This is a genomic window from Acidimicrobiia bacterium (assembly GCA_036271555.1).
Classification (GTDB): domain Bacteria; phylum Actinomycetota; class Acidimicrobiia; order IMCC26256; family PALSA-610; genus DATBAK01.
This window is the reverse complement of sequence record DATBAK010000001.1, coordinates 1-57,671: the sequence shown is the minus strand read 5'-3', so window position 1 is coordinate 57,671 and position 57,671 is coordinate 1. Positions and strand designations below refer to the sequence as shown.

General features: G+C 69.5%; 53 protein-coding genes, 3 tRNA genes and 2 pseudogenes (1 of these 58 running past the window's edge). 45 read left to right on the top strand and 13 right to left on the bottom strand.

Annotated features, from left to right (window positions below; translation table 11 throughout):
- Both VH914_00290 and VH914_00285 read left to right on the top strand, forming a co-directional pair.
- A protein-coding gene (locus tag VH914_00290) for an SAM-dependent chlorinase/fluorinase (GenBank protein ID HEX4489620.1) crosses the window boundary here: on the top strand, positions 1-844 show its 3' portion. The gene continues 20 nt to the left of window position 1, outside the view; 844 of the gene's 864 nt are visible here — the last part of the coding sequence; its start codon lies beyond the left edge, outside the window; the stop codon is at positions 842-844.
- A gap of 472 nt (positions 845-1,316) precedes the next feature.
- Positions 1,317-2,846 carry an AMP-binding protein gene (locus tag VH914_00285; GenBank protein ID HEX4489619.1) on the top strand — a complete coding sequence of 510 codons (1,530 nt, stop codon included), beginning with the start codon at positions 1,317-1,319 and terminating at the stop codon, positions 2,844-2,846.
- Here the strand turns inward: VH914_00285 and VH914_00280 are convergent.
- Entirely contained in the window at positions 2,759-3,484 is a 726-nt protein-coding gene (locus tag VH914_00280) for a hypothetical protein (GenBank protein ID HEX4489618.1), read from the bottom strand. The genes VH914_00285 and VH914_00280 overlap by 88 nt on opposite strands.
- A gap of 91 nt (positions 3,485-3,575) precedes the next feature.
- Between VH914_00280 and VH914_00275 the strand changes: the two are divergent.
- The 7 genes and pseudogenes from VH914_00275 to hemL all read left to right on the top strand — a co-directional run bounded on the left by VH914_00275 (position 3,576) and on the right by hemL (position 10,976).
- Positions 3,576-4,287: pseudogene (locus VH914_00275) on the top strand (redox-sensing transcriptional repressor Rex).
- Positions 4,268-4,912 carry a bifunctional precorrin-2 dehydrogenase/sirohydrochlorin ferrochelatase gene (locus tag VH914_00270; protein HEX4489617.1) on the top strand — a complete coding sequence of 215 codons (645 nt, stop codon included), beginning with the start codon at positions 4,268-4,270 and terminating at the stop codon, positions 4,910-4,912. Before VH914_00275 ends, VH914_00270 begins: the two are co-directional and overlap by 20 nt.
- On the top strand, positions 4,903-6,168 hold the full coding sequence (locus tag VH914_00265; GenBank protein ID HEX4489616.1) for a glutamyl-tRNA reductase: 1,266 nt from the start codon (positions 4,903-4,905) through the stop codon (positions 6,166-6,168). The genes VH914_00270 and VH914_00265 overlap by 10 nt, the downstream gene beginning before the upstream one ends.
- 160 nt (positions 6,169-6,328) lie before the next feature.
- The gene (gene hemC, locus VH914_00260; protein HEX4489615.1) at positions 6,329-7,234 is read left to right on the top strand and encodes a hydroxymethylbilane synthase; all 906 of its coding nucleotides are present in this window, start codon (positions 6,329-6,331) and stop codon (positions 7,232-7,234) included.
- Entirely contained in the window at positions 7,231-8,694 is a 1,464-nt protein-coding gene (cobA, locus tag VH914_00255; GenBank protein HEX4489614.1) for a uroporphyrinogen-III C-methyltransferase, read from the top strand. Before hemC ends, cobA begins: the two co-directional genes overlap by 4 nt.
- A gap of 9 nt (positions 8,695-8,703) precedes the next feature.
- A complete protein-coding gene (gene hemB / locus VH914_00250; GenBank protein ID HEX4489613.1) occupies positions 8,704-9,684 on the top strand; it encodes a porphobilinogen synthase in 981 nt (326 codons plus the stop codon).
- Positions 9,685-9,698: 14 nt separating this feature from the next.
- Positions 9,699-10,976, top strand: coding sequence for a glutamate-1-semialdehyde 2,1-aminomutase (hemL, locus tag VH914_00245; protein ID HEX4489612.1), 1,278 nt, complete (start codon positions 9,699-9,701; stop codon positions 10,974-10,976).
- A gap of 101 nt (positions 10,977-11,077) precedes the next feature.
- Here hemL and VH914_00240 read toward each other — a convergent pair whose 3' ends face one another.
- From VH914_00240 to VH914_00205, 8 genes are all read right to left on the bottom strand, one after another.
- Positions 11,078-11,317: a hypothetical protein gene (locus tag VH914_00240; GenBank protein ID HEX4489611.1), complete on the bottom strand. Its 240-nt coding sequence runs from the start codon at positions 11,315-11,317 to the stop codon at positions 11,078-11,080.
- Positions 11,318-11,328: 11 nt separating this feature from the next.
- Positions 11,329-12,138 (bottom strand): hypothetical protein, encoded by an 810-nt coding sequence (locus VH914_00235; protein ID HEX4489610.1) that lies wholly within the window; start codon positions 12,136-12,138, stop codon positions 11,329-11,331.
- A gap of 9 nt (positions 12,139-12,147) precedes the next feature.
- Positions 12,148-13,401, bottom strand: a complete 1,254-nt coding sequence (locus VH914_00230; protein HEX4489609.1) for a c-type cytochrome — start codon at positions 13,399-13,401, stop codon at positions 12,148-12,150.
- Positions 13,402-13,441: 40 nt separating this feature from the next.
- Positions 13,442-14,284 carry a Rieske 2Fe-2S domain-containing protein gene (locus VH914_00225; protein ID HEX4489608.1) on the bottom strand — a complete coding sequence of 281 codons (843 nt, stop codon included), beginning with the start codon at positions 14,282-14,284 and terminating at the stop codon, positions 13,442-13,444.
- A 12-nt stretch (positions 14,285-14,296) separates the two neighbouring features.
- Positions 14,297-15,148, bottom strand: coding sequence for a menaquinol-cytochrome c reductase cytochrome b subunit (locus VH914_00220; GenBank protein ID HEX4489607.1), 852 nt, complete (start codon positions 15,146-15,148; stop codon positions 14,297-14,299).
- 15 nt (positions 15,149-15,163) lie between these two features.
- On the bottom strand, positions 15,164-15,853 hold the full coding sequence (gene extP / locus VH914_00215; protein HEX4489606.1) for a selenite/tellurite reduction operon b-type cytochrome ExtP: 690 nt from the start codon (positions 15,851-15,853) through the stop codon (positions 15,164-15,166).
- A 117-nt stretch (positions 15,854-15,970) separates the two neighbouring features.
- Positions 15,971-16,384 (bottom strand): 4Fe-4S binding protein, encoded by a 414-nt coding sequence (locus VH914_00210; protein HEX4489605.1) that lies wholly within the window; start codon positions 16,382-16,384, stop codon positions 15,971-15,973.
- Positions 16,385-16,388: 4 nt separating this feature from the next.
- On the bottom strand, positions 16,389-16,901 hold the full coding sequence (locus VH914_00205) for a hypothetical protein (protein HEX4489604.1): 513 nt from the start codon (positions 16,899-16,901) through the stop codon (positions 16,389-16,391).
- A gap of 199 nt (positions 16,902-17,100) precedes the next feature.
- On the opposite strand from VH914_00205, the gene VH914_00200 reads away from it, so the two are divergent.
- From VH914_00200 to VH914_00130, 15 genes and pseudogenes are all read left to right on the top strand, one after another.
- On the top strand, positions 17,101-18,339 hold the full coding sequence (locus VH914_00200; GenBank protein ID HEX4489603.1) for a geranylgeranyl reductase family protein: 1,239 nt from the start codon (positions 17,101-17,103) through the stop codon (positions 18,337-18,339).
- Positions 18,340-18,484: 145 nt separating this feature from the next.
- Positions 18,485-18,955: an NADH-quinone oxidoreductase subunit A gene (ndhC, locus tag VH914_00195; GenBank protein HEX4489602.1), complete on the top strand. Its 471-nt coding sequence runs from the start codon at positions 18,485-18,487 to the stop codon at positions 18,953-18,955.
- A gap of 4 nt (positions 18,956-18,959) precedes the next feature.
- A pseudogene (locus VH914_00190) lies at positions 18,960-19,406 on the top strand (NADH-quinone oxidoreductase subunit B family protein).
- A gap of 105 nt (positions 19,407-19,511) precedes the next feature.
- Positions 19,512-20,087 carry an NADH-quinone oxidoreductase subunit C gene (locus tag VH914_00185; GenBank protein HEX4489601.1) on the top strand — a complete coding sequence of 192 codons (576 nt, stop codon included), beginning with the start codon at positions 19,512-19,514 and terminating at the stop codon, positions 20,085-20,087.
- An 82-nt stretch (positions 20,088-20,169) separates the two neighbouring features.
- Positions 20,170-21,564 (top strand): NADH dehydrogenase (quinone) subunit D, encoded by a 1,395-nt coding sequence (nuoD, locus tag VH914_00180; GenBank protein HEX4489600.1) that lies wholly within the window; start codon positions 20,170-20,172, stop codon positions 21,562-21,564.
- A 2-nt stretch (positions 21,565-21,566) separates the two neighbouring features.
- Complete coding sequence (locus VH914_00175) at positions 21,567-22,055, top strand: NAD(P)H-dependent oxidoreductase subunit E (GenBank protein ID HEX4489599.1); 489 nt, start codon at positions 21,567-21,569, stop codon at positions 22,053-22,055.
- Positions 22,052-23,419 (top strand): NADH-quinone oxidoreductase subunit NuoF, encoded by a 1,368-nt coding sequence (gene nuoF / locus VH914_00170; GenBank protein ID HEX4489598.1) that lies wholly within the window; start codon positions 22,052-22,054, stop codon positions 23,417-23,419. The genes VH914_00175 and nuoF overlap by 4 nt, the downstream gene beginning before the upstream one ends.
- Before the next feature lie 19 nt (positions 23,420-23,438).
- The gene (nuoG, locus tag VH914_00165; protein HEX4489597.1) at positions 23,439-26,156 is read left to right on the top strand and encodes an NADH-quinone oxidoreductase subunit NuoG; all 2,718 of its coding nucleotides are present in this window, start codon (positions 23,439-23,441) and stop codon (positions 26,154-26,156) included.
- Positions 26,153-27,367 carry an NADH-quinone oxidoreductase subunit NuoH gene (gene nuoH, locus VH914_00160; GenBank protein HEX4489596.1) on the top strand — a complete coding sequence of 405 codons (1,215 nt, stop codon included), beginning with the start codon at positions 26,153-26,155 and terminating at the stop codon, positions 27,365-27,367. The genes nuoG and nuoH overlap by 4 nt, the downstream gene beginning before the upstream one ends.
- Positions 27,367-27,981, top strand: coding sequence for an NADH-quinone oxidoreductase subunit NuoI (gene nuoI / locus VH914_00155; GenBank protein ID HEX4489595.1), 615 nt, complete (start codon positions 27,367-27,369; stop codon positions 27,979-27,981). Before nuoH ends, nuoI begins: the two co-directional genes overlap by 1 nt.
- Positions 27,978-28,532 (top strand): NADH-quinone oxidoreductase subunit J, encoded by a 555-nt coding sequence (locus tag VH914_00150; protein ID HEX4489594.1) that lies wholly within the window; start codon positions 27,978-27,980, stop codon positions 28,530-28,532. Before nuoI ends, VH914_00150 begins: the two co-directional genes overlap by 4 nt.
- On the top strand, positions 28,529-28,834 hold the full coding sequence (nuoK, locus tag VH914_00145) for an NADH-quinone oxidoreductase subunit NuoK (GenBank protein HEX4489593.1): 306 nt from the start codon (positions 28,529-28,531) through the stop codon (positions 28,832-28,834). Before VH914_00150 ends, nuoK (VH914_00145) begins: the two co-directional genes overlap by 4 nt.
- 12 nt (positions 28,835-28,846) lie before the next feature.
- Positions 28,847-30,910, top strand: a complete 2,064-nt coding sequence (gene nuoL / locus VH914_00140; protein ID HEX4489592.1) for an NADH-quinone oxidoreductase subunit L — start codon at positions 28,847-28,849, stop codon at positions 30,908-30,910.
- Positions 30,910-32,502 (top strand): NADH-quinone oxidoreductase subunit M, encoded by a 1,593-nt coding sequence (locus VH914_00135; GenBank protein HEX4489591.1) that lies wholly within the window; start codon positions 30,910-30,912, stop codon positions 32,500-32,502. The genes nuoL and VH914_00135 overlap by 1 nt, the downstream gene beginning before the upstream one ends.
- Positions 32,499-34,037 carry an NADH-quinone oxidoreductase subunit N gene (locus VH914_00130; protein HEX4489590.1) on the top strand — a complete coding sequence of 513 codons (1,539 nt, stop codon included), beginning with the start codon at positions 32,499-32,501 and terminating at the stop codon, positions 34,035-34,037. Before VH914_00135 ends, VH914_00130 begins: the two co-directional genes overlap by 4 nt.
- Positions 34,038-34,155: 118 nt before the next feature.
- Here the strand turns inward: VH914_00130 and VH914_00125 are convergent, their stop codons facing one another.
- A complete protein-coding gene (locus VH914_00125) occupies positions 34,156-36,117 on the bottom strand; it encodes a hypothetical protein (protein ID HEX4489589.1) in 1,962 nt (653 codons plus the stop codon).
- A gap of 123 nt (positions 36,118-36,240) precedes the next feature.
- Positions 36,241-37,152, bottom strand: coding sequence for a patatin-like phospholipase family protein (locus tag VH914_00120; GenBank protein ID HEX4489588.1), 912 nt, complete (start codon positions 37,150-37,152; stop codon positions 36,241-36,243).
- A 138-nt stretch (positions 37,153-37,290) separates the two neighbouring features.
- Between VH914_00120 and VH914_00115 the strand changes: the two genes are divergently transcribed.
- The 17 genes from VH914_00115 (at position 37,291) to VH914_00035 (ending at position 55,869) form a co-directional block, all read left to right on the top strand.
- Complete coding sequence (locus tag VH914_00115; GenBank protein ID HEX4489587.1) at positions 37,291-37,653, top strand: NADH-quinone oxidoreductase subunit A; 363 nt, start codon at positions 37,291-37,293, stop codon at positions 37,651-37,653.
- On the top strand, positions 37,644-38,168 hold the full coding sequence (locus VH914_00110; GenBank protein ID HEX4489586.1) for an NADH-quinone oxidoreductase subunit B family protein: 525 nt from the start codon (positions 37,644-37,646) through the stop codon (positions 38,166-38,168). Before VH914_00115 ends, VH914_00110 begins: the two co-directional genes overlap by 10 nt.
- Positions 38,158-38,847, top strand: a complete 690-nt coding sequence (locus VH914_00105) for an NADH-quinone oxidoreductase subunit C (protein ID HEX4489585.1) — start codon at positions 38,158-38,160, stop codon at positions 38,845-38,847. Before VH914_00110 ends, VH914_00105 begins: the two co-directional genes overlap by 11 nt.
- 114 nt (positions 38,848-38,961) lie before the next feature.
- Positions 38,962-40,044, top strand: a complete 1,083-nt coding sequence (locus tag VH914_00100) for an NADH-quinone oxidoreductase subunit D 1 (GenBank protein ID HEX4489584.1) — start codon at positions 38,962-38,964, stop codon at positions 40,042-40,044.
- A 153-nt stretch (positions 40,045-40,197) separates the two neighbouring features.
- Positions 40,198-41,268, top strand: coding sequence for a complex I subunit 1 family protein (locus tag VH914_00095; GenBank protein ID HEX4489583.1), 1,071 nt, complete (start codon positions 40,198-40,200; stop codon positions 41,266-41,268).
- Positions 41,268-41,756 carry an NADH-quinone oxidoreductase subunit I gene (locus VH914_00090; GenBank protein ID HEX4489582.1) on the top strand — a complete coding sequence of 163 codons (489 nt, stop codon included), beginning with the start codon at positions 41,268-41,270 and terminating at the stop codon, positions 41,754-41,756. Before VH914_00095 ends, VH914_00090 begins: the two co-directional genes overlap by 1 nt.
- 4 nt (positions 41,757-41,760) lie before the next feature.
- A complete protein-coding gene (locus VH914_00085) occupies positions 41,761-42,252 on the top strand; it encodes an NADH-quinone oxidoreductase subunit J (GenBank protein ID HEX4489581.1) in 492 nt (163 codons plus the stop codon).
- Positions 42,249-42,554, top strand: coding sequence for an NADH-quinone oxidoreductase subunit NuoK (nuoK, locus tag VH914_00080; GenBank protein HEX4489580.1), 306 nt, complete (start codon positions 42,249-42,251; stop codon positions 42,552-42,554). The genes VH914_00085 and nuoK (VH914_00080) overlap by 4 nt, the downstream gene beginning before the upstream one ends.
- A 10-nt stretch (positions 42,555-42,564) precedes the next feature.
- Positions 42,565-44,733, top strand: a complete 2,169-nt coding sequence (locus VH914_00075; protein ID HEX4489579.1) for an NADH-quinone oxidoreductase subunit L — start codon at positions 42,565-42,567, stop codon at positions 44,731-44,733.
- A 19-nt stretch (positions 44,734-44,752) separates the two neighbouring features.
- Complete coding sequence (locus VH914_00070) at positions 44,753-46,318, top strand: NADH-quinone oxidoreductase subunit M (GenBank protein HEX4489578.1); 1,566 nt, start codon at positions 44,753-44,755, stop codon at positions 46,316-46,318.
- A gap of 7 nt (positions 46,319-46,325) precedes the next feature.
- Entirely contained in the window at positions 46,326-47,816 is a 1,491-nt protein-coding gene (locus tag VH914_00065; GenBank protein HEX4489577.1) for an NADH-quinone oxidoreductase subunit N, read from the top strand.
- Between the two features lie 12 nt (positions 47,817-47,828).
- Positions 47,829-49,007 carry an SAM-dependent methyltransferase gene (locus VH914_00060; protein HEX4489576.1) on the top strand — a complete coding sequence of 393 codons (1,179 nt, stop codon included), beginning with the start codon at positions 47,829-47,831 and terminating at the stop codon, positions 49,005-49,007.
- Positions 49,008-49,118: 111 nt separating this feature from the next.
- On the top strand, positions 49,119-51,074 hold the full coding sequence (gene acs, locus VH914_00055) for an acetate--CoA ligase (GenBank protein ID HEX4489575.1): 1,956 nt from the start codon (positions 49,119-49,121) through the stop codon (positions 51,072-51,074).
- A complete protein-coding gene (locus VH914_00050) occupies positions 51,071-51,574 on the top strand; it encodes a hypothetical protein (GenBank protein ID HEX4489574.1) in 504 nt (167 codons plus the stop codon). The genes acs and VH914_00050 overlap by 4 nt, the downstream gene beginning before the upstream one ends.
- A 212-nt stretch (positions 51,575-51,786) precedes the next feature.
- The gene (locus VH914_00045; protein HEX4489573.1) at positions 51,787-52,626 is read left to right on the top strand and encodes a zinc metalloprotease HtpX; all 840 of its coding nucleotides are present in this window, start codon (positions 51,787-51,789) and stop codon (positions 52,624-52,626) included.
- Between the two features lie 88 nt (positions 52,627-52,714).
- A complete protein-coding gene (locus tag VH914_00040) occupies positions 52,715-53,314 on the top strand; it encodes a DUF4389 domain-containing protein (GenBank protein ID HEX4489572.1) in 600 nt (199 codons plus the stop codon).
- A gap of 137 nt (positions 53,315-53,451) precedes the next feature.
- Entirely contained in the window at positions 53,452-55,869 is a 2,418-nt protein-coding gene (locus tag VH914_00035) for an ABC transporter permease (GenBank protein ID HEX4489571.1), read from the top strand.
- Positions 55,870-55,943: 74 nt separating this feature from the next.
- Here VH914_00035 and VH914_00030 read toward each other — a convergent pair whose 3' ends face one another.
- Positions 55,944-56,432: a YajQ family cyclic di-GMP-binding protein gene (locus tag VH914_00030; protein HEX4489570.1), complete on the bottom strand. Its 489-nt coding sequence runs from the start codon at positions 56,430-56,432 to the stop codon at positions 55,944-55,946.
- A gap of 50 nt (positions 56,433-56,482) precedes the next feature.
- Here VH914_00030 and VH914_00025 point away from each other — a divergent pair.
- A tRNA-Tyr gene (locus VH914_00025) sits at positions 56,483-56,565 on the top strand.
- A 187-nt stretch (positions 56,566-56,752) separates the two neighbouring features.
- Here the strand turns inward: VH914_00025 and VH914_00020 are convergent.
- The gene (locus tag VH914_00020; protein HEX4489569.1) at positions 56,753-57,244 is read right to left on the bottom strand and encodes a GNAT family N-acetyltransferase; all 492 of its coding nucleotides are present in this window, start codon (positions 57,242-57,244) and stop codon (positions 56,753-56,755) included.
- A gap of 44 nt (positions 57,245-57,288) precedes the next feature.
- Here VH914_00020 and VH914_00015 point away from each other — a divergent pair.
- From VH914_00015 to VH914_00005, 3 genes are all read left to right on the top strand, one after another.
- Positions 57,289-57,361, top strand: a tRNA-Thr gene (locus VH914_00015).
- A 37-nt stretch (positions 57,362-57,398) separates the two neighbouring features.
- Positions 57,399-57,475 (top strand) — tRNA-Met (locus VH914_00010).
- A 55-nt stretch (positions 57,476-57,530) separates the two neighbouring features.
- Positions 57,531-57,671: GTP-binding protein (locus VH914_00005; GenBank protein ID HEX4489568.1), on the top strand; the 141-nt coding region annotated here is incomplete at its 3' end.

The window sequence follows — 57,671 nt, the reverse complement described above, 5'->3', positions numbered from 1 at the left end:
CGAACCGCTGCGGTTCGTCTCGTTCCTGTCCGACTACGGGCAGCGCGACGAGTTCGTGGGCGTGTGCAAGGGCGTGATGCTCGGCGTCGCCCCGCACCTCTCGATCGTCGACATCACGCACGACGTTCCCCCGTTCGACATCCGCGCCGGCGCGCTCACGCTGTCGCGTGCGGTGCAGTACCTGCCCGCAGGGGTCGTGCTCGCGATCGTCGATCCGGGCGTCGGCACCGCGCGGCGCTGCATCGCGATCGAGGTCGAGAACGGCTATCTCGTCGGCCCCGACAACGGCTTGCTCGCGCCGGCGGTCGCGATGCTGGGCGGTCCCCGCCGCGTCGTCGCGCTCACGAGCGAGGAGCATCGGCTCGACGCGCCGAGCGAGACGTTCGCGGGTCGCGACGTGATGGCGCCCGCGGCCGCGTATCTCGCCGACGGCCTGCCGATCACCGACCTCGGCGACGTCATCGACGCCGCCTCCCTCGTGCCCGGCATGCTGCCCCTGCCGAGCGAAGCCGACGACGGCGCGCTCGTCGGCGAGGTCCTCTGGGTCGACCGGTTCGGCAACTGCCAGCTGAACCTCGACGCCGATCTGCTCCGCGCACACGATCTCGGTCCCGGTGACGGGTTCGAGGTCCGGGTCGGCGACACCGCCGGACGCGTCCGGTGGGTCAGCACGTTCGCCGACGCCAAGCCGTCGGAGCTCGTCGTGCTCGTCGACTCGTACGGGCTGCTCGCCCTCGCGCTCGACCGCCAGAGCGCGGCCGAGCGGCACCACATGGGCGTCGGCACCGCGGTGACGCTCCTGCCCGAGGGCGCCGGCGCGCCGGACGCGGGGGTGATCTCGTGAGGCGGGGCACGGCGTTCGTGCTGGCGGGGCTCCTGGTCTTGATCCTGCTGGCGTCGCTGATCCAATTCTTCGTCCAGGGCCATTGACCCTTCTCCCCTGAAGCCCGGCATTTCGGACAGGGGAAAGATCGCGGAGAGTGGTGAAGATCGCTCAAGTCGCGCGGTCCGTGCGCCGACATCTGGGTTACACCCCTGAGAGGGGGACTCAGATCCGGGGTTCCGGTTCGTGGGCGTGGGCGGCACGGCAGATCGGTACTGCGCTAGCAGAGGCCGATGTTCGTGCAATGCCTCCCAGCCCGCCCCAGAAACGTCCGCACCCGCGGCCGGGACCCTGGTTACTGAGCCGCTTCGCTCACTTCTTCGGTCGCACGGGAGCGAACTGCCCGGGGGCTTCGCGGACCTGATCGAGTGAGATGACGCGAGGGCGTCACTTTTCTCGATCAGATCGAAGGCGCCCCCGTACGATTCGGGGGATGAACCTGGCGGCGGTGCTGCTGGCGCGTGCGGGCGCCGAGCCGAAGGCGCCGGCGCTGCGCACGGATGACGGCCGGCAGGGCATCGTCACCTACGGCGACCTCGACGGCCGCTCCGCCCGCCTCGCGACGCTGGCCCTCGGCGGCCTCGAGCCCGGCACCCGCGTCGCGCTGGTCGCGGGCAACAGCGTCGCCTTCGTCGTCGCGTACCTCGCGGTGCTGCGCGCCGGGCTCATCGCAGTCCCGCTCGATCCGAGCGCGCCCGCCGGTGAGCTCGGTCGCGCGCTCGCGACCGTCGGCGCGGGCCTCGTGCTCGCGTCCGAGCCGCATCGCGCGCATCCCGGTCTCGCCGACCGCGACGTCGTCGCGCTCGACGCGCAGGGCATCGTCGCGACCGCGAACCTCGAGCTGCCGCCCGCCGCGATCGCGACAGTGCAACCTAGCGATCCCGCGGTGCTGCTGTTCACGTCCGGCACCGCGGGCGCGCCGAAGCCCGCGATCCTCACGCACGGATCGCTCGGCGCGAACCTCGAGCAGGTGCAGCACCACCCCGGGCTCGCGTTGCGCGCCGACGACATCGGCCTCGGTCTGCTGCCTTTCTTCCACGTCTTCGGTCTGAACGTCGTGCTCGGGCTCACGCTCGCGGCGGGCGCGTCGCTCGTTCTGATCGAGCGCTTCGATCCCGCGGGCTCACTCGCGCGCGTACGCGACGGACGGGTCACCGTCGTCGCGGGCGTACCCGCGGTGTTCGGCGCGTGGCTGGATCTCTCCGACGATCGAGCACCGCGCGATTCGTTTGCGAGCGTGCGACTCGCGGTCTCGGGCGCGGCCGCGCTCGCCGTCGACACCGCCGACGCGATGCGCGTGCGTTTCGGCGTCGACGTGCACGAGGGCTACGGCCTCACCGAAGCGTCGCCGATCGTCACGACGTCGGCGATCGGAACGACCGCGCGCGCGGGTTCGATCGGACCGCCGCTGCCGGGCGTCGAGGTCGCGCTGAAGGATGTCGACGGATCCGACGTGCTCGCCGGTGATCCCGGCGAGATCTGGGTGCGCGGACCCAATGTGTTCGCGGGGTACTGGAACGATCCCGACGCGAGCGCGCGCGTCGTCGACGAACAGGGCTGGCTGCACACCGGCGATCTCGCGGTGACCGACGACGACGGTTGGTTACGGCTCGTCGATCGCGCCAAGGACCTGATCATCGTCTCGGGATTCAACGTGTACCCGGCCGAGGTCGAGGAGGCGCTCGTCGAGCATCCCGACGTTGCCGAGGCCGCCGTCGTCGGCGTGCCCGACGCGCGCTCGGGCGAGGCCGTCGTCGCGTTCGTCGTGCCGTGCGCGGGCGCGCGTCCGACCGCGACGCAACTCACCGCGCACCTGCGCAAGCGACTCGCGCGCTACAAGCTGCCGACGCGCATCGACTTCGTCGACGCGCTCCCTCACAGCTTCGCGGGCAAGGTGCCGCGGCGCGCGCTGCGCGAGCTCGCGGGACGCGCGACCGACGACGCGACCGCGAACCCCGCGTAGATCACCGCGATCCCGGTCGCGAGCGTGAGCGCGAACGCCTCGTCCTTGCCGACCGCGCCCTGCACGAGCCCACCACTCGAGAGCACGAGGGTGCCGAGCGCGATGAGCCCGTTGCCGGCTGCGAGTCGCGACGACCCTTCCGCGTGCGAGCGCGCGAATCGGATCGCCGACCACACCGCGCCGACGAGGATCACCGTCGCGCCCACGCCGCTCGACACTCCTGCGAGCACGCGCGGCAGCACGCCGAAGTGGTCCTTCCCGACGGGGATGCCGCCGTCGGGCGCGATCGGGCCGTGGATCGGCGCGCTCAGCATCACGCCGATCGCGAACCCGGTGAACAGGATGAGCGCGGTCTCGGTGCGCCGGGCGACCGTCAGGCCGGCGAGCAGGTAGATCGTGCCGAGCGCGAGCCAGGGCACGCAGAGCACCGCGCCGAGGAGATAGAAGACCCGGAACGTCCCCTTGTCCCAGCCCGTCGAGGCGCCCGTCGCGAGCGCGGCGGAGGCGAGCGCGAACAGCGCGAGGGCGATCGTCCAGGCCCGCTCGTGGGGCTTGCGCTTGCGCGTGAAGCGCACCCCGGTGGCCTGCGCGAACACCGTGGCGATCGCGGTTGCGAGGAAGGCGAGGCCGGCCACCATTTCGTCCGCAACGCTACCGCTCCGACTTTGAGAATCCGGTCACAAGGTCGTACGCTTGCGGGGTACCGCCCAACGGACCTCGACCACCTCGATCAGGGAGCAACTCGTGGCCGTTCCCTCCCGGCGGCGTATCCCCGAGGCGACGGTCGCCCGTCTGCCGCTCTACTACCGGGCACTCCTCGAGGTCGCCGACAAGGATGTCGGAACCGTCTCCTCGGAGCGGCTCGCGGAGCTCGCCGGCGTGAACGCGGCCAAGGTGCGCAAGGACCTCAGCTATCTCGGCTCCTACGGCACCCGGGGCGTCGGCTACGAGGTGCAGTACCTGCTCCACGAGATCTCCCGCGAGCTCGGGCTCACCGAGGACTGGCCCGTCGTCATCGTCGGCGTCGGCAACCTCGGCGCCGCGCTCGCGAACTATCGGGGCTTCGGCGCCCGGGGCTTCCGCGTCACCGCACTCGTCGACTCCGACCCCGACAAGATCGGGCGCCACATCGGCGGCATGGTGGTCGACGACCTCGACGAGCTCGTCCGCGTCGTCGACGAAAGCGCCATCGCGATCGGCATCGTCGCCACGCCCGCGGCCGCCGCGCAGGAGGTCGCCGACCGGCTCGTGGATGCGGGCGTCCGGTCGATCCTGAACTTCGCGCCCGCGGTCATCACGGTTCCGGCGCACGTGTCGCTCCGCAAGGTCGACCTCGCGACCGAGCTGCAGATCCTCTCGTTCTACCAACGTCGCCTCACCGCAGCCACGCCCGCCGCGGCCGCGCCGCGCGAGGTCGCGCGGTGAGCGAGACCCCGGGCCGTCCGGGGCTCGCCGGCTGGCCGGTGAACCTGCTCGTACGCGACCGGCCGGTGGTCGTCGTCGGCGCGGGGCGTATCGCGGCCCGCAAGATCGAGCCGCTCCTCGAGCTGGGCGCGGTCGTGATCGTGGTGGCGCCCGCTGTGGGCGACGAGATCCGGGCCTGGCACGAGGAGGGCCGGCTCACGTTGCACGAGCGTCGCTTCGACGATGCCGACCTCGACGGTGTGTGGCTCGCGGTCACCGCGACCCCCGACGCCGCCGTGAACGCCGCGGTGAAGGCCGCGGGGGACGCGCGTCGGGTGTTCGTGAACTCCGCGGACGATCCCGCGCACTGCTCCTTTACGCTGTTGTCAGTGGTTCGCCAGGCCGACGTCGTCGTCGCGATCGGGACGGGGGGTCGCAGTCCCGCGCTCGCGACCTGGCTGAAGCGGCGGGCCCGGACCGAGCTCGGGCCCGAGTACGCGACCCTGCTCGACCTCCTCTCCGAGCACCGGGAGGCGCTGCGCGCGACCGGCGCGAGCTCGGAGGACGCCGATTGGCAACGCGCCTTCGAGTCCGGCATCCTCGACCTCGTCAGGTCGGGACGAATCGACGAGGCGAAGGAGTTGCTCCGCACGTGTCTCTGATCGTCGTCGGTCTCAACCACCGGACGGTCCCGGTCGGGGTGCTCGAACGGGTCAGCGTCCCGGCGTCGCGACTCTCCAAATCCCTTCACGACATCGCCGCTCGCGAGCATCTCGCGGAGGCGGTCGTGCTCTCGACGTGCAACCGCACCGAGGTCTACGCGCGCTGCACCCGCTTCCACCCCGCGGTGGGCGACGTGCGCGACTTCCTCGCCGAGGTCTCGGGCGCGGATCCCGACGAGCTCTCCGATCACCTCTACACCTACGTCGACGACGCCGCGACCGCGCACCTCTTCTCCGTCGCGGCGGGCCTCGATTCGATGATCGTCGGCGAGAGCGAGATCCTCGGGCAGGTCCGCAGCGCGTGGCTCGCGGCCCAGCAGGAAGAGACCGCGGGCCACCTGCTCGCGGGCGTGTTCCGGCACGCGGTCGAATCGGGCAAGCGCGTGCGCACCGAGACCCAGATCGGCCGGCATCCGGTGTCGATCTCGTCGGCCGCGGTCGCGGTCGCGGCCGAGCACCTCGGCGGGCTCGAGGGCTGCCGCGTGCTCGTGATCGGCGCGGGCGAGATGGCCGACGGCATGGCCGTCGCGCTGGCGAACCGCGGCGTTGCCGGCATCTGCGTCGCGAACCGCACACTCGATCACGGTGAAGACCTCGCGGCGCGGGTCGGCGGCCGCGCGGTCGAGCTCGACGCGCTGCCCGCGGAGCTCGCGCAGGCCGACCTCGTGCTCGCGTCGACGGGGTCGAGCGACGTGCTCGTCGAGCGCGGCGCGGTCGAGGCCGCCGTCGTTGGTCGCACCGATCGCCCGTTGTTGATCGTCGACGTCGCCATGCCGCGCGACATCGATCCGGGCGTCGGCCTCATCGACGGCGTCCGGCTGCTCGACATCGACGACCTGAAGGACTTCGCGCGCCGCTCCACCGAGCGCCGGCGCGCCGAGATCGGCAAGGCGCGCGAGATCCTCAACGAAGAGCTCGAGCGCTACCGCGCCGCGCGCGACGCACGGCAGGCCGTGCCGCTCGTGGTCGCGCTGCGCGAGATGGGCGATGAAGTCCGCGAGCACGAGCTCGCGCGCTTCGCGGCGCGCTTCGCGAAGCTCGACGACGCGACGCGTGCCGACGTCGAAGCGCTCGCGCAGGGCATCGTGAACAAGCTGTTGCACGAGCCGACGGTGCGGCTCAAGGCGACCGCGGGCACCGACCAGGGCGCCGCCTACGCCGACGCGCTGGCCGCACTCTTCGACCTCCCGAGCTGATGGTCGCGCTCGCTCGGCGGCGGGTTTCCCGCCGCCGCCCTGGCGGGGCCGCTCGCCGCTCCGTGCCGCGGGACGGGACTGGGCGGGGTCGCTCGCTCGCTTCGCTCGCCGCTCGTGCCGGTCACGGTTCTCGTGGTCGCCTCCGCCTCGTGCGCGGCTGATGGTGGCACCGCTGCGGATTGCAACCAGGGGCAGCGTGCTGGCGAGATGGCAGGCGGAGCGGGTGGCGGCGCTGCTCGGCGTGGACGCCGAGCTCGTCATCGTGTCGACGAAGGGTGACGAGCGCCGCGACGTCGAGATCCACCGGCTCGGCGGTCAAGGCGTGTTCGTGAAGGAGGTCGAGCAGGCGGTGCTCGACGGGCGCGCGGATCTCGCGGTGCACTCGGCGAAGGACCTGCCGTCGACGACCGAGGCCGGCCTCGTGCTCGCGGCCGTGCCCGAGCGGGCCGACCCGCGCGACGCGCTCGTCGGTTGCAGCCTCGACGGACTCCCGACCGGCGGTCGCGTCGCGACCGGTTCGGTGCGACGGCGCGCGCAGCTCGCGTCGCTGCGTCCCGACCTCCAGTTCACCGGGCTGCGCGGCAACCTCGACACCCGGCTCGCGCGCGTGCACGACCGCGACGATCCGGTCGACGCCGTCGTGGTCGCGGCGGCCGCGCTCGACCGGCTCGGGCGCGCCGACGAGGCGGCCGAGGTGCTCGAACCCGAGGTCTTGCTGCCGCAGGTCGCGCAGGGCGCGCTCGCGGTCGAGTGCCGCGCCGACGACGAGACGACGCACAAGATCCTGGCCGCGATCGACGACGCCACCGTGCACCGCTGCGTGCGGGCCGAGCGCGCGTTCCTCGCCGAGCTCGGAGGTGGGTGTGACCTGCCGGTCGGCGCGCTCGCGCACATCGACGACGGCGAGCTCGCACTGCGCGTGCTGCTCGCGTCGCTCGACGGTGTGCGGGTCGTGCGCGCGCACGCGCGCGGCACCGAGCCCGAGGCGACCGGTCGCGCCGCCGCGGTCGCGCTGCTCGACGGCGCCGGCGGACGCGCGCTGCTCGACGAGGAAGCGATCGCGTGACCGTGTACCTGGTCGGCGCGGGGCCCGGCGATCCCGGTCTGCTGACCGTGCGGGGTGCCGAGCTGCTCGCGCGCGCCGACATCGTCGTGCACGACCGGCTCGCCAACGCGGGCCTGCTCGATCTCGCGCCGGCGACGGCCGAGCGCATCGACGTGGGCAAGGCGCCCGGTCGCGTCGCGATGACGCAGCCCGAGATCGACGCGCTGCTCGTCGAGCGCGGCCGCACCGGCGCGACGGTCGTGCGGCTCAAGGGCGGCGATCCGTTCGTGTTCGGGCGCGGGGGCGAAGAGGCCGAAGCGTTGCGCGCCGCCGGCGTGCCGTTCGAGGTCGTGCCCGGCGTGACCAGTGCGATCGCGGCGCCCGCCTACGCCGGGATCCCGGTCACGCATCGGGGCCTGTCGACGCACGTCACGATCGTCACCGGTCACGAGGACCCCGCGAAGGGCACGACCGACACCGACTGGGACGCGCTCGCACGCGCGGGCGGCACGCTCGTCGTGCTCATGGGCGCGGGTCGTGTCGAGGAGATCGCGCGGCGACTGATCGATGGTGGGCGCGCGCCGGAAACGCCGGTCGCCGCGGTCCGGTGGGGCACACACCCGACTCAGCACACGATCCGCAGCACGCTCGCGCGCATCGGCAGCGAAGTGGTCGAGGCGCCGTCGGCGATCGTGGTCGGGCCGGTCGCCGCGCTCGAGCTCGCGTGGTTCGAGAACCGGCCGTTGTTCGGTCGGCGCGTCGTCGTCACCCGCGCGCGGGAGCAGGCGAGCGGCCTGCGGGCGCGTCTCGCCGAGCTCGGCGCGGACGTCGTCGAGCTCCCGTCGATCGCGATCGAGCCGATCGAGTTCGACCTACCCGAGCTCGCGAAGTACGGGTGGCTCGTCGTCACCTCCCCGAACGGCGTCGACGCGCTGTTCACGCGCGGTCTCCGCGCGCGCGGCCTCGATGCACGCGCGCTCGCGGGCGTGATGGTCGCGGCGATCGGTCCCGGCACCGCGGCCGCGCTCGAACGGTCCGGTGTACGCGCCGACCTCGTGCCCGAGCGCTTCGTCGCGGAGTCACTCGTCGCCGCGTTCCCACCGCCGCGCGACGCGGGCGAGCGCGTCCTGATCGCGCGCGCCGAGCAGGCGCGCGACGCGCTGCCCGACGGGCTCACGGAGCTCGGCTACGCCGTCGACGTGCTGCCCGTCTACCGCACGGTGACGGCCGAACCCGATGCCGTCGACCTGGCGCGCGTTCGCGCCGGCGAGGTCGACGCGATCACGTTCACGTCGTCGTCGACGGTCACGAACTTCTGCCGCCTCGTCGGCCCGCTCGCGACGCAACCGGTCACGATCTCGATCGGGCCGATCACCTCCGACACCGCGCGCGCCGCGAATCTGCGCGTCGACGCGGAAGCCGATCCGCACGACATCGACGGGCTCGTCGCCGCCGTCCTCGGCGCGCTGGGCCGCCGGTAGCCTGATCGCATGCCGTTCCCCGAGCGCCGCCTCCGTCGCCTGCGCCGCACCCCGGCGTTGCGCAGGCTCGTCGCGGAGACCCGCCTCTCGGTCGACGGGCTCGTCGCGCCGCTGTTCGTGAAGGAAGGGCTCGACGGACCGGAACCGATCGTGTCGATGCCCGGGGTCGTGCAGCACAGCCAGGAGAGCCTGCGCAAAGAGGTGCGCGAGCTCGCCGGGCTCGGCATCCCGGCCGTCATGTTGTTCGGCATCCCGGCGGTCAAGGACGCGCGCGGCTCGGGCGCCGACGCGCGCGACGGCGTCATTCAGATCGCGCTGCGCAATCTGCGCGACGAGGTCGGCGACTCGCTCGTGTTGATGACCGACGATTGCCTCGACGAGTTCACCGACCACGGGCACTGCGGCGTGCTCACCGACGCCGGTGAAGTCGACAACGACGCGACGATCGTGCGCTACGCCTCGATCGCAACGAGCCAGGCCGGCGCGGGGGCCGATGTGATCGCGCCGTCGGGGATGATGGACGGGCAGGTCGGCGCGATCCGTGCCGCGCTCGACGGCACCGGTCACGAGAACGTGGCGATCCTCGCCTACGCGGCGAAGTACGCGTCGGCGCTGTACGGCCCGTTCCGCGACGCCGCCGAGTGCGCACCGCAGTTCGGCGACCGACGCGGCTACCAGATGGATCCTGCGAACGCGCGCGAGGCGATCGACGAGGTCGCGCTCGACGTCGCCGAGGGCGCCGACATGGTGATGGTGAAGCCTGCGCTCGCGTACCTCGACGTCATCGCCGCGATTCGCGCGCGGCACTCGCTGCCCGTCGCGGCGTATCACGTGAGCGGTGAGTACGCGATGGTGAAGGCCGCCGCGCAGCTCGGCTGGCTCGACGGCGACGCGGTCGCGCTCGAACATCTCGTCGCGATCAAGCGTGCGGGGGCCGACATCATCCTCACCTACTGCGCGCGCGACGTCGCCGAACTCCTGAGCTCCTGAGGGGAGCGACCGTCGTGTCCGATCTGTTCGCCCGCGCGCTCGAGCGCATCCCCGGCGGTGTGAACTCGCCGGTCCGTTCGTTCGCCTCGGTGCGGGGCACGCCGTTCTTCACCGCGCGCGGTGAGGGCGCGTACCTCGTCGACACCGACGGCAACCGGTACGTCGACTACGTGCAGTCGTGGGGCGCGTCGATCCTCGGGCACGCGCACCCGGCGATCGTCGAAGCCGTGCAGCGCGCGGCCGCGGCGGGCACGTCGTACGGCACGCCGACCGCGGCCGAGGTCGAGCTCGCGGAGCTCGTGTGCGAGCGCATGCCGAACGTCGAGAAGCTGCGGCTCGTGTCGTCGGGCACCGAAGCCGCGATGACCGCAGTGCGCGTCGCACGCGGCGCGACCACGCGCACGAAGATCGTGAAGTTCGCGGGCTGCTACCACGGCCACCTCGACGCGCTGCTCGTCGCCGCGGGCAGCGGAGTCGCGACGCTCGGGCTTCCCGGATCCGCGGGAGTGACGCCCGGCGCGGTCGCCGACACGATCGTCGTTCCGTACAACGATCTCGACGCGCTCGACGCGGTGCTCGCCGAGCGCGGCGCCGAGATCGCGGCGGTGCTCGTCGAGCCGATCGCCGCGAACATGGGCCTCGTCCCACCCGCGCCCGGCTATCTCGAGGGCCTGCGCGAACGCTGCACGCGCGTCGGCGCGCTGTTGATCCTCGACGAGGTGATCACCGGCTTTCGCGTCGGTCCCTCCGGCGCGCAGGGCCGCTTCGCGATCCGCCCCGACCTCACGATCCTCGGCAAGGTCGTCGGCGGCGGGCTGCCGCTCGCCGCGGTCGGCGGAGCGGCGGCACTCATGGACGAGCTCGCGCCGGTCGGTCCCGTGTACCAAGCGGGCACGTTGTCGGGGAACCCGCTCGCGACGGCGGCCGGGCTCGCCGCGCTCGCGCATCTCGACGAAGCCGCGTACGCCGAGCTCGAGCACAAGGCCGCGCGTCTCGAATCGTTGCTGCGCGACGCGTGTTCAGCCGTCGGTGTGCCCGCGCAGGTCACGCGCGTCCACACGCTCGTCGGCCTGTTCTTCGCGACGGCGCCGGTCGTCGACTACGCGGGCGCGCAGGCTGCGAATCACGAGCGGTACGCGCAGTGCTTCCACGGTCTGCTCGATCGCGGCGTGTTCTTCGCTCCGAGCGGCTACGAGACGCTGTTCGTGTCCCTCGCACACGACGACGCCGCGCTGGAGCACACGGCCGCATCGTTCAGCGCCGCGATCGCCACCGTCGCGGCAATCGAATAGCGACGCACTTCGCTCCTACAGGAACGGGCGGGTCGGGCGGCCCGCCCGACTTGTCGCCGGAGGCGTCAGGAACGGCGAGCGAAGCGAGTGCGACCAGAAACTCAGTCGTCGGGGAAGCGGCGGCGGCGCACGCGGTCCATGTAGAACAGCGACGCCGCGATCAGGCCACACATGATCGCGAAGCAGACGAAGGCGAGCGCACCCTGATCGGACGCGTCGACCGGTTGGGGCACGAGCGCTCCCGCCGGCGCCGCGGTCGCGAGCACGGCCAAGAGCGCGGCGAAGAGCGCAAAGAACCGCGCGCCGGCGCTGCGGATCGAGTGACGGGAACGGTCGAACACGGTGCGGCTCCTCACGACGTCGAGGTCGAGGTCGACTCGAGCGTGGCCGCGTGCTTGGCGCGCTCGCGCTCGTCCATCTCGAACCAGTGCAAACCGAGCAGGCTCAGGAGGAACAGGATGATCGAACCGAAGAGGTAACAGACGGGTGGCAGCCGGATCGATCCGAAGTCGTATTGGAGGATCGCGACCTGCTTGGCCTGCGCGGGATCGCACACGGGGGTCGGCGGCTTGGCGCCGAACGGAACCGTCTGCACCTTCGCGACGCAGAAGTTCACGGCCGCGTACTCCGGTGTGTGCAACACGTACCAGCTGTCGCGACCACCGGTGATGTACGTGTTCAGCTGCTGGCTCGGGTTGTCGGTCAGGTACTGCGCCGCCTGTGCGAAGCGTGCGAAGGGTTGGTTCGGCTTCGCCACACCGAACGCCGGCACGACGGTCACGAACGCGCTGTCGAGGAACGAGCGGACCGTCGTCGCGTCGGTCGTGTCGGCGGGTTTCGTCTCGGAGAGGGCGCGTATCGCGCCGATCTTCGAGTCGCTCGTCGACTTCACGACCTCCTTGACCTTCCACGCCGCGGTCCGCCCCTTCGGGCTCTCGAGCGGCGTGCTCGTGGTGAGCCACAGCGTGCTGAGGAGCACCATGAAGCCGGTGAGCGCGGTCGCGGCGATGAGGAACCCGAGGCGCGCGCCGAGGTTCGTCGCGAGCAGCAGGTAGCACGAGCCGCAGAACAGGAAGACACCCGACACCGGCGCGAGGATGCCGATGATCGTCGGGTCCCACAGCGTCTTCGTGGCCGCCAACATCAAGGCGAGCGAAGTCATCAACGGCTCCTAGAACGTCGTGTACTTCGCGCCGGGATACGAGACGGCAGCGAGCTGGTCGGTGGTCTTGTCGAGGCCTTCACGCTCGTACGTGACGATCGCAGCGATCTGGTCCTTCGTGAGCATCCCGCCGAAGCCCGGCATGCGTCCGGTACCGACGCCGTTGTTGCCGTACGGCGCGTTCGCGATGGAGCCCTGCGTGACGAAGTCGATCTGCGCCTGGACGCCGGTTCCCGTCGGACTGTCGGTGAACCGTTCCTTCTCTTGGCTGAGGTCGGGTCCGAACGCGCCGCCGCCGGGCTGCCCGATGACGTTCTCGGGCTTCTCCACCGTCGTGGGGAACGCGGGATCGAGGATCGACCAGTACAACGTGTGACAGCGCGCGCAGTTCACTTCGAACAGCAGCTGGCCCTCGGAGGCGTTCTGTCTTCGCGCCGACCAGCTCTGCGCCCACTTGAACGCCTTGTCGGCCGTGTCGACCGCGGCCTGCGCGGACTTGATGTCGGCGCTCGTCGACTTCGTGTCGGCCTGCGCCTTCGAGAGCGCCGACTGCGCATCGCTCAGTGCCTTCTGGGCCGTGGCGAGCTGCGTCGACGGCTCCTCGGCCCACGCCTTCAGGTTCGCGTTCGACTGCGCTTTCGCCTGCTTGGCCGTCAGCTGCTCCGACGTGATGAACGCGACGAGGTCGCTGATGCTCTGGTCGTTCTTCGGACCGCCACCCTCGACTCCCCACGCCTGCATCGGCGTGCCGGGTCGCCCGTAGGTGATGATCTGCGAGACCTCGTCGGGCGTGAAGCGCTGCAGCACCGTGTTGAGCGCGGGTGCCTTCCACTCGACGAACGCGCCGCTGTTGTCCTTGAACGTGTGCGCGACGCTCGTGCTGCCACCGCCGAGGTCGGCGCCGTGACAGTTCGCGCACTGCAGCGAGATCGCCTGGTTGTACGCGGGCATCGACGAGTTCGAGAACAGCGTCGCGCCCCGTGAGACGGCGCCGTCGTCGAAGTACTGCACCGACTCGTGCTGACGGTTCGGCTCCCGCAACCAGTAGACGGGCAGCGCGACCGCGATGATCGCCGCGAAGAACAGCGACCAGCCGAGCACGCGCTCGAGGTGCGGACCCTCGAGCGTCTCGTCGTTGTGGAAGACGGCGAGGTTCTGCGGCGTCTTCTTCTCACGGTTGCGTTGCACCGCGATGTACGCGAACACCGCCACCGCGACGAGCGCGAGGACGTTGACCACGACGAGTACATGACGAACGCTCACGAAAGGGGCACCTCGGTACCGGGAGTCAACGGTCGATCCATCACCCGACGCAGTGCGGGCCTTCGGCCACCTGGCCGGTTGTGTTCGTGCCGATCGGCGGACCGACCGAGAGCAGTCCCGTGTTCACCGTGACGTTGTCGCCGCTGATGATCGACTGGAAGCGGTCGAGGCCGCGCGGCGCGGGCCCGTCGCGCTTCTCGCCCACGCGGTTGTACTTCGAGCCGTGGCAGGGGCACTCGAACCACTGCGCCGACTGGCACCACGGCACGCGGCATCCGAGGTGCACGCACTTCTGGTAGAGGGCGACGATGCCCTTCTCCATGCTCGCGTAGATGTAGTCGTCGTAGACCTTCTTCGCCGCGGGCAGGTCGGCCTTCGGATACGGCTGGATGTAGGTGCGTGCCTCGGGCACGTAGAACGGCTGCGCGTTCGTCGCGATGTACGCGTTGATGTCGGAGAGCTTCCCGGCGTTGATCGTGCCACCGAACCCGCCGCTGCTCGAAGGCCAGAGGAACGCGAGCAGGCTCGCACCGAACGTGCCGAGCGCGCCGAGCATCGCCACGAGGATCCCTCGGTTGAGGAACTGCCGGCGGGTGACGCCGATCTCCTCTTCGTCGACGGGCTCCCATACGGTGATGTCGCCGCGGCGACGCACTGCGGGCGCGCCCGCCTGTGCGGCGGCTTCGTCGGCGCGCGCGCGGGCTTCCTCGCTCAGCTCGAGCTCGGTGCCCGCCGCGGTGGACTCGCCCGCGGTCGCGTCGTGGTCGCGCTTGCGCGTCTCGCGGCTCAGGTTGCCGGTCGCCGCGCGCTGCCGGTTCGCGAGCAGCAACACGCTCGCGGCGGCGATGACGACGATGACGATGACGATGATGGCTACGAACATGGCTGGCTTGCCTTAGAGCTCGAAGAACACGTGGTCGTTCCACGGGAAGGTGAAGTTGAAGCCCTGCCCACGGAAGAACGAACCGATGATGACCAGCACGGACCAGAACATCATGAAGATCGTGAAGACGCAGATCGCGAACTTGCGATCGTGGGGTTTCTGCGACGGGTTGTGGTCCATGTAGGGAGTGAGGATCAGCAGGAACAACGCGATGCCCGGGATGGTCACGCCCGCGACCATCGGCGTGAACATCGTCAACAGCTCCTGCAGACCGAGGAAGTACCACGGCGCCTTCGACGGGTTCGGCGTCTGGTTGACATCGGCGAGCCCGAGGAGCGGCGCCTTCACGAGCGCGGAGAAGATCGTGAGGAACGCGGTGACCGAGAGGATCGACGCGAACTCGATGACGAGCAGATGCGGCCAGACGTGCACCTTGTCCTGCGCCTCGGCGCGTGTCTGCTGGATCGATCCCGACTTGACGACGGTGAGCAGTCGCTGCGTGTGACCACCGGGGCCGGTGCCGCTCGGCGCGGGCGCGGCTGCGGTCTTCGCACGCGGCAGCGTCGCCGTCGCGGTCCCGCCGGCGGCGGCACCCGCTCCCGCGTCGCCACCGGCGAGCGCGGCCTTGCGCTTGCGCGACCGCTCGAGCAGGTGCGCGGGGATGCCGCCCTTGCTCTCGGTGATCGCCTCGCCGGCATCCGCGCTCGCGGCGACGGGCGCGGCCTCTTCCGCAGGCGCGACCGTTTCCGCCTCGGGCTCGGCTTCGGCCGCGCCGGCTTCGGCCTCCTCGCCCTCGACGGGGAGGCCCAACGCCTTGCGGCGCTCCCGGCTGCGGCGCAGCAGATGTTCGGGTACTTCGGCCATGGTGCTCCTTGCGGCCTACAGCGGACCGGAGATGCCGCCGTCCTTACGGACGCGCCAGAAGTGGACGGCCATGAAGATGACGATGACGAACGGCAACATCAGCACGTGGAGTACGTACCACCGCAGCAACGTGTCGTTGCCGATCTCCTTCGAACCCAGCAGCACGAACCGGACCTGGCTGCCGAACACCGGGGTGTAGCCCATCATGTTCGTGCCGACGGTGACGGCCCAGAGTGCGAGCTGGTCCCACGGCAGCAGGTAGCCGGTGAACGAGAGCAGCAGGGTGAGCGTCAGCAGGATGACGCCGATCACCCAGTTGAACTCACGCGGCGCCTTGTACGCGCCGTGGTAGAAGACGCGACTCATGTGCAGGAAGACCGTGAGCACCATGAGGTGCGCGGCCCAGCGATGCATGTTGCGCACGAGTGAGCCGAAGGTGACCGCGGTCTCGAGGTTCTGCACCGTGTTCCACGCGTCCGTCGCGGTCGGCCGGTAGAAGAACATCAAGAAGATGCCGGTGACCGTGAGCAGGATGAACAGGAAGAACGAGAGTCCGCCGAGGCACAGCGTGTAGGAGACCTTCACCGCGTGCCGCTTCACCTTCACCGGGTGAAGGTGGAACAGCACGTTGTTCATGATCACGTAGGAGCGGTTCCGGGGGCTGTCGGTGTAGCCCTTGCGGTAGATCGAGCCCGGTCGGAAGATCGAGTTCCACGCCTGCGAGCTCTGGACCTTGTCGCCGACCTCGGCGACCTTCGCGCCGACGTTCAGCCCGCCGTGCCCGTTGCCGTTCGTACCGTTGCCGTTGGCCAACGATGTCTCCTAGAAACGCACGCCGTAGGCGTAGCCGTGCCGGTTGGTGCGGACGTTCGGATCGCCCTCGGCCCAGTCGTTCGTGACCTTGCCGAGGATGATGACGCCGGTGGGGCAGCGGTCGACGCACAGCGCGCAGCGCGTGCACACGTCCTCGTCGACGACGAAGAACACATGGTCCTTCGGATCGTCGCCGGGACGGTCGGCGTTCACCGACTCGTCGATCGCGTTGACCGAGAGCATGTGGATGCACTTCCACGGGCAGATGTCGACGCAGCCCTCGCAGAGGATGCACTCGGCCTGGTCGATGTGCAGGAACTGCTTCGGCTTCACCGCGGACGTGAGCCAGGTCGGGTCGACCTCTTGCAGCACGTAGTCGGCCGCGAACTCCGGCATCGGGGGGTTGGCGTCGTTGCGCGGCATCGCGTCAGACCTTCGACGTGACGGGTCGGTTGTACGCGGACGTGCCGGCGGGCTGACGCGCTTCTGTCTCGTCGCTCGCTTCCGGCACGCGCACCGGGCGCTTCTGCCAGATCGCGATGAGGAAGATGTTGAGGCCGAGCATCACGCCGTAGATGCCCGCGGCGACGGCGTCGTTCACGGCCTGCAGGTTGATGTCGAAGTGCAGGATGTGGTTGCGCGTCATGACGTACTTCGCCGTGCCCCACTTGAGGTACGAGTTGGCGAAGACGATCCACTCGTGCGGCACGGTGCCGTAGGCGACGAGCATCAGCGTGAAGACGCCGAGCGCGCCGACCATGCACTGAGCCCACGTCGGCGGTTCGGGGGACTTCGGCCGGCGCGCGAGGTACAGCACGATCCCGATGCCGATGAGCAGCAGCACGGTGGCCCAGATGAGGCGACCCGCCGCGTGCGTCCACGACAGATTGAACGTCAGGACGCTCTTCGGAAGAGGGTTGGGAATGTGTGCCGCGAGCATTCGAAACGCTCCCCGATCTCCTCTGTCCGTAGTGCGGATTGCTACCACGCTAGATGAGGCATGGGCACATTGTTGGACCAGCGCCTACGTGCCGATCGTCGCGCTTCCGTGGGCGCGATCCGTCGCGGGCATGGGAGCATGGCGCGTGACGCAATCGCGGACCTCAGGTGCACAAATGCACGAACTCTCGGACGCCTGAATGACAGATCGGTATGACGCACTCGTCGTGGGCGCGGGACCGTGCGGCGCGTCGGCCGCGTACTGGCTCGCGGAGCGCGGGCGGCGCGTGCTCGTCGTCGAGAAGAAGCGCTTCCCGCGCGAGAAGACCTGCGGCGACGGGCTCACGCCACGCGCGGTGCGCCAACTCCACGACATGGGTCTCGCCGAGCCCCTCTCCGAGTTCCAGCGCTTCGGCGGCCTGCGCTCGATCGCACACGGGATCACGCTCGAGCTCGAATGGCCCGACCACCCCGATTTCCCGCCCTACGGCTACGTCGTGCGCCGCCGCGAGCTCGACCAGATGGTCGCCGAGGCCGCGGTGAAGGCCGGGGCGACGCTCTGGCCGGCGACCGAGGCGATCGCGCCCGCCCTGTCGGATGGCGTGCTCGACGGTGCGGTGGTCCGCCGGGCCGAGACCGGCACCACCGAGACCGTCCGGGCCGACTACGTGGTGGTCGCCGACGGCGCCAACTCCCGCTTCGGCCGCGCCCTGGGCACCGCGCGCGATCGCAGCTACCCGCTCGGCATGGCGATTCGCGGCTATTTCACCAGTCCGTACCATGACGAGCCCTGGATCGAGAGCCATCTCGACCTCCGTGATCGGGACGGGAACCATTTGCCGGGGTATGGGTGGATCTTCCCGGTTGGCGACGGCACGGTGAACGTCGGGGTCGGGCTGCTGTCGACCTTCAAGGGCTGGAAGGACGTGAACACCTCCCGTCTGATGGAGGCGTTCTGCGACACCGCGCCGGCCCGGTGGGGGATCGGCCCCGACACCGCGTGCGGCCCGCCGACCGGCGGCAAGCTCCCGACCGGCACGTCGGTGCACCCCGCGGTCGGTCCCAACTTCGTCGTCGCCGGCGACGCCGCCGGCAGCGTGAACCCGTTCAACGGCGAGGGCATCTCGATCGCGTACGAGACCGGCCGGATCGCGGCCGAGGCGGTCGACCTCGCGCTCGCGACCGACGACGGGCTGGCGCTCCAGACGTACACGGAGCGGGTGCAGGAGATGTACGGCCTCTACTTCAAGGTGGCGCGCGTGTTCGTCGCCGCGATCGGCAACCCCGCCGTGATGCGCGAGCTCACCCGGGTCGGCATGCAGAGCCGCACGCTCATGGAGTGGGTGCTGCGGATCATGGCGAACCTGCTCCGGCCCGACGAGCTCGGCCCCGCCGAGGCCGCCTACAAGGTCGTCGAGCGGCTCGTCGCGCTGTCTTGACGGTCGCGCTCGCTCCGCTCGCCGCGCCACGACGCGGGACGGGAATGGCCGAGGTCGCCCCGCTCGCTCCGCTCGCGGGCTGTCGCGGGAACGATGGCCGGCGGCAATCTGCCCGTGATTCGGTCGAGGCACTAGCCTCCGAAACGTGAACGACTACCTGCCGATCCTGCTGATGATCGGGCTCGTGATCGCCTTCGCCGGTCTGTCGTTCGTCGCATCGGGTCTGCTCGCGCCACAGTCGCCGAACTCGGCGAAGCAGGCGCCCTACGAGTGCGGCATCGTCCCCGAGGTCGAGCCGGCCGAGCGCTTCCCGGTGAAGTTCTATCTGGTCGCGATGGCGTTCATCGTGCTCGACGTCGAGATCGTGTTCCTCTATCCCTTCGCCGTCGTCTTCCGACAGCTCGGCCTGTTCGGACTCGTGGCGATGGGCGCGTTCGTCTTCGGTTTGCTCATCCCGTTCGCGTACCTGCTGTCGGTCGGCGCGCTCGCGTGGGGTCCGGTGCAGCGCCGGCTCGCGTCCGGCATCGGGCCGGTGCGCCGCGTGTCGAGCGCGGTCTTCGATCCCGCGGCGGCACGCGCGGTCGACGCCGCCGCGGCCGAGCACGAAGCGGCCTGAGCCGATGGGACTCGAGCAGATTCCGCACAACGTCGTCACCGGGCAGCTCGAGGATCTGGTGCGCTGGGCGCGCCGCAACTCCGTGTTCCCCGCGACGTTCGGGCTTGCGTGCTGCGCGCTGGAGATGATGGCGACCGGGGCCGCGCACTACGACCTCGCGCGTTACGGCATGGAGGTCTTCCGCGCGAGCCCGCGCCAGGCCGACCTCATGATCGTGGCCGGGCGCGTGAGCAACAAGATGGCGCCCGTGCTGCGACAGGTCTACGACCAGATGGTCGACCCCAAGTGGGTGATCTCGATGGGGGTCTGCGCGAGCAGCGGCGGGATGTTCAACAACTACGCGATCGTGCAGGGCGTCGACCAGATCGTGCCCGTCGACGTCTACGTGCCCGGTTGCCCGCCCGGTCCCGAGACGCTCATGCACGGGATCCTGACCCTGCACGACATGATCCGCACCGGCGAGCTGCTCCGGCGGCGCGCCGCCACCCCGCACGGTGGGGCCGGCGTCGCGCTCGAGCCCGCGAGCACCTGAGTCCACCAGCCGAGACGCTGCCCGATGGCCGACGACGAAGTTCGTGAACCAGATCACGAGGGCGGCGCGGCCGAGGCCGTCGCCGCCACGCCGCCCGCAGACGAGGTCGCGGCCGCGCTCTGCGAGCGCTTCGAAGGCTCGGTGCACTTCGAGTCCCACGGGCAGAACGTCGTCTACCTCGATCGCTCGCAACTCGGCGAGGCCGCCGCGTACCTGCGCGATCACGAGCAGTTCACGATGTGCGTCGACGTGACGGCGGTCGACCACCTCGTCGACGGCGTGCGCCACTGCCCCGCGGGCGTGACGCCCGAGCGCTTCGAGGTCGTCGCCAACTTCCTCTCGCACGCGCGCAACCGCCGTATCCGGTTGATCTGCGAGGTGCCCGGGGACGACCCGACGGTGCCGTCGCTCACGGGCGTCTACCCGGGGACCAACTTCCCCGAGCGCGAGACCTACGACCTGCTCGGCATCCGCTTCGACGGCCACCCCGACCTCACGCGCATCCTCATGCCCGACGACTGGAACGGGCACCCGCTGCGCAAGGACGATCCGTCGGCGCGCGTCCCGGTCACCTTCAAGGGCGATCCGAGGCCGCGATGAGCAGTCAGGCGCAGACCGCAGGCGCGGCTCCCGAACGAATCCGGCGTGGATCTCTGGATCGAGCGCCGAAGGTCGGAGCCGCATGAGTAACGAGAATCTGACCGAGGTGACGGATCCGAACACGGGTGACCCGAGCGACGACGCGGTCGCGGAACGCGTCGGTTCGGCCGACGCCGCGCTCGACCATCCGTTCCACCACGTCCCCGCCGACGAGGCGCGCCTCGAGCGCCAGACCGCGGAGGGTGCGCAGGAGCTGCGCACGCGCGCGAAGGAGATCGTCCTCACCGGCGGTCTGTGGCCGACCGACGAGCTCGGCGACACGATGGTCATCAACATGGGCCCGCAGCACCCGTCGACGCACGGTGTGCTGCGCATCATGATGGAGCTCGACTCCGAAGAGCTCGTCCGCGCCAAGGCCGTCATCGGCTACCTGCACACCGGCATGGAGAAGACCGGTGAGGAGCTGACGTACGTGCAGGGCGCGACGAACGTGACGCGCATGGACTACGCGTCGCCGTTGTCGAACGAGCTCGTGTACTCGACGGCCGTCGAACGACTGCTCGACATCGGAGTGCCCGAGCGCGCGACGTGGATGCGCATGATGCTCGTCGAGCTCAACCGCATCTCGTCGCACCTGCTGTTCCAGGCGACGAACGGCATGGACATCGGCGCGGTCTCGATGATGCTCTACGGGTGGCGCGAGCGCGAAGAGGTGCTGCGCCTGCTCGAGACGATCACCGGCCTGCGGATGAACCACAACTACATCCGACCGGGTGGTGTCGCGGCCGACCTGCCCGACGGCTGGCGCGAACGCGTGCTCGGCGTGATGGACGTCGTCGAGGAAGGTGTCGCCGACTACGACGCGCTGCTCACGCAGAACCCGATCTGGCAGGAACGCACCGTCGGCATCGGTTGCATCACGACCGAGCAGTGCCTCGAGCTCTCGATCACCGGACCCATCCTGCGCTCGACCGGTTTCGCGTGGGACCTGCGCAAGAACCAGCCGTACCTCGCCTACGAGGACGTCGACTTCGACGTGATCTACACCGACAACGGCGACGTCTTCGACCGGTACCGCATCCGTCTCTACGAGATCCTCGAGTCGGTGAAGATCGTGCGCCAGTGCGTCGCGAAGATGCCCGGTGGCGACTACCGCGTGCAGGATCGCAAGGTGACCCCACCGCCGCGCGCCCGCATCGACGAGTCGATGGAAGCGCTGATCCACCACTTCAAGCTCTTCACCGAGGGCTTCAAGGTGCCGGCGGGCGAGACGTACACCGCGATCGAGTCGCCGCGCGGTGAGATCGGTTGCTACATGGTGAGCGACGGATCGTCGAAGCCGGTGCGCATGCACATCCGCGGTCCGTCCTTCTACAACCTCCAGTCGATGGGACCGATGGTGCACGACAGCCTCGTCGCCGACGCGGTCGCGATCGTGTCGAGCATCGATCCGATCATGGGGGAGGTCGACCGCTAGCGATGGCGTTCTCCGACGCGAACCTCACCCGCGCGCGGGAGATCGTGGCGCGCTACCCGCGCCCGAAGTCGGCGATCCTGCCGCTCGCGCACCTCGCGCAGGATCAGGACGGCTGGCTCACGCGCGAGGCGATGGAAGAGATCGCAGACCTCGTCGGCGTGTCGCCGGCCGAGGTGCAGGGCACGTGCTCCTTCTACACGATGTTCAAGCGCCGCCCGTCCGGTTCGCTGCTCGTGTCGGTGTGCACCAACGTCACCTGCCTCGTGACCGGTGGCCCCGCGGTGCTCGACCACCTCGACCGCCGCTACGCGGAGGACGACGACGTGTACGTCGAGGAAGTCGAGTGCCTCGCGGCGTGCGGTGGTGCGCCCGCGATGCAGGTGAACTACGAGTTCCACGAAGGGATGACGCCCGAGGGCGCCGAGGCCGTGATCGAGGATTACAAGGCCGGCCGCCGCGCCGCGCGCACCATTTCGGGAAGTACGCGATGACGGTCGTGGAGACGCGGTACGTCACGAAGCGGTTGCGCGACCGACCCGACGACTCGTGGACGATCGAGGGCGCGACCGCGTCGGGCGCGTACGCGACGCTGCGCGACGTCGTCCGCAAGAACGATCCCGCCGACGTGCAGGAGCAGGTGAAGGCGTCGGGCCTGCGCGGCCGCGGCGGCGCGGGATTCCCGACCGGTCAGAAGTGGTCGTTCCTGCCGCCCGACTCGTTCCCGCGCTATCTCGTCGTCAACGCCGACGAAGGCGAGCCGTCGACGTTCAAGGACCGCATGCTCATCGAGCGCGATCCGCACCAGCTCGTCGAGGGCATCGCGATCGCGGCGTTCGCGCTCCAGTGTCACCAGGCGTTCGTGTATCTGCGCGGTGAGTTCGCGCTCGGGTACGAGCGGCTGACGCAGGCGATCGCCGACGCGAAGGCGATGGGCTTCCTCGGCAAGAACATCCTGAGCTCCGGTTTCGACCTCGAGATCGTCGTGCACCGCGGCGCGGGCGCGTACATCTGCGGCGAGGAGACCGCGCTGCTCGAGAGCCTCGAGGGCGAGCGCGGCATGCCGCGCATCCGGCCGCCGTTCCCCGCGATCGAAGGGCTGTACGCGAAGCCGACGGTCGTCAACAACGTCGAGACGCTGTCGACGGTGCCGCACATCATCACGATGGGCGGCGCGGAGTACGCGAAGCTCGGCGTGAACCGCTCCACGGGCACGCGCATCTTCTCGGTGTCGGGACACGTGAACCGGCCCGGCAACTACGAGGTCGAGCTCGGCATCACGTTCCGTCAGCTCATCGACGAGCTCGCGGGCGGCGTGACCGGCGGTCGCAAGGTGAAGTTCTTCGTCCCCGGCGGCGCGTCGTCGCAGTGGCTCACCGGCAGCGACGAGCACCTCGACGCGCCGCTCGACATGGACTTCGTGCAGCAGACGTTCGGCGTGATGCTCGGGTCGGGGGCGGTGATGGTGTTCGACGAGAACACGGATCCCGTGCTCGTCGCGTGGCGCCTCGCGAAGTTCTTCTCGCACGAGTCGTGCGGGAAGTGCACGCCGTGTCGTGAAGGCACGGGCTGGATCGAGAAGGTGCTCTATCGCATGGCGCACGGCGAGGGCTCGCCGTCCGACCTCGACATGCTGCTCGACGTCGGCGACAACATCTCGCCCGGGCTCAACGCGCCGTTCAGCCAGACGACGATCTGCCCGCTCGGACCGAGCGCGGTGTCGGCGATCGTGAGCCTCAACAAGTTCTTCCGCGACGAGATCACCGCGCGACTGAGCCCGGCGCAGACCGCAGGTGTGGGCAGCCCTGGCAGCGCGCGGAACCGTCCGGGTGGAGCGCCGGAGGTCGGAGCCGCATGAGCACCGCGGGAGCGCCGGCATGACCGTCACCCAACCGAACCCGAACCCGACGCCGAAGACGCCGCAACCGGCGAGCACCGACGACGTCACGGTCTCGATCGACGGTCGCGAGGTGCGGGCGAAGAAGGGCGACCTCCTCATCAAGGTCGCGCAGGACAACGGCGTCTACATCCCGCGCTTCTGCTGGCACGAGCGCATGAAGCCCGTCGGCATGTGCCGTATGTGTCTCGTCGAGGTCGAAGGCGTGCGCGGCTTCCCGCCCGCGTGCACGACGACCGTCAACGACGGGATGGTGTGCCGCACGCAGACCGACCCGGTGCACAAGATCCAGGACGGCGTGCTCGAGTTCCTGCTCGTGAACCACCCGCTCGACTGCCCGGTGTGCGACCGGGGCGGCGAGTGCCCGCTCCAGGACCAGACGCTGTCGTTCGGGCCCGGCGAGTCGCGCTTCACCGAGGAGAAGCGGCACTTCGAGAAGCCGATCCCGATCAGCGACATCGTCATGCTCGACCGCGAGCGCTGCATCCAGTGCGCGCGCTGCACGCGCTTCGCCGACGAGATCGCGGGCGACCCGCTGATCACGTTCGTCGACCGCGGTGACCGCACGGAAGTCCTCAACTTCCCCGACCACCCGTTCGCGTCGTACTTCTCCGGCAACGTCGTGCAGATCTGCCCGGTGGGCGCGCTCACCGCGAAGCCGTACCGCTTCCGCGCGCGACCCTGGGACCTCGCGACCGTCGAGACCTCGTGCACTGCGTGCGCGGTGCAGTGCCGTGGTGCGCTGCAGTCGTCGACCGACCGGCTCGTGCGCTTCCTCGGCGTCGACTCGGACGCGGTGAACCACGGCTGGCTGTGCGACAAGGGCCGCTACGGGTTCGAGTACGTGCACGACGAGTCGCGCGTCGTCGAGCCGCTCGTGCGCGAGGGCAACGGCTTCGTCGAGAAGCCCTGGCCGGAGGCGCTCGACGCCGCGGCCGCGATCCTCGAGAAGACGAAGTCGCTGCACGGCGCGGGCGCGATCGCGGTACTCGGCGGCGCGCACGGGAGCAACGAGGACGCCTACGTATGGGCGCGTCTCGCCAAGGGCGTGCTGGGCACCGATCACGTCGACGCGCAGCTCGGCGACGGCCTCCCCGCGGAAGCGGTGCTCGGTCTGCCGCGCGCCGAGATCTCCGATCTCGACCACGCCGCCGCGATCGTGCTCATCGGTCCCGACCTCAAGGACGAGCTGCCGGTCCTGCACCTGCGCCTCCGGCGCGCCGCGATCGAGTTGAAGGTCCCGGTCATCGATCTCACCGTGGTCGGCGCGCCGATCACGCCGACGACGATCGCGTTGCGGCCGGCTCCGGGCGAGGTCGGCGTGGTCGCGGAGCGGCTCGTCGCCGCGATCGGCAAGGCCGGCGGTGGCGGCGACGATGCGATCGCGAACGCGGCGACGACGCTGCGTGAGCGCGCGGGCGACGTCGTCGTCGTGCTCGGACGGGGCTCGGTCGCGGAGCAGCCCGACGCGACGTTGCGCGCGGCCGCCGCGCTGGCCGCACTCCCGAACGTCAAGTTCCTCTCCGCGCTGCGGCGCGGCAACGTGCACGGCGCGCTCGAAGTCGGCCTCGCGCCGGGCGTGCTGCCCGGGCGCGTCGCGCTCGACGACGGCCGCGCCGCGTTCACCGAGGCGTGGGGCGGCGTGCCGGACGCGCGCGGCCTCGACGCGACCGGCATCCTGCAGGCCGCCGCGGCGGGCAAGATCCACGCGCTCGTGTTGCTCGGTTGCGACCCGCTGAGCGATTTCCCCGACCGCACGCTCGCGCGCGACGCGCTCGAGGCGGTCTCGTCGATCATCGCGGTCGACGGCTTCCTCTCCGACTCGGTGAAGCAGGCCGACGTCGTGCTGCCGCCGACGATGTGGGGCGAGAAGCAGGGCACGGTCACGAACCTCGAAGGCCGCGTGCAGAGGCTCGGCCGCAAGGTCTCGCCGCCCGGCAGCGCGATGGACGACTGGCGCATCGCGGGTGAGCTCGCGCTGCGGCTCGGCTCCGACTTCGATCTCGAGCAGATCGACGAGGTCACCGAGGAGATCGCGCGGGTCGCCCCCGCGTTCGCCGGCGCGACCGCGGCCGTGCTGCGCCGCGCGCGCGACGGCGTGGTGCTGCCCGTGGCCGAGCACCGCGACGAGATCGTGTGGCGCGGCGGCGCGTTGACGATCCTCGCCGAGGACGGTTCCGGCGCGTCGTGGGAGCCGATCCGTGCGGGCGCGGCGGGGTCGCCCGACCTGAACGACACGACCGCCGAGACCGGCACCGCGCCCGAGGCGCCTGAAGAGACCGCCGCCGCGGCCGACACCGTCAGCGCCGCACCGGCCCCGCCGCGTTCGGTCGTCTGGGACCGCAGCTTCGGTTCCCCGGACGCTCCCGGGCGCGACGCCTACGCTCTGCGCCTCGTGACCGGGCACACGCTCTACGAAGGCGGTCGCACGGTTGTCTCGTCGCCGCCGCTCGCGGGTCTCGTGCAGCCGCGCCGACTGCGCGTCAACGCGAGCGATCTCACGCGTATCGGCGTCGACGACGGCGCGACCGTGCGTGTCACCTCGGCGCGCGGCAGCCTCGACGTCGCGCTGCACGTCGACGCGTCGCTCCCTGCGGGTGTCGCGCGGCTCGACTTCACGCCCGGCGCGCGCGGCGCCGCCGATCTCATCGACGTGAGCGCGCCCGTCACCGACGTGCGCGTGGAGACCTTGCGATGAGCCCGCTCGCGCACCTGATCGCATCCGACCCCGCGCTCACGGGTCACGTCAGCTGGTCGGTCGTGGGCGTCGTCCTGATCAAGGTCGTCGGCGCGTTCGTGATGCTGCTGCTGTCGGTGCTCCTCTACATCTGGGGCATGCGCAAGGTCATCGCCGACATGCAGAACCGCATCGGTCCCGACAACGCGGGTCCCTACGGCGTGCTCCAGACGCTCGCCGACGGCATCAAGCTCTTCTTCAAGGAGCAATCGATCCCCGACACCGCGGACCGACCGGTGTTCAAGCTCGCGCCCTACCTCTCGATCCTCCCCGCATTCCTCATGTTCTGCGTGATCCCGGTCGGCGGGCGGGTGTCGATCCTCGGCCACCACACGTACCTGCAGGTCGCCGAGCTGCCGATGGGCGTGCTGTTCATCCTCGCGATGTCGGGTATCGGTGTGTACGGCGTGATGCTCGCGGGCTGGTCGTCGGGCTCGAAGTACCCGCTGCTCGGCTCGGTGCGCGCGTCCGCGCAGCTGCTGTCGTACGAAGCCGCGTTCGGGCTCGGCATCCTCGGCGTGCTCATCCAGTCCGGCTCGCTCTCGACGCGCACGATCGTGAACGACCAGGCGTGGGTGAACATCGGGTCGCTCGTGCGGGCGTGGTACTGGCTCCCCGCGCTCGTGCCGTTCGTGATCTTCGTCATCGCCGCGGTCGCGGAGACGAACCACCCGCCCTTCGACCTCGTCGAGGCCGAGCAGGAGCTCGTCGGTGGCTTCCACACCGAGTACACGGGCATCCGCTTCGCGATCTTCTTCCTCGCCGAGTTCATGAACCTCATCACGATGTCGGCGGTCGCGACGACCTTGTTCCTCGGCGGACCGTCGGGTCCCGCGCTCGGCTTCCTCGGTCGCGGCTCGACGATCAACGTCTGGCTCATGCCGTTCCTCTGGTTCGCCGTGAAGGTGCTCGCGCTGCTGTTCGGCACCGTGTGGCTCCGCGCGTCGCTGCCGCGCTTGCGCTACGACCAGCTCATGGCGCTCGGGTGGAAGTACCTGATCGAGATCGCGATCCTCTGGGTGATGGTCTCGGCGACGATCGTCGTCGCGCGCCAGCTGCACTGGCACCTGTTCGTCGCGCTGCCGCTCGCCGTGGTGCTCGCGCTGTTCGCCTACGGGATGCTGTACCTCGCGATCCCGAAGGTCGGCGAGACGGTCGAGGAGTTCCGCTGATGGGCCGGCTCGCGGGATTCGGCGTCACCTTCCGGCAGATGTTCAAGCCGCGCCTCACGACCGAGTACCCGGTCGAGAAGAGCGCGCGTCCGGTACGGCTGCACGGCCGCCACGTCCTCAATCGCTACGAGGACGGCATGGAGAAGTGCATCGGCTGCGAGCTCTGCGCGGGCGTGTGCCCGGCGCGCTGCATCTACGTGCGCGGCGCCGACAACCCGATCGACGATCCCGTCTCGCCGGGTGAGCGCTACGGATTCGTCTACGAGATCAACTACCTCCGGTGCATTCACTGCGACCTGTGCGTCGAGGCGTGCCCCACCGAGGCGATCACCGAGACGAAGCTGTTCGAGTTCTCGTTCACGAGCCGCGCCGACGCGATCTACACGAAGGACCAGCTGCTCGTCGGCGACGACGGGCGCGCGCGACGCCAGCCCTGGGAGCTGTGGGACGGCCACGAGGACGAGCACACCAGCGAGTGGATGCGCGCGACCTCGCCGTCGGGCGCGGTGCAGTACGAGGGGCGCGCGAACTGGTCGGGCGAGCTCGGCTTCGGCGTGCGCGCCGCGGAGACCGGACAGACCGCGCCGACCGAACCGACCGAGGAGCCCGGGTGACCGCGGTCCTCTTCTTCGCCTTCACCGCGATCACGCTCGCGAGCGCGTTCGGCGTGATCCTCGCCCGCAACCCGGTGCACTCGGCGCTGTTCCTCGTGCTCACGCTGGTCGCGATCGCCGGCTTCTTCCTGCTGCAGGACGCCGACCTCGTCGCGATCGTGCAGATCATCGTCTACGCGAGCGCGATCGTCGTGCTGTTCCTGTTCGTCATCATGCTGCTGGGTGTCGACCGGCGCGAGGCGTTCGAGGAGCCGCGCAAGGCGCAGCGCCCGGCCGCGATCGCGCTCGGTCTGCTGCTCGTCGTCGAAGTGCTCGTGCTCGCGGGCCGGCACTGGGTCACGGGCGCGCACTCGCAACGGGGCGCGCTGAACTCGCCCTCCGACGGCAACGTGCACAACCTCGCGAGCCGGCTCTTCACCGACTTCATCTGGCCCTTCGAGGTCACCGCGGCTCTGCTCGTCATCGCGGTGGTCGGTTCCGTGGTGCTCGCGCGCCGCTCGCGGCAGAAGCCCGAGCACAGCGAGGCGGGCACGGTCGGGAGCCGGCCATGACGATCACGCCGGGCTACTACCTCACGGTCGCCGCGCTGCTGTTCACGATCGGCGCGGTCGGGCTGCTGATCCGGCGCAACACGCTCGTGATGTTCATGTGCGTCGAGCTCATGTTGAACGCCGTGAACCTCACGTTCGTGTCGTTCGCCAAGGCGCTGAACGACGTGGGCGGTCAGGTCATCGTGTTCTTCACGCTCGTCGTCGCGGCCGCGGAGGTCGCGGTCGGCCTCGGCATCATCGTGGCGATCTTCCGGCGCCGACCCGGCGCGACGGCCGACGACATCGATCTGCTGAAGGGCTGAGGCAGAACCAACGTGCAGGGTCACGCGCTCCTCGATCTGGTCTGGCTGATCCCGGCGTTGCCGGCCGCGGGCGCGGTCGTGCTGCTGGTGTTCGGCAAGCGCATCGGTGAGCCGATCGCGGGTTGGATCGCGACGTCGACGATCGGGCTCTCGTTCGTCGGCGCGGTCATCGCGTTCGCGACGTTGCTCGGCCGCCACGCGCAGGACCGACAGCAGGTGCGCACGCTCTGGACGTGGTTCGAGTCCGGCAACTTCGTCGTGAAGCTCGGCTTCCTCGTCGACCCGCTCTCGGTGACGATGATCCTGTTCGTCACCGGCGTCGGCACGCTCATCCACGTGTACTCGATCGGGTACATGCACGGCGACCCGCGCTTCTCGCGCTTCTTCGCCTACCTGAACCTGTTCGCGGCGTCGATGCTGATCCTCGTCCTCGGGAACAGCTTCCTCGTGACGTTCCTCGGGTGGGAGGGCGTCGGTCTCTGCTCGTACCTGCTCGTGTCGTTCTGGTTCGAGCGCAACTCCGCGGCGGTCGCGGGCAAGAAGGCGTTCGTCGTGAACCGCGTCGGCGACTTCGGGTTCATGCTCGGCATGTTCCTGCTCTTCTCCAAGACCGGCTCGCTGAACTACGTCGGCCTCACGAGCCGGGTCACGCCGCTCTCGCACGTGACGGTCACCGCGATCGCGCTGCTGTTCTTCCTCGGCGCGGCCGGCAAGAGCGCGCAGTTCCCGCTCCACATCTGGCTACCGGACGCGATGGAAGGCCCGACGCCGGTGTCGGCGCTCATCCACGCGGCGACGATGGTGACCGCGGGCGTGTTCCTGATGGTCCGCATGCACATCCTGCTCGACCTGTCCGCGGCGACGGGCTCACTGCACGCGGGCACGATCGTCTCCTGGATCGGCGCGATCACGGCGATCGGCGCCGCGGCCGTCGCGCTCAAGCAGAACGACATCAAGCGCGTGCTCGCGTACTCGACGCTGAGCCAGCTCGGCTACATGTTCATCGCGGTCGGCGTCGGCGCGTACTCCGCCGCGATCTTCCACATGGTCACGCACGCGTTCTTCAAGGCGCTGCTCTTCCTCGGGTCGGGATCCGTGATCCACGGCATGAGCGACGAGCAGGACATGCGCCGCATGGGCGGACTGCGCAAGTACATGCCGGTCACCGCGGCCACGTTCATCGTCGGGTGGCTCGCGATCGCGGGCGTGATCCCGTTCGCGGGCTTCTGGTCGAAGGACGACATCCTCGCCAAGGCGTGGGTGCATCACAGCTACGCGCTGTGGGCCGTCGGCGTCGTCGCCGCGTTGCTCACCGCGTTCTACATGACCCGTCAGGTGTGGCTCGTCTTCTACGGACCCGAGCGTTTCCGAGAGCCCGCAGTCGTCGGCGCGGATGCCGCGGCGGCGGGTACCGCGGTGTCGTCGTCGCCGGAGTCGCCGGAGTCGTCCCCGGTGCACGAGGTCGCCGACACGGGTGGCGCGCACGACGACCACGGCGCCGGCCACGATCCGCACGAGTCGCCGAACCTCATGCTCTTCCCGCTCGTCGCGCTCGCGGGTCTGTCGATCGTCGGCGGTGTGATCGACCTGCCGTTCACGAAGCAGTCGATCGACGCGCTCGACCGCTGGCTCGCGCCGGTGCTCGTCGGCGGCCGCAGCCTCGAGGTCCACTCGTTCGGCACCGGCTTCGCGCTGTCGACGATCGCGCTCGTGATCGCGGTCGTCGGCATCGTGATCGGGCACGCGGTGTACCGCAACGGCCTGACTCGCGAGGGTGACGACCCGATCGACGCGTCGCTCGGTCCGCTCGCGCGCATCTTCGCGAACGCGTACTACTTCGACATCGGGATCTCGCGGCTCGTCAGCGGCCCGCTGACCGCGTTCGCGAAGTTCCTCGCCGAGGGCTTCGACAAGCGGATCATCGACGGCGCGGTGAACGGCATCGGCTCCGCGTTCAAGGCCGGCGCGGGCGGCCTGCGCACCGTACAGACCGGCCTCGTGCGGAACTACGCGCTCGGCATCGCCGCGGGCCTGGCGCTGTTGCTGATCTTCTTCGGGCTGCGGGTCGGTCTCTGATGCTCGCCCTCGCCACGTCGGCCGCCGGTCTCGCGCGCACGTCGCACGAGTCGTTCCCGGTGCTCACCGCGCTGATCGCCATCCCGCTGCTCGGCAGCTTCGTCGCGATGGTGATGCCGACGCGCCGACCGGAGTACTCGCGCATCGTCGGATTCCTCGCGTCCTCGGCCACGCTCGGCCTCGCGATCTACCTCATCGTGCAGTTCAGCGCGACGACGCACGGCTACCAGTTCGTCGAGAGTCACCGCTGGATGGGCGAGCTCGGCGTGCGCTACTCGCTCGGCGTCGACGGCATCAGTCTGTTCATGGTGGCGCTGACCGCGCTGCTGTTCCCGATCGGCCTGCTCGCGTCGACGGAGATCCAGAAGGCCAAGTCGTTCACGGTCTGGATGCTCATGCTCGAAGCCGCGCTGATCGCGGTGTTCCTGAGCCTCGACCTCGTGCTCTTCTTCGTCGCGTTCGAGTTCGTGCTCGTGCCGATGTACTTCCTCATCGCGGGATGGGGTTACGCCAACCGCGTCTACGCGGCGACGAAGTTCTTCATCTACACCATGGCGGGTTCCGCGTTCCTGTTCGTCGGGCTGCTGAGCGTCGCGTTCCTCTACCACCGCGCCGGTCACCCGCTCACGTTCGACATCCCGACGCTCACCGCGTGGACGTCGGTGAAGGGTCACATCTCCACGGGCGTGTCGCGCGCGCTGTTCCTGGCGTTCTGCGTCGCGTTCGCGGTGAAGGTGCCGCTGTTCCCGTTCCACACGTGGCTGCCCGACGCGCACACCGAGGCGCCGACCGCGGGTTCGGTCGTGCTCGCGGGCGTGCTGCTGAAGATGGGCACCTACGGCTTCCTGCGCTTCGCGGTACCGATGTTCCCGCAGGCGGCCGTCGACCTCGCGCCGATCCTGCTCGTCGCCGCGGTGATCGGCATCGTGTACGGCGCGATCGTCGCCGCGATGCAACCGGACTTGAAACGGTTGGTCGCGTACTCGTCGATCGCGCACATGGGCTTCGTCGTGCTCGGCATCTTCGCCCTCACGACGCAGGGCCTCCAGGGCGGACTGTTCACGATGATCAGTCACGGCCTCACCACCGCCGCGCTCTTCCTGCTGATCGGCATGCTCTCCGACCGCCGCCACACCCGCCAGATCTCCGAGTTCGGCGGTTTGTGGAAGGCGATCCCGGTGCTGTCGGGCATCTTCATCATCGCGACCTTCGCGTCGATCGGCCTGCCCGGCTTCTCGGGATTCGTCGGCGAGTTCCTGACGCTCATCGGCACGTTCCTCACGCACCGCTGGTACGCGGTGGTCGCGACGAGCGGTGTCATCTTCGCCGCCGTCTACCTGCTCTGGGCGGTGCAGCGCTCGTTCACCGGTGAGCCGCAGGGCGAGAACATCGGCCTGCGCGACATCACGTTCCGCGAGCTCGCGACCGTCGTGCCGCTGCTCGGGCTGAGCCTGTTCCTCGGCTTCTATCCGAAGCCGGTGCTCGACCGCGTGAAGCCCGCGGTCGACGACTTGGTCACGCACGTGCAGCAGTCGACCGGCTATCACGCGCCGACGATCGCCGTTCCGCAGGCGAAGGCCTCGCAGCCGTGAACTTCCTCCTCGCCGCGAGCAGCGCGCCCACACGACGACTCTCCACGCCGCCGATCGACTTCGTCGCGATCGCACCCGAGCTGAGCCTGTTCGCGTCCGCGCTCGCGATCGTGTTGCTGCGTTCGCTCGTTCGGAAGTCGAAGCACGTGTTCACGTGGTCGGTCGTGCTCGCGGTGCTCGGCATCGCGACGAGCGGCGTGTTCACCGCGATCGTGTGGCACGTCGTGCACGAGCACGGCCCGTACCAGGCGATCGGCGGCATGGTCGCGGTCGACGGCTTCTCCGTCTTCGTGCGCACGGTCGTCCTCGTCGCGACCGTGCTCGTCGTGTTCCTGTCGGCCGGCTATCTCCGCCGCGAGCAGCTCGACGGACCCGAATACCTCGCGCTGCTCTTGCTCTCGGCGACCGGCATGCTCGTGATGTCGAGCGCGAACGACCTCGTGATGGTCTTCCTCGCGCTCGAGATCCTGTCGATCGCGTTGTACGTGCTCGCCGCGTTCGACCGCCGCCGGCTCGAGTCGCAAGAGGCGGGGCTCAAGTACTTCGTGCTCGGCGCGTTCTCGTCGGCGATCTTCCTCTACGGCATCGCGCTCACGTACGGCGCGACCGGCACGACGTCGCTCACCGGCATCGCCAAGTTCCTCGCGACGAACGACCTGCCGCACAGCGGCGTCCTCGTCGCCGGCTTCGCGTTCCTGCTCGTCGGGCTCGGCTTCAAGGTCGCGGCCGCGCCGTTCCACATGTGGACGCCCGACGTGTACCAGGGCGCGCCGACGCCCGTCACCGCGTTCATGGGCTCGGCGACGAAGGTCGCCGCGTTCGCCGCCTTCCTCCGCATCTTCGTCGGCACCTTCCCGCTGTACGGCATCGACTGGCGCCCTGCGGTGTGGGGTCTCGCGGTGCTCTCGATGGTGGTCGGCACGGTCGCGGCGCTGATCCAGACCGACGTGAAGCGGATGCTCGCGTACTCGTCGATCAGCCACGCGGGCTTCGTGCTCATCGGGGTGCAGGTCGCGACGCGCTCGGGCACGTCGGCCGCGCTCTTCTATCTGCTCGTCTACGCCTTCATGGTGGTCGGCTCGTTCGGTGTCGTCGGCGTGATGGCGCGCCGCGGCGACACGCGCCACGGGCTCGAGGAGTACCGCGGGCTCGGCGTGCGCCGGCCCGTGCTCGCCGGCGTCCTCACGCTGTTCCTGCTCGCGCAGGCGGGCGTGCCGTTGACGGGCGGGTTCGTCGCGAAGCTGGGTGTGTTCAAGGCCGCGATCGACTCGGGTCAGTACGCGCTGGTGCTCATCGCCACGCTCGCGTCCGCGGTCGGCGCGTTCGTCTACCTGCGCATCGTCGTGACGATGTACGGCGGGATCGAGGGCGACGACGCGGTCGACGAGACCTCCGACGGTGGACTCGCGATCGACTTCCCGAGCTCCGCGGTGCTCACGGTCGCGGTCGCCGCGATCGTGTTCCTCGGCGTGCTCCCCGGCTTCGCCCTCGACTTCGCCCGCGACGCCACCCTGTTGCTCGTCGGCGCCAAGTAGCTCGCGCCCGCGCGGCGACGCCCACGCGGCCGAACGCGCCGAGCGGAGCGAGCGTCGAGGCTCGCCAGCGAGCGTGCGAGTCGGCGAGCAGAGTGAAGCCGGCGAAGGAGCGAGCGAGTCAGAACGAGCCGGCGAGCATGATCGGGTTGGCGGACGGGCTGATGTCCGACGCGATGCAACCGTCGGCGTGGCACGCGAGGCCGAGCGGTTGCTCGTGACGCGCCGGGATGGGCTCGACGCGCCACGTCCGCCCACCGTTGTTCGACATCGCGACGACCGGACCGCCGGTCTCGAAGTCGTAGTCGTACGCGGTCATCGCGCAGCGAACCGGCGAGACGCAGTCGACGTAGTCGGGCGAGTCGATCGCCTGCGGGAGGGTGCTCGCCTTCCACGTCACGCCGCGGTCGGTCGAGCGTTCGATGAGCACGCTGCCGGAGGTCGAGCCGACGGCGAGGCACGTGCGGCGCGCGCAGTCGACGTCGAGGAAGTACGCGGTGCCGTCGGCGTCGGGCAGCGGGTGCGCGTCGTACGACCCGCCGAGGTTCGTCGTGGTGAACGCCTGCGGCGACGCGCGGTTGGAGTCGCCGATCAGCACGCACGCGTCGGGGGAAGCGCACGAGGCGCCCCCGATCCCGTCGATGCCGGTCGGCGTCGCGATCTCGTGCCAGAGCACGCCGCCGTCGGTGGTCGCCTCGGCCTTCGGGTGACCGTGCGAGTCGGAGCCGACGAGGAGGCACGTCTTCGAATTCGCGCACGCCAGACGGCCGATCGTGCCGCGCGGGTGCTGGAGATGGCCGGCCTTCCAGGTGATCCCACCGTCACCACTGAGCCAGACGTGCGTGACCGGCGGACCGCCGTCCGCCTGCGTGCGCGTCGTCGAGAGACACGCGTCGAGCGCGGGACACGCGACGGTCATCGGCGCGCCCGCGCCGGGCGGGAACGCGTGCGGCTCCCACGTCGTGCCGCCGTCGTCGGAGACGATCGTCTGCGCGACTTGGGTCGCGTCGTTCGTGAGCGCGACACAGTGCGTCGTGCTCGGGCACGCCATCGACCGCGGCGCTTCGATCGCGGCGGGGATCGATTGCGGAGTCCAGGACGCGCCGCCGTTCACCGTCTCGAACGCGGTGCCGCCCTCGACGATGGCGCACTGGGTCGGCGACGCGCACGACACCTGTGAACGCTGCTCGCTCCCGATCGCGGCGATCGACTGCCGGTCCCAGTGGGCGCCGTCGGTGGTCGCGAAGACGAACGGGCTGTTGCCGGGCGTGTCGCCGACTGCGAAGCAGGTGGTGACGGCCACGCAGGAGATCGAGCGCACCGGGTAGGGCTGGAACGCCGCCAGCGACGCGAAGTCCCAGTGTGCGCCGCCGTCGGTGGTGCGCAGCACGATCGCGTGGTCGGAGAAGTCGGCACCGCCGGCGTAACAGGTCTTCGTCGTCGGGCACGCGACCGCGTACATCCCGTCGCTCGGGTTGGGCACGGTCTGTGGCGTCCACGTCTCGCCGTCGTTCGCCGTGTACTCGATGCGTGGCGTCTCGCCGAAGTCGCCGACCGCCGCGCACGTGTTGGTCCCCCGAGTGCAGCCGATGGCGGCCGTCCCGTAGAGCGCCTGCGCGAACGGGTGCGTGGTGTGCGAGTCCCAGCTGTTACGCGTCGAGAACGACGAGAACCCGTCGGTCGCGACGCAGTGTTGGGGACCGGCACACGAGATCGAGATCCACGCCGTGGTCGCGCCGACGTCGTGCACATCGAACGCGCCGTGCCGCTCGACGAGCACGACACTCTGCTGGGCGTCGGTGGTCGCGAGGAAGTAGCACACCGACGCGCGCGGGCAATCGACGTCGTTCAGCGCGGCGATCCCGTCGGGCACGGCCGCGCGCTCCGACGACCAGCTCGCGCCACCGTCGGTCGACGACAACAGTTGACCGGCCTCGAGTGACCAGCACCGGGTTCCCGCGCACGACACCGCGGTGTCGTCGACACCGAGGGCGAGCGTCGCGGTGACGTGCCAGTCGTGATGGGGCGCGGCCGCGACGGCCGGCGCGACCCAGCACGTGGCCAGGCCGAGTACCACCGCCATCGCGAACGCGCCGCGTCGAATCCGTGAACCGCGCATGTTTCGCCCCCGCCGTCGCTGTTCGTGAACCGCAGATCGTCGCGCACACCGCCCGGTCCACGCCCGTCCGCGGGTGTGGCCTCTGGGCTACGCCTCGACGGCGCGCCGGCGGAACGGCAGGTGCCGGCGGTGCTGGCGGGCCGCGGCGGCGGCGCCCCGGGCCTCGTAGACGTCGAGGAAGCCGAGCGTGAGCCGGTAGGCCTCCTCGATCAGCTCCTCGCCGCCCGAGAAGTCGAAGATGTCGCGCGTGTCGCGCGGTCGCGGCAGCTCCAAGAGCTCGATCCCCGCCGGCACGTACCGCCGCTCGAGGTCGTACCGCTGGTTGCGGGCGTGCGCGAACGAGGTCATCACGACGTCGAGCGGCGAGCGCTGCATGCGGTCGGTGATCGTGCCCGACACGTTCATCACGAAGACGCGGTCGACCGGTCCCGACAGCGCGTGCCACAGCGGCACGGAGTTGACGACGCCGCCGTCGACGAGGCGCCGGCCGTCGTGCTCGACGATCGGGAACACGCCGGGCAGGCAGGCGCTCGCGAGCAGCGCGGGCTTCAACGGACCCCGTGCGATCACGACCTCCTCACCGGTGTCGAGATCGGCGGCGATCACGCGCAGCGGCACCTGGAGGTCGGCGAAGGAGCGCGCCGGCGTCGCGGTCTCGATGATGTCGTCGAGGCCCTCGGCGGAGAAGAGGTGCGTGCCCCGCCGCATGATGTTCCAGGCGCGCACGATCTTCCCGCCCGGGAACACCTTCGCGGTCGTGAGCGCCATCCACGTGTTGGCGAGCTTGGCGATGCCGGTGAGGTTCGGCGCGTAGCAGAGCGCGGCGCCGTTCAGCGCGCCCGCAGACGTGCCGATGACGACATCGGGCACGACCCCCCGCTCGACGAGCGCCCGCAGCATGCCCACCTGCGACACGCCCTGGTTCCCCCCACCCGAGAGCACGAACGCGGTACGCGGCCGCGCCGCGGTCCGGGGCCCCGGGATCGGGCCGCGAGTCACCACCTCGGATTCGCCTCCACGATGGATCACATCGGCGCCAACGCGGCCTGGTTGTGGGGGAATTCCCGCAATTGCTTGTGGAAATCAGGCCCCGCGTATACTCCGCCGAGTCGATCCGGAGCCGGCAACGGAGCGCGCGTGTCGGAGTTCTACAGGCAGTATTTGGCCGTCGCGGTCTTCGTCGTCGCCGCTATGGGCATGGTGGGCGCGATGCTCGGTGTGGGGCGTCTCCTGCGGCCGACCCGGCCCCAGCCGGAGAAGTACCTGACCTACGAATCGGGCTCGGACGCGCTCGGTGGCTTCGGCCAGATGACCGTCCGCTACTACATCTACGCGCTGCTGTTCGTGATCTTCGACGTCGAAGCGGTGTTCGTGTTCCCGTGGGCGATCTCGGCCGAGTCGCTCGGCTGGTTCGGCATCGCCGAGATCTTCGCCTTCATCGCCATCCTCCTCGTCGGACTCGCCTACCTGTGGCGCAAGGGGCTGCTCACGTGGGCCTGATCGACAAGGGCACGCTGCGCAAGGGGCCGCTCAAGCCGCTCGGCGACCTCCTCAACTACAGCCGCAAGTACTCGCTGTGGATGTTCCAGTGGGGCCTCGCGTGCTGCGCGATCGAGATGGGCGCGGCGCTCGCGAGCCCGCGCTACGACGTCATGCGCCTCGGCGTCATCCCTTTCCCCGCCAGCCCGCGCCAGGCCGACCTCATGGTCATCTCGGGCACGGTCACCGACAAGATGGCGCCGTCGATCAAGCGGCTCTACGAGCAGATGCCCGACCCGAAGTACGTGATCTCGATGGGCTCGTGCGCGAACTGCGGCGGTCCGTACTGGGACTCGTACTCGGTCACCAAGGGCGTCGACCAGATCATCCCCGTCGACGTGTACGTGCCCGGCTGCCCGCCCCGTCCGGAGGCGTTCATCGAGGGCATCACGCTCCTCCAGCAGCGGATCATGGACGAGGACCCCGCGGCGCGGAACCGCGGCGAGAACTGGGAGCCGATCGTCGTTGGCCGCTGACACGGACACGGCGGCCGAGTCGGAGGCGCCGGCCGACCCACGCACCGCGCTGCTGCCGGAAGCCGCGGCGCTGCTCGAGCGCTTCCGCGCCCGCCTCGGCGACGCGGTCGTCGACGCGCAGCCGTGCTTCGGTGACGCGGTCGTGCGCGTCACACCCGACGCGTGGCTGCGAGCCGCGCGCGTCGTGCACGACGAGCTCGGTTGCGACTACCTCTCCTTCATCGCCGGCATCGACTGGATGCCCACTCCGGTCGCCGACGACGACGCCGGCTCGGGCGACACCTCGGCGCCGGTCCAGCCGCGCGACACCACGTACGGCGTCACCGGTTCCGAGGGCCGCTTCCAGCTGCTCGCGCGCATGCAGTCGACGAGCACCGGCGCCGGCATCACGTTGAAGACCGATGTCGCGGAGGACGCGATGCGCGTCGCGTCGTGGACGTCGGTGTATCCGGGTGCCGACTGGCACGAGCGTGAGACGTGGGAGATGTACGGCATCGAGTTCGACGGCCATCCCGCGCTGCGTCACCTCTACCTGCCGTCGGAGTTCGACGGTCACCCGCTGCGCAAGGACTACCCGTTGCTCGCGCGCGAGGTGAAGCCGTGGCCGGGCCTCGTCGACGTCGAGGCGATGCCCGGCGAGGAAGGCGACGGCGACGACGAGTCGGCGGGAGGTGAGTAGATGACCACCACCGATCTGCCGGGACCCGGCGGACTGCCCGAGATCCAGGTCGACCCGGCCGCGTACCGGCACCTCGCCGACGCGCAGGTGAACGTCGAGCTCGACACCGGCGACATGATCCTCTCGCTCGGCCCGCAGCACCCTGCGACGCACGGCACGCTGCGGCTCGTCGTGCGCCTCGACGGCGAGCGCGTCATCGCGGCCGACCCGATCATCGGGTACATGCACCGCGGCTACGAGAAGCTCACCGAGTACCGCACGTACCCGCAGATCACGACCCTCATCAACCGCATCGACTGGCTGTCGAGCTTCGCGAACGAGGTGCCGTTCATCCACGCGGCCGAGCGGCTCATGGGCATCGAGGCGCCGCCGCGCTCCGAGTGGATCCGCACGATCCTCACCGAGCTCTCCCGCATCTCGACGTTCCTGCTGTTCCTCGGCGAGATGGGCCTCCAGGTCGGCGCGATCACGCCCGCGTTCTACGGCTTCCGCGACCGCGAGTACGTGCTCAACCTCATCGAGGCCGTCACCGGCGGACGCTTCCACCCGAACTTCAACCGCATCGGCGGCATCAAGGACGACCTGCCGTGGGGCTGGATCGCCGACTGCCGCACGACGATGCGCAAGGTGTTCGAGAGCTGCGACACCTTCGACAACCTCGTGCTCCAGAACCCGATCTTCGAGCAGCGCACCCGATCGATCGGCATCATCCCGCCCGAGCTCGGTGCCGCGTACGGCGTGTCGGGATCGAACCTGCGCGCATCGGGCGTCGACTGGGACCTCCGCCGCGACGGCAAGCCCTACCTCGCGTACCGCGAGCTCGACTGGAAGGTCTGGACGCATCCCGACGGCGACTCGTTCGCGCGCTACTGGGTGCGGCTACAGGAGACGCGCGAGTCGGCGCGCATGGTGCTGCAGCTCCTCGACGGGCTGCCGAGCGGCCCGCTCATGGCGAAGGTCCCGCGCATCATCAAGGTGCCCGAGGGCGAGGTGTGGGTGAACACCGAGAACCCCCTCGGCGAGATGGGCTACTACGTCGTCTCGAAGGGCGCGACGGGACCGTTCCGCGTGAAGATCCGCTCGGCCTCGTTCAGCAACGTCTCGATCCTGCCCTGGTTGCTCAAGGGCGTCTACGTTCCGGACATCGTGACGATCCTCGCGGGCCTCTACTTCATCCTCGGCGACATCGACAGATGAGCGATGAGCGAGCGATGAGCGAGCGTGGCCTGAGCGGCCCGGCGCCGAAGGCGCCAGGAGCGGAGCGATGAGCGAGCGTCGGGAGGCGGGTATCCCGCTGAGCAGCGAGCGTGGCCTGAGCGGCCCGGCGCCGAAGGCGCCAGGAGCGGAGCGATGACCGCCCTCACGACGCATGTCCTGGCGTTCCAGGTCGGGTGGGGCACCACGCTCGCGATCAAGACGCTGATCGTGCTGGCGCTCGTGCCGCTCGCGGCGCTGATCCTCGGCTACGTCTTCCTGCTGAAGATGATGAGCCACATGCAGAGCCGGCTCGGTCCGATGGACCCGGGCGGGTTCCACGGCTGGTTCCAGCTCATCGGTGACGGCATCAAGTTCATGCAGAAGGAGGACGTCTTCCCGTCGGAGGCCGATCGGCGCGTGTTCGCGCTCGCACCGGTCGTCGTCGTGATGTCGACGTTCCTGATCTTCGTGGTGATCCCCGGCGGCCCGCGCATCGCGGTGGCGCGCCAGGGCAGCGCGAGCGCGCCGTTCGGCATGGACGTCGGCGTGTTCTACGCGCTCGCAGTGTCGAGCCTGTCGGTCATCGGCGTGCTCATGGCGGGCTGGGCGAGCGCGAACAAGTACGCGTTGCTCGGCGCGCTGCGCGCCGCCGCGCAGCTGATCGCCTACGAGCTCCCGCTTGTGCTCGCGGTCGTCGGCGTCGTCGTGCAGGCCGGCACGATGAGCCTGCAGGGCATCGTCCTGTGGCAGCAGAGCGGCCACATCTTCGGCTGGTCCGGAGTCGGCTTCCCGCTGATCCTCACGCAGTTCGTCGGCTTCGCGCTGTTCATGGTCGCCGCGCAGGCCGAGCTCACGCAGCCCCCGTTCGACATGCCGGTCGCGGAGTCGGAGCTCGTCGCCGGCTACATGGTCGAGTACACGGGCTTCCGCTTCCTCTTCTTCTTCATCGGTGAGTTCGGCACCGCGTTCGCGTTCGCCGCGCTCGCGGCGACGTTGTTCCTGGGCGGCTGGGCGGTGCCGTGGGTGCACGGGAGCGCGGCCGACGTGCTCGGTCCGATCGTGCTGTTCACGAAGATCATGGCGGTCGCGTTCCTGATGTTCTGGGCGCGCTTCACGTACCCGCGCTTCCGGGAGGACCAGCTCCAGGCGCTCGCGTGGAAGTGGCTGATCCCGATCGCGCTCGCGAACATCCTCGTGACCGGCATCCTGAAGGTGGCGTTCTGATGGCAGCCGGCAAGCAGATCAAGGGCATGCTCGGCGGGCTCGGCGTGACGTTCAAGACGATGCTGAAGCCCGCGGTCACGGTGCAGTACCCGCACGAGCGCGAAGACCCGGCGCCGCGCGCGCGCGGTGTCATCGCGCTGAAGGAAGAGAACTGCACCGTCTGCATGCTGTGCGCGCGCTCGTGCCCCGATTGGTGCATCTACATCGAGGGCCACAAGGAGAAGCGCCCGCCGCGCCGCGAGGGTGGCCGCGACCGCACGGTCAGCATCCTCGACCGCTTCGACATCGACTACGCGCTGTGCATGTACTGCGGCATCTGCGTCGAGGTGTGCCCGTTCGACGCGTTGTTCTGGAGCCCCGAGTTCGAGTACTCCGAGCCCAACATCGCGTCGCTGCTGCACGACAAGGAGCGTCTCGGCGAGTGGATGGAGTCCGTCCCGGAACCCGAGCCGCTCGAGCTCGGCGCGGACGTGAAGGGCAAGAAGTAGTCCCGTGGTCGCCGAGAACGTCGCCTTCGGCATCATCGCGGCCGCGATGGCGGTCGGCGCGATCGGTGTCGTGCGCACGCAGAACATCGTGCACGCGGCGCTGTTCCTCGTCGTCGTCCTCGCGGGCGGCGCCGCGCAGTACATCCTGCTCGGCGCGGAGTTCGTCGCCTGGGTGCAGGTGCTCGTCTACATCGGCGCGGTGATCGTGCTGTTCCTCTTCGGGATCATGCTGACGCACGCGCCCATGCACCCGACCGAGAAGATGGACAACAACCTGCGCGCCTGGGCGCTGCTGCCGTCGCTCCTCATCGCGGTCGTGCTCGGCGGGCTGCTGATCGACGCCTTCGGCAACGACAAGATCCATCTGGACGCGCCCACGCCGAACGCCGCGATCACGAACTCGATCTTCCGGGTGTATCTGATCCCGTTCGAAGTCGTCGGCGTGCTGCTCCTCGCCGCGCTGATCGGCGCCGTCGTGCTGGCTCGGAAGGACTGACCGTGCCGCTCAACGAGTTCCTGCTCCTCGGAGCGTTCCTGTTCGCGACCGGCGTGTACGGCGTGGTGACGCGGCGCAACAGCGTGCTCGTGCTGATGAGCGTCGAGCTGATGCTCGCGGCGGTGAACGTGAACCTCGTCGCCTTCTCGGCGCGCGTGCACGACGTCGCCGGCCAGGTGTTCGCGCTGTTCGTGCTCACGATCGCGGCGGCCGAGGTCGGCGTCGGCCTCGCGATGGTGCTGCTGATCTACCGCAACCTGCACAGCTCCGATCTCGACGACGTCGACGTGCTGAAGGGCTAGGGGCAGCCGGGTGTTCTTCCTCGACCACGCATGGTTGGTGCCGCTGATCCCGGCGGTGTCGTTCGCGATCATCCTGTTCTTCGGCAAGCGCTTCCCGAAGGGCGGATCCGAGATCGGGATCGTCGCGCTCGGCGCGTCGTGGGTGCTCTCGGTCGGCGCGCTGTTCCAGTGGATCCACCGCGTCAACCAGGCCTCCGACGCCTCGGGCGCGCTCGGCACCGTCAAGGCCTTCGCGTCGAGCCTCAAGCTCGCGGCGACGAGCAGCGGCGAGCACCTCGCGCCGGTGCAGCCGATCGTCCACTCGCTCACGTGGTTCCAGAGCGGCGGCATCAAGTTCGACGTCGGCATCCAGATCGACGGCCTCGCCGTGATGATGATGTTCGTCGTCACGACGATCTCGCTGCTCGTGCACATCTACTCGACCGAGTACATGCGCGGGGATCGCCGCTACACCTACTTCTTCGCGTGCCTCAGCCTCTTCACCGCGTCGATGCTCGTGCTCGTCGTCGCGAACAACACGCTCCAGCTGCTCGCCGGTTGGGAGCTCGTCGGTCTCTGCTCGTTCATGCTCATCGGGCACTGGTGGGAGGAGAAGCCGAACTCCGACGCCGCGCTGAAGGCGTTCCTCACCACGCGCACCGGCGACATCGGCCTGCTGACCGGCGTGATCATGACCTACTTCATCGTGGGTCGCGCGACGGGCACGCCGTCGTTCAACATCCTCGCCCTCAACAACGCCGCGCTCTCGGGCAAGGTCAGCCACCTGCTCCTGCTCATGTGCGCGATCGCGTTGATGTGCGCCATCATCGGCAAGAGCGGTCAGTTCCCGCTCCACACCTGGTTGCCCGACGCGATGGCGGGCCCCACACCGGTGTCGGCGCTGATCCACGCGGCCACGATGGTGGTCGCGGGTGTGTACCTCGGTGCGCGCCTGTATCCGGTCTTCTTCGAGGGCTTCTCGATCGGGCACGGCGGCGTCAACATGATGTCGGCGATCGGCGGCGTGACGATCATCATCGGGGCCGGGCTCGCGTTCGTGCAGGACGACATCAAGAAGGTCCTCGCGTACTCGACGATCAGCCAGCTCGGTTACATGGTGATGGGGCTCGGCGTCGGCGCGTGGATCGCCGCGATCTTCCACCTCTTCACGCACGCCTTCTTCAAGGCCGACCTCTTCCTCGGCGCGGGATCGGTGAGCCACTCGGGCTCGCACCACTCGTTCGACATGAAGAAGGACATGGGCGGTCTGCGCACGAAGATGCCGCAGACGTTCGCAACGTTCGTCATCGGATCGATCGCGCTCGCGGGGATCTTCCCGCTCGCGGGCTTCTGGTCGAAGGACGAGATCCTCGTGACCGCGGGGAAGAGCGGATACACGTTCTTCATGGTCGTCGGCCTGATCGGCGCGTTCATGACCGCCGCGTACATGACCCGCTGCGTGTACCTCACGTTCTTCGGCGAGTACCGCGGCGGCCACGCCGACGACCACGGCCACGCGGTCGCCGCCGACGCGCACGACACGCACGCGACCCACGACGTGCACGCGCACGAGCCGCACGAGTCGCCGCTCGCGATCACCGGGCCGCTCTGGGTCCTGTCGTTCTTCGCGGTGACCGCGGGCTTCCTCAACGCCGAGGCGTTCCACATCGAGAAGTTCAAGGAGTGGTTCGAGCCACGCGTCGCCTTCCCCGACCTGCTGCACCCCGCGTTCAGCTGGGGCGCGGCGGGCATCTCGGTCGCGATCGCGCTGCTCGGTGTGTACGCGGGCTACGCGTTCTACTGGCGCAACCAGGGGCTCGTGAACTTCACCGAGAAGAGCGCGGCCGCGCGCGCCGGCAAGACGTTCCTCGTCAACAAGTACTACCTCGACGTCCTCTACACCGACGTCATCGTCCGTTCGATCAAGGGTCCGATCGCCGACGCGTCGTACTGGATCAACCAGCACGTCATCGACGCGGTGCTCAACGGCGTCGGACGCGGCTCGCTCGCGGTCGCGCGCTTCACGTACGACATCCTCGACCAGCGCGGCGTCGACGGGATCGTCAACGGCATCGCGGTCGGCACGGGCGACGCGGGTGGAGCGGCCCGGTCGGTCGAGACCGGCCGTTTGCAGTGGTACGCACTCATGATGTTCTCCGGGGTGGCGCTGTTCAGCGTCTTCCTCTGGATCGCGCACTGACCGGAGGGGTTCTCGTCCGATGAACTGGTTCGATTCCTGGGCGCTGACACTGGTGGTGTTCGTGCCCGTCGTGGGCATGGCACTCCTGCTGCTGATCCCCCGCGAGGACGAGCAGGCGATCAAGGTGACGACGTTGCTCACCACGCTCGTCACGCTCGGCCTCACGATCGGGGTGCTCGCCCGCTACCACTACGGCGCCGGCCACCCCGGCCTCCAGTTCGACGTGAACAAGAGCTGGATCGACGTCATCAACAGCCGCTACCACGTCGCGGTCGACGGCATCTCGTTGCCGCTGCTCGCGCTCTCGCCGTTCATCAGCCTGCTGTGCGTCGTCTACTCGTGGAACCACTTCCCCGACCCGCACAACCCGAAGGCGTTCCTCGCGCTGCTGCTCCTGCTCGAGACGGGCATGAACGGCACGTTCGTCGCGCAGGACCTCATCCTCTTCTTCATCTTCTTCGAGTTGGTCCTGCTCCCGATGTTCTTCATGATCGGGGTCTGGGGCGGACCCAACAAGGAATACGCGTCGATCAAGTTCTTCCTGTTCACGATGTTCGGCTCCGCGCTGATGCTGCTGAGCTTCCTCGCGCTCTACTTCAAGGTCGACGTGACCGCGGTCACGCACGGAGCGATGCACCACACGTTCGACATCCCGACGCTCGCGAAGGCGCACGGCGCGGGTCTCGTGCACAGCACGCAGGTTCTGATCTTCGGCGGCCTGTTCATCGGCTTCGCGATCAAGGTGCCGATGTTCCCCTTCCATACCTGGCTCCCGGACGCGCACACGGAGGCGCCGACCGTCGGCTCCGTGCTGCTGGCCGCGATCCTGCTGAAGCTCGGTACGTACGGCTTCGTACGGATCGCGTTGCCGGTGCTCCCGGTCGCGGCGCGCACCTGGGCACCGTGGATCGGACTGCTCGCCGTGATCGGCATCATCTACGGCGCGTTGAACTGCCTCGCGCAGACAGACATGAAACGTCTCATCGCGTTCTCGTCGATCGCGCACATGGGCTTCGTGATGCTCGGCATCGCGTCGCTCACGTCGTTCGGCATCAACGCCGCGATCTTCGGCATGGTCGCGCACGGCCTCATCACCGGCATGCTCTTCTTCCTCGCCGGCTCGGTGCAGCACAACTTCAAGACGCGCGAGATGAGTCGGCTCGGCGGTCTGTTGCTGCAGGCGCCGAAGATGGGCTGGATCCTCGGCTTCTGCGTGATGGCGTCGCTCGGTCTGCCCGGCCTCGCCGGCTTCTGGGGTGAGTTCCCCGCGATCCTGTCGGCGTTCTCGCCCGCGGCGCCGCTGAGCGAGCCCATCTTCCGGACGTTCATGGTCGTCGCCGCGGTCGGCACCGTGTTCGCTGCGGGCTATCTGCTCTTCATGCTGCAGAAGGTGGCGTTCGGCACGGTGCGCGAGGAGTTCGCGTCCGCGCACATCCACGACGTCGGAATCGCCGAGTGGATCGCGTGGACCCCGATGCTGGTTCTCATCCTCGTGCTCGGCATCTACCCGAACCTGCTGTTCAAGATCTCCGACGTCGCGGTGCACCCGATGACGACGGCGATCGGCAAGGCGATCGTGCGGTGATGAGTTCGTGAATCCACACGTCGATTGGCACGCACTCGCGCCCGATGTCGTCCTCACGGGGACGATCATCATCGTGCTGCTCGTGGACCTGCTCGCGCCGGGCCGCGCGCGGTGGCAGTCGTCGCGCATCGCCGCGCTCGGTGTGCTCGGCGCGCTCGTCCCGGTGTTCACGCTCGGGGCCGACGGCCACAACCGCCTGCTGTTCGGCGGCGCCTACGCGGTCGACAACTACGCGCTCGCGCTCAAGGGCTTCTTCCTGATCGTCGCCTACCTGACGATCCTGCTCTCCGCCGACTACATCGCCGAGGGCGACTACTCGCAGAACGAGTTCTATTTCCTGCTGCTCACGGCCGTGCTCGGCATGAGCATCATGGCGTCGGCACGCGACCTCATCACGTTGTTCGTGGCGCTCGAGACCATCTCGATCCCCACCTACGTGCTCGCCGGCTATCGCAAGCACGACCGCCGGTCGAACGAGGCGGGCATCAAGTACTACCTGATCGGTGTGCTGTCGTCGGCGGTGATGCTCTACGGCATGTCGTTGATCTTCGGGCTCACCGGAGCGACGACCCTCTCCGGCATCTCGCACTGGATCGGCACGCACCACCATGCGCCCGCGCTGCTCACGGTCGCGATCTTCCTCTCGCTCGTCGGCTTCGCGTTCAAGGTGAGCGCGGTGCCGTTCCACTTCTGGGCGCCGGACACGTACGACGGCGCGCCGACTCCGGTCACCGCGTTCCTCTCGGTCGCGTCGAAGGCCGGCGGCTTCGTGGCGATGCTGAACATCGTCTTCTTCGGCTTCGGCAACGACGGCAAGGCGTGGTGGTGGGTCATCGCGATCCTCGCCGCACTGTCGATGACGCTCGGCAACCTCGCCGCGCTGCGCCAGACCAATCTCGTCCGCATGCTCGCCTACTCGTCGATCGCGCAGGGCGGCTTCCTGCTCGTGCCGTTCGCGGCCTACGGCATCGCCCGCACGAACGACGTGCGCACGTCGTCGTTCGAGGCGACGATCGTGTACCTGCTCATCTACGGCGCGATGAACCTCGGCGCCTTCGCCGTGCTCATCGCGGTGGCGCGCCGCACGCGTTCCGCGGAGATCGACAGCTACGCGGGCCTGTTCAGCACGTCGCCGGGTCTCGCGGTGGCGATGACGATCTTCCTCGCCTCGCTTGCCGGCATCCCGCCGCTCGCGGGCTGGTACGCCAAGTTCGTGATGTTCCGGGCCATCATCCAGGCCGGGTCGAGCAACCACTGGGCGGTGGTGCTCGCGATCATCGCGGCGGTGAACTCGGTGATCGCGTTCTTCTACTACGCGGGCGTGATCCGGCAGATGTGGTTCCGCGAGCCGGCCGACGGCGGTGGCCGCGTGCAGACGAACCTGCCGCCCGCACTCGGCGCGTCGATCGCGCTCACGACCGCGGCCGTGCTCGTCGTCGGCGTGTACCCGGAGCTGTTCGCACGCGTCGGCGACCTCGCGACGCGATTCGTCTCCTGACGTAACGACCACATGGACGGGCCGGCTGCCTCGCTCGCCCGGCTGATCCGCCGCGAGGGCCCCGTGCCCTTCGACGTGTTCGTCGAGCACGCGCTCTACGGCGCCGGGGGCTTCTTCGCGTCGGGCCGCGGCGCGGGACGCGACACGGCCGACTTCATCACGAGTCCCGAAGTCGGTCCGCTGTTCGGCGCGCTCGTCGCGACCGCGATCGACGGTTGGTGGGACGCGCTCGAACGTCCGGATCCGTTCGTCGTCGTCGAGGCCGGCGCGGGTCGGGGCCGGCTCGCGTCCGACGTGCTGCGCGCCACGCCCGCGTGTCTGCGCGCGCTGCGATACGTGCTCGTCGAACGCTCGCCCGCGCTGCGCGACGCGCAACGCGAGCGGCTCCGACTCGAGCCGCCGGACGAGGCGTTCGGCCCGTTCGCGGCCGCACCCGACGGCGCCGACGCCTCGGTACCGGTACCCGCGAGCGGTCCCGTCGTCACCGCGCTCGACGAGCTTCCCGGCGTGGAAGTCGACGGTGTCGTCTTCGCGAACGAGCTGCTCGACAACCTGCCGTTCGGAATCGCCGTCTTCACCGCCGCGGGATGGGCCGAGGTACGCGTCGCGCTCGACGACGACCGCTTCGTCGAGATGGTCGTGCCCGCGCGCGCGACCGACGCCGCCGCACTCGGGCGTGTCACGCACGGTCTCGACGTCGCGGTCGGCGCGCGGCTGCCGATCCCGCGCGGCATCGACGAGTGGATCCGGCGCGCGTCGGCGACACTGCACCACGGGTTCGTCGTGCTCCTCGACACGATGGATACCGCCGCGGGCGTGCTCGCACGCGGCGAATCTGCGTGGTTGCGCACGTACCGCGGCCACGCGCGGAGTGGGGAGCCGCTCGTCGATCCCGGCTCGCGCGACCTCGTGTCCGACGTCGTCGTCGAGCAGCTGCACCACGCCGCCGCCGACGCCGGATTCACGGTCGAGCGCGACGTCACGCAGGCCGATTGGCTCGCCGAGCTCGGCATCGACGCGGCCGTCGCCGACGGGCGCGACACCTGGGAGGCGCGCGCCGCGGTCGGTGATCTCGTCGCGCTCGAAGGGCGCAGCCGCGCGCCGCAGGCCGCCGCGCTCACGGATCCCGCAGGGCTCGGTGCGCACCGAGTCGTCGTGCTCTCGAAGGGAACGCGCCCGCGGAGGCGGTAACACGGTCGCGTGCTTGCTCGTCGCGGCACGGAGCTTCGACTCGGTTCACGAGCTGACCGCGCACCCGCGACGGATAGTTTTGGGCCGGTTACGGCGAACGGAGGGACATCCATGACGGAGGCGCTCGAGGCCCTGCTCCAGGAAGGGCGCACGTTCCCGCCGTCCGAGGAGTTCCGCAAGCAGGCGCTCGTCAGCGGCACCGACCTCTACGCCGACGCCGACCGCGACTGGCAGGGCTTCTGGGCCCGCCAGGCGCTCGCGCTCGACTGGGATCAGGAGTGGACGTCGATCCTCGACTGGGACCTGCCGTTCGCGAAATGGTTCGTCGGCGGTCGCCTCAACGTGTCGTACAACTGCCTCGACCGCCACGTCGCCGCGGGCCACGGCGACCAGGTCGCGTTCTACTGGGAGGGGGAGCCCGGCGACACGCGCGTGCTCACGTACGCCGACATGCTCGCGGAGACCTGCCGGCTCGCGAACGCGCTGAAGTCGCTCGGCGTGAAGCAGGGCGACCGCGTTGCGGTGTACCTCGGGATGGTGCCCGAGCTCGCGATCTCGTTGCTCGCCTGCGCGCGAATCGGCGCCGCGCACTCCGTCGTGTTCGGCGGCTTCTCCGCGCAGTCGCTCAAGGACCGCATCAACGACGCGGAAGCGACCGTGCTCATCACGGGCGACGGCGCGTGGCGGCGCGGATCGATCGTGCCGCTCAAGGAGATCGCCGACGAAGCGCTCACGGAGACGCCGAGCATCGAGCGCGTGCTCGTGCTGAAGCGCACCGGGCACGACGTCGCGTTCGATGCGAAGCGCGACGTCTGGTACCACGACATCGTCCCGCAGCAGTCGAGCGAGTGCGCGCCCGAGTCGATGGACGCCGAAGACCTGCTGTTCCTGCTCTACACGAGCGGCACGACCGGCAAGCCCAAGGGCATCATGCACACGACCGGCGGCTACCTCACGCAGGTCGCGTTCACACACAAGTACGTGTTCGATCTGAAGCCGGACACCGACGTCTACTGGTGCACCGCCGACATCGGCTGGGTCACCGGGCACTCGTACATCGTCTACGGGCCGCTCGCGAACCGCGCGACGAGCGTGATGTACGAGGGAACGCCCGACTACCCGGACCGCGAGCGCTTCTGGTCGATCGTCGAGAAGTACGAGGTCACGATCTTCTACACCGCGCCGACCGCGATCCGGACATTCATGAAGTGGGGCGACGCCGAGCCCGCGAAGCACGACATGTCGTCGCTGCGCGTGATCGGTACCGTCGGCGAGCCGATCAACCCCGAGGCCTGGGTCTGGTACTGGCAGACGATCGGCGGCGGTCGCTGTCCCGTCGTCGACACGTGGTGGCAGACGGAGACCGGCGCGATCATGATCAGCGCGCTGCCCGGCGCGACGACGTTGAAGCCCGGCAGCGCGACTTTCCCGCTGCCCGGCATCGCCGCGAACATCGTCGACGACGCGGGCAAGGAGGTCGGCATCCCGGGCGGCGGTTACCTCGTGCTCGAGCGACCGTGGCCGTCGATGTTGCGCGGCGTGTGGGGCGATCCCGAGCGCTACCGCACCACCTACTGGAGCACCTACGAAGGCAAGTACTTCGCGGGCGACGGTGCGAAGCGCGACGACGAAGGCTATTTCTGGCTGCTCGGTCGCGTCGACGACATCATGCTCGTCGCCGGTCACAACATCTCTACGACCGAGGTCGAGTCCGCGCTCGTCGACCACCCCGCGGTCGCGGAGGCCGCGGTCGTCGGGCGCGCCGACCCGACGAGCGGTCAGGCGATCGCCGCGTTCGTCATCCTGCGCGGGCACATGGAGCCGAGCGACGCGCTCGCCGAAGAGCTGCGCGACCACGTCGCCAAGCTCATCGGTCCGATCGCGAAGCCGAAGTCGTTGCTCTTCACCGAGGAGCTGCCGAAGACGCGCTCGGGCAAGATCATGCGCCGGCTGCTCCGCAACGTCGCGGAGGATCAGGCGCTCGGTGACACGACGACGCTCGCCGATCCCGGCATCGTCGACAGCATCAAGGCGCGCTACCTCGCCGCCGGCCCCGACGAAGGGTGAGCGGCGCGCGCTTGCGATACATCCCCGAGCACTGGACCTGGCGCGACGGACCGGTCGAACCCGGCGCGGCGGTCGTCGTCGACATCGACGGCGTGCTGTCCGATGCGTCGACGCGCCAGCACTACATCGAGGCGCCGCGCGCGAACTGGCGCGCGTTCTTCGACGCGTGCGGTGAGGACCCCGTCATCGAAGAAGTGCGCGGCCTGCTCGACCTGCTCGAGCCGAACCTGCGCATCGTGCTGCTCACCGCGCGCCCGCACCGCGTGCACGAGGTCACCGAGGCGTGGTTGCGCCGGTACCAGATCCGGTGGGACCTGCTCGTGATGCGTCCGTGGGGCGACTACGACCTGTCGCGCGACTTCAAGCAGGCGACGGTCTGGGAGCTGCGACACGCGGGCTTCGACCCGAAGCTCGCCTTCGAAGACGACCGCCGTAACGTCGAGATGTTCCGCTCCGAGAACATCCCGTGCCTCTACGTCCACTCCGGTTATTACGACTGATCTGTTGGTCCGGGCTCGCAAGCTCGCCCTCCTCGACGCCTCAGGCCCCACGCGAGGCCGCGCCGCTCGCGCCGCGCGCGCTCAGGCAAGGACCGCTGAGCCGATACTGAGAGCGGCGGAGTGCTCGGGCGCCCGGCTCGTACCCTTTGGGAACGTCTTCACATGGGCCCGTGTTGTGCGGCTCGACCCAACCGTGAACAAGGTGATCGGACATGCTCAAGAACACGACCAAGACCGTCGTACTGCTCACCGTTCTCGGCGCACTGTTCCTCGGTGTCGGTTCGTTCTTCGGCCAGGGTGGGCTGATCATCGGCCTGGTCCTCGGCCTCGTCTTCGTCGGTGGCTCCTACTGGTTCAGCGACAAGGTGGCCGTGAAGGCCGCTCGCGCCAAGCCGGTCACGGAGCAGGAAGCACCGCAGCTCTACGCCATCGTCCGTGATCTCACCCAGCGGGCCGCCATGCCGATGCCGTCGATCTACATCGCGCCGGCTTCGCAGCCCAACGCCTTCGCGACCGGCCGCAACGAGCACCACGCGGCGGTCGCGGTCACGCAGGGTCTGCTCCAGGTCGTCGATCAGGACGAGCTGCGCGGCGTGCTCGCACACGAGATCTCGCACGTGCGCAACCACGACATCCTCATCGGCTCGGTCGCCGCGACCGTCGCGCTCGCGATCACGTTCCTCGCCCGCATGGTGATGTGGGGCGCGATCTTCGGCGGCGGTGGCCGCAGCCGCGACGAGAACATCTTCGGTGTGCTCGCGATGGCGATCCTCGCTCCGATCGCGGCCGGCCTTCTGCAGATGGCGCTCTCGCGTTCGCGTGAGTACGAAGCCGACCGCAGCGGCGCCGAGCTCATCGGCACGGGCGAGCCGCTCGCGAACGCGCTGCTGAAGATCGAGAGCTACGCGCGGCAGGTGCCGATGGACGTCGACCCCGCGCACGCGACGGCGTACATCATCAACCCGTTCACGGGCCGCAAGGTCAAGTTCGCGAACTTCTACTCGAGCCACCCGCCGACGGCCGACCGGGTCGCCCGCCTGCGCGCCCAGTAGCGAACCCGCCGTCCGATCACCGCCGCCCGGGAACCTTCCGGGCGGTGATCGCGAGCGCTACGGTCTCGGGCGACTTGGGGGTGGGACCATGCAGGCACCGAGCAGCGCGTACCCGGCCACGTTCGCGATCGACGCGCCGGAGCAGGTCGCGAACTGGCGGGCGATCGGCCATGTGTTCATGGCGATCCCGCACCTCATCGTGCTGTACGTGTTGCAGTTCGTGTCCGAGGTCGTCGGCTTCGTGTCGTGGCTGTTGATCTTGTTCACCGGCAAGCTGCCGGAAGGGCTCGCCGGTGTGCAGGCGATGTACATCCGCTACACGGTCCGTACCTACACGTACGTGCTGTTCATGCGCGAGGAGTACCCGCCGTTCTCGTTCGAGACCAGCGCCGCGGATCCCGGCGACGACCCGCGCGTGCGCGTCGACTTCCTGCCGCAGCTCACCGACCGCAACCGGCTGACGGTGTTCTTCCGGATCATCCTCGTGATCCCGCACCTCATCGTGCTCGCGATCCTCGCGATCGGCGGGTGGATCGCGGCGGTCATCGCGTTCTTCGCGGTGCTGTTCACCGGCCGCTGGCCCGAGGGTCTGCGCGATTTCATCGTCAAGCTGATGCGCTGGAGTGTCCGCGTCCAGTCGTACTTCCTGCTCCTGAACGACGTGTATCCACCGTTCGAGCTGGACTGACCCTTCCGGTCGGTCGCGCCCGAGCGAAGCGACCCGTCCGATCTCCTGGGAACGGCGAAGCAGGGTGCTACTACCCCTCGCCGCTGGGTGCGCGCCACATTGTCGGCGCGCGCGATGACGGGCAACAGTGACAGCGCATGGGTGGGCCCATCGGCTGGCTGGCCGTCAACGACTTGCGCCGGCGGCGCGTCGCGACGATTGCCATCGTCGTACTCGTCGGTGTCGTCGGGTCGATCGTGCTCGCGGCGGTCGCGGGTGCGCGCCGCAGCAACGCGTCCTTGCGCCGCTTCAACGTCGTGAGCGGCACGACCAATCTCGAGCTCAACATCGGCGTCGACAGCGAGGCGCGGATCCACGAGTTCGAACGACGTGCGCGCGTGACCCGGGCCGGTGTGATCCGCGTGTTCGGGATCACCGCGGTGCAACGACCGAACGTCTCGTTCGCGACCGACGAGGACGGAACCTGGGGCACCGTCGTCGACCGACCGCGCCTCGTCAAGGGTCGGTTGGCCGACCCGAACGCGCCCGACGAGGTGACGATCGGCGAGGCGTTCGCGAAGCAGACGCAGCTCACCATCGGCAGTGTCATCGACACGATCACGTTGACGCCCGCGCAGGTCGAGCGGGGCAACTTCACACCGGTCGCCTCGAACCCGCACCCCCGATTGCGCATCGTCGGCATCGTGCGGCGCCCCGCGGACCTCAGCGATCTCGCCGCCGGTGGCGGCATCGTCTCGCTGACCGAGGCCTTCCGGCGTGCGTACGAGAGCAAGATCGTCTCGTTCGCCTTCGACCTTCGCGTCGCGGTGCCTGGTGGGCCGGCCGATCTCGCGCGGGTACGCGCGATCGCGGAACGTTCCTTCGGGAAGGACGACGGGTTCCGTGTCCTCGACCCGACGCCGGAGAACACGGGCGCGCAGCACGCCATCGACGTGCTCACGACCGCGCTGTGGATCTTCGCCGCGGTCGCCGCGATCGCGGGCATGTTCGCGGTCGGCATCGTCGTCGTCCGCGACTTCTCACGCGTCCGGCAGCAGCAGGCGACGTGGCGCGCGCTCGGTCTCACCCGCAACGAGCGCGCCGCCGTGAGCGTCCCGCGCGCGCTCGTGGTCGGCGTCGGCGGCGCCGCGTTCGCGGGCGTCGGTGCGATCGCGTTGTCGCCGCTCTTCCCCCTCGGCGTGGCGCGGCGCGCGGATCCCGACGTCGGCGTGCACGCCGACTGGCTCGTGCTCGGCCTCGGTGCGATCGCCCTGCTCGCGCTGCTGTTCGGGCTGATCGTGGCGACGGCCGTCCGGGCGGCGCGCGTCGATCCGCGCGACACCCGTCGCTCGCGTTCGGTGATCGACGCCCTCGCGGTCGCGCACCTGCGGCCGACGGTTGCGAGCGGCGTGCGCATGGCGTTCGACCCGGGGCGCGAGGATCATGCGGTTCCGGTCCGTTCGGCGTTTGTCGGGGCCGCCCTCGGTGTGCTCGGCGTGACCGCGGTGCTCGTGTTCACGACGTCGCTCGGGCGCCTCTCCGACACGCCCCGGCTCTACGGGTGGACGTGGGATGCGCAGGTTCGCGACATCGCGTCGCCGACGCGATGCAACACCGGTACCAGCGGTCTCGACCGGACGCGCGGCGTCGGCGACATCGGCGCGCTGTGCTACTCGTCGAGCGAGATCGATGGTCGCGACACGGTGCTCTGGTCGTTCACGGGGATCCGAGGCGAGATCGAACCGACGATCGTCGCGGGACGTGAGCCGCGGACGACCGGCGAGGTGGCGCTGGGTCGCGACACGCTCGACGCGCTGCACAAGCGCGTCGGCGACACGGTCCGCCTCGAAGCCGGCAAGGCCGCGCGGACGTTTCGCGTGGTCGGTCGCACCGTGTTCCCGTCGCTCGTCGCCGCCGACGCGCAGCACCTCGCCGACGGCGCGATCGTGACGCCGGAGGGCTACGCGACCGTGCACCGCGACGACACCGACGACAGCGGCTCGACGACGCGGTTCCTGCTGCTGCGTCTCGATCGCGGAGTCAGCGTCGACACCTTGCAACGGCGCGTCCTTGCGATTCCGGCCTTCGCCGAAACCGCGCGGCTCGTCCCGTTCAACCTCGGCGAGGCGATCGGCGGACCGACCCGACCGCCCGAGATCGACCGCTTGCGCACGGCCGCGCGCGTCGCACCGGTGCTCGCGCTGCTGATGATCGTCCTGGCGCTCGCGGCCGTCGCGCACGCGCTGATCGCGACCGCCCGTCGTCGCCGCTCCGAGTTCGCGGTGCTGAAGGCGCTCGGCTTCGATCGCCGACAGGTGCGGGCGACTCTCGCTTGGCAGGCGACGACGCTCGCGGTCGTCGGGCTCGTGATCGGTGTGCCCTCCGGGATCGTCGTCGGCCGGTTCGCGTGGCTCGCGGTCGCGGGGCGGATCGGCGTCGGGCCGAGCGTCGCCGTGCCGCTCGTTACGGTCGCCACGCTGATTCCGGCCGCGGTGTTGCTCGTCAACCTGGTCGCGTCGTTGCCGGCCCGCGCGGCGGCGCGTGTCCGCACGAGCCTCGCACTCGCGGCCGAGTAGGTCGCGACCGGGTCGCGCCGCGATCGCGCGTCTCCATTCGGCCGACAGCGTCCGGCGCTGCGGTGAGAACGGCCTCAGTCGCGGAAGTTCGTGAACTGCAGCGGGACTTCGAAGTCGTGCTCGCGCAATGACGTGATCGCGGACTGGAGGTCGTCGCGCTTCTTGCCGGTGACGCGCAGCTGCTCGCCCTGCACCTGGTGCTGCACGCCCTTGAGGCCGAGACCCTTGATGTACTTGCCGATCTCGCGCGCCTTGTCCGAGGAGATGCCGACGTTGATCGTGGCGGTCTGGCGCACGCTGCCCTTCGCGGCTTCCTCGACGTTGCCGTAGGTCAGCGCCTTGAGCGAGACCTTGCGCTTGACGAGCTTCTCCTCGAGCACCTGCGTGAGCGCCTTGAGCCGATCGTCGCTCGCGGACGCGAGCTCGATCGTGTGCTCCTTGAGCTCGACCGTGCTGTCGGTGCCCTTGAAGTCGAAGCGCGTCGCGAGCTCGCGCGCGGTCTGATCGACCGCGTTGCGCACCTCTTGCTGGTCGATTTCGGAGACGACGTCGAATGACGGCATGACGATTCACTCCCAGAAGAGCTCGTGAAGGCCGCTGCTAACGTAGCGCCGGGTCGGTACCCGAGTGGCCAAAGGGGACGGGCTGTAAACCCGTTGCGTTATCGCTACGTTGGTTCGAATCCAACCCGGCCCACGTTTTCTGCCTGCGGGGAAACACCGACGGGATGCGTCCCGCGGGACGGCGCGTCCGGCTACGCCGCGCAGCTCGAGCAGTTCGATCTGTCGCTCCGCGTCGCGTCGACGCAGGTTCCCGCGCCACTCCGGCGCAAGCTCAACGAGGTCGCCGCGAACGTCGGACCGGCCGCCGACTGCTCCGGACGTCAGAGCAGGATCTGCATCAAGACGACATCGAGCCACCTGCCGAACTTGCGCCCGATCTCGCGTTCGACGCCGATGGTCTGGAAGCCGCAGCGCGAGTGGAGCGCGATCGACGCCTCGTGGTTGCCGACGATGCGCGCGATCGCGGAGTGGAACCCGTGCGCGGTGCCGAGCCGCACGAGCTCTTCGAGCACCGCGGCACCGACTCCGTTGCCGCGCCGATCGCGGCGCACGTACACCGAGTCCTCGACCGTCGTCGCGTACGCGGCGCGCGGCCGGTACGGCGTGAGCGAGCCGAAGCCGACGACCTCGTCGCCGGCGGTCGCGACGATCGCGGGGTGCCCGCCCGAGTGCTCCTCGATCCACGCGAGCTGGTCGGCGAGGCTCCGGGGCACGAGGTCGAACGTCACGGTCGACTCGAGCACCTCGGGGTTGTAGATCGCCAGGATCGCCTCGGCGTCGCGTCGATCGACGAGACGCAGGCGCAGGTCCACGGGCAAGGAAGGTATCGCGGGGCGTCCGCTATCCTTCTCCGGCCGCCCCCTTAGCTCAGACGGCAGAGCACTTCCATGGTAAGGAAGGGGTCTACGGTTCGATTCCGTAAGGGGGCTCCGGGGGCCACGCACGCGTGCGTGCAGGCCCCGTTTCGGCGGAGTAGCTCAGTTGGCAAGAGCACACGGCTCATAATCGTGGGGTCGCGGGTTCGAGTCCCGCCTCCGCTACCAGCCCCGACGCCGGTCACGGCGATCCAGCCCCGAGAGAAACGACGGAGAGTTCCGAATGGCGAAGGCGAAGTTCGAGCGGACCAAGCCGCATCTGAACATCGGGACGATCGGTCATATCGATCACGGGAAAACGACGTTGACGGCGGCGATCACGAAGGTGTTGCACGACGCGGATCCGTCGACGGCGTTCACGCCG

Coding starts and splice junctions, on each gene's coding strand:
- hemC (HEX4489615.1), top strand. CDS start 6,329: ATGGTGGCACCGCTGCGGATTGCAACCAGGGGCAGCGTGCTGGCGAGA.
- VH914_00210 (HEX4489605.1), bottom strand. CDS start 16,384: ATGCCGCGCAACGACGCCAACCCCCCGATGCCGGAGTTCGCGGCCGAC.
- VH914_00040 (HEX4489572.1), top strand. CDS start 52,715: ATGCAGGCACCGAGCAGCGCGTACCCGGCCACGTTCGCGATCGACGCG.
- VH914_00280 (HEX4489618.1), bottom strand. CDS start 3,484: ATGGTGGCCGGCCTCGCCTTCCTCGCAACCGCGATCGCCACGGTGTTC.
- VH914_00100 (HEX4489584.1), top strand. CDS start 38,962: ATGATCCTCTCGCTCGGCCCGCAGCACCCTGCGACGCACGGCACGCTG.
- VH914_00185 (HEX4489601.1), top strand. CDS start 19,512: ATGGCCGACGACGAAGTTCGTGAACCAGATCACGAGGGCGGCGCGGCC.
- VH914_00125 (HEX4489589.1), bottom strand. CDS start 36,117: ATGGCGGTGGTACTCGGCCTGGCCACGTGCTGGGTCGCGCCGGCCGTC.
- VH914_00035 (HEX4489571.1), top strand. CDS start 53,452: ATGGGTGGGCCCATCGGCTGGCTGGCCGTCAACGACTTGCGCCGGCGG.
- VH914_00045 (HEX4489573.1), top strand. CDS start 51,787: ATGCTCAAGAACACGACCAAGACCGTCGTACTGCTCACCGTTCTCGGC.
- VH914_00070 (HEX4489578.1), top strand. CDS start 44,753: ATGAACTGGTTCGATTCCTGGGCGCTGACACTGGTGGTGTTCGTGCCC.
- nuoD (HEX4489600.1), top strand. CDS start 20,170: ATGAGTAACGAGAATCTGACCGAGGTGACGGATCCGAACACGGGTGAC.
- VH914_00220 (HEX4489607.1), bottom strand. CDS start 15,148: ATGGCCGAAGTACCCGAACATCTGCTGCGCCGCAGCCGGGAGCGCCGC.
- VH914_00205 (HEX4489604.1), bottom strand. CDS start 16,901: ATGCTCGCGGCACACATTCCCAACCCTCTTCCGAAGAGCGTCCTGACG.
- VH914_00225 (HEX4489608.1), bottom strand. CDS start 14,284: ATGTTCGTAGCCATCATCGTCATCGTCATCGTCGTCATCGCCGCCGCG.
- VH914_00095 (HEX4489583.1), top strand. CDS start 40,198: ATGACCGCCCTCACGACGCATGTCCTGGCGTTCCAGGTCGGGTGGGGC.
- VH914_00175 (HEX4489599.1), top strand. CDS start 21,567: ATGGCGTTCTCCGACGCGAACCTCACCCGCGCGCGGGAGATCGTGGCG.
- VH914_00285 (HEX4489619.1), top strand. CDS start 1,317: ATGAACCTGGCGGCGGTGCTGCTGGCGCGTGCGGGCGCCGAGCCGAAG.
- VH914_00200 (HEX4489603.1), top strand. CDS start 17,101: ATGACAGATCGGTATGACGCACTCGTCGTGGGCGCGGGACCGTGCGGC.
- nuoF (HEX4489598.1), top strand. CDS start 22,052: ATGACGGTCGTGGAGACGCGGTACGTCACGAAGCGGTTGCGCGACCGA.
- nuoI (HEX4489595.1), top strand. CDS start 27,367: ATGGGCCGGCTCGCGGGATTCGGCGTCACCTTCCGGCAGATGTTCAAG.
- VH914_00135 (HEX4489591.1), top strand. CDS start 30,910: ATGCTCGCCCTCGCCACGTCGGCCGCCGGTCTCGCGCGCACGTCGCAC.
- VH914_00030 (HEX4489570.1), bottom strand. CDS start 56,432: ATGCCGTCATTCGACGTCGTCTCCGAAATCGACCAGCAAGAGGTGCGC.
- hemB (HEX4489613.1), top strand. CDS start 8,704: ATGCCGTTCCCCGAGCGCCGCCTCCGTCGCCTGCGCCGCACCCCGGCG.
- VH914_00235 (HEX4489610.1), bottom strand. CDS start 12,138: ATGACTTCGCTCGCCTTGATGTTGGCGGCCACGAAGACGCTGTGGGAC.
- VH914_00060 (HEX4489576.1), top strand. CDS start 47,829: ATGGACGGGCCGGCTGCCTCGCTCGCCCGGCTGATCCGCCGCGAGGGC.
- VH914_00090 (HEX4489582.1), top strand. CDS start 41,268: ATGGCAGCCGGCAAGCAGATCAAGGGCATGCTCGGCGGGCTCGGCGTG.
- nuoH (HEX4489596.1), top strand. CDS start 26,153: ATGAGCCCGCTCGCGCACCTGATCGCATCCGACCCCGCGCTCACGGGT.
- nuoG (HEX4489597.1), top strand. CDS start 23,439: ATGACCGTCACCCAACCGAACCCGAACCCGACGCCGAAGACGCCGCAA.
- nuoK (HEX4489593.1), top strand. CDS start 28,529: ATGACGATCACGCCGGGCTACTACCTCACGGTCGCCGCGCTGCTGTTC.
- acs (HEX4489575.1), top strand. CDS start 49,119: ATGACGGAGGCGCTCGAGGCCCTGCTCCAGGAAGGGCGCACGTTCCCG.